General features: G+C 62.3%; 51 protein-coding genes, 3 tRNA genes and 1 pseudogene (2 of these 55 only partly in view). 21 read left to right on the plus strand and 34 right to left on the minus strand.

The genetic code is table 11. The annotated features are described in order from the left end of the window. Positions 1–1728, plus strand: partial view of a GGDEF domain-containing protein gene (locus DYST_RS09375; protein ID WP_239951507.1) — the 3' portion only. 63 nt of this gene lie to the left of the window's left edge; 1728 of the gene's 1791 nt are visible here — the last part of the coding sequence; its start codon lies off the left edge, out of view; the stop codon is at positions 1726–1728. A 52-nt stretch (positions 1729–1780) separates the two neighbouring features. On the opposite strand, the gene pip is transcribed toward DYST_RS09375, so the two are convergent. The 3 genes from pip to DYST_RS09390 form a co-directional block, all read right to left on the minus strand. Beyond that, complete coding sequence (gene pip / locus DYST_RS09380) at positions 1781–2737, minus strand: prolyl aminopeptidase (RefSeq protein WP_102301303.1); 957 nt, start codon at positions 2735–2737, stop codon at positions 1781–1783. 99 nt (positions 2738–2836) lie between these two features. Then, on the minus strand, positions 2837–3865 hold the full coding sequence (locus DYST_RS09385) for a YncE family protein (RefSeq protein WP_239951509.1): 1029 nt from the start codon (positions 3863–3865) through the stop codon (positions 2837–2839). Positions 3866–3945: 80 nt separating this feature from the next. After that, on the minus strand, positions 3946–5328 hold the full coding sequence (locus DYST_RS09390) for an FAD-binding oxidoreductase (protein ID WP_239951511.1): 1383 nt from the start codon (positions 5326–5328) through the stop codon (positions 3946–3948). Between the two features lie 123 nt (positions 5329–5451). Here DYST_RS09390 and serA point away from each other — a divergent pair, with 123 nt between their 5' ends. Beyond that, a complete protein-coding gene (gene serA / locus DYST_RS09395) occupies positions 5452–6684 on the plus strand; it encodes a phosphoglycerate dehydrogenase (protein ID WP_239951513.1) in 1233 nt (410 codons plus the stop codon). Between the two features lie 237 nt (positions 6685–6921). On the opposite strand, the gene DYST_RS24315 is transcribed toward serA, so the two are convergent. The 10 genes from DYST_RS24315 to thrS all read right to left on the minus strand — a co-directional run bounded on the left by DYST_RS24315 (position 6922) and on the right by thrS (position 15109). Continuing rightward, positions 6922–7098, minus strand: coding sequence for a helix-turn-helix domain-containing protein (locus DYST_RS24315; RefSeq protein ID WP_428993986.1), 177 nt, complete (start codon positions 7096–7098; stop codon positions 6922–6924). A 247-nt stretch (positions 7099–7345) separates the two neighbouring features. Then, positions 7346–7422: transfer RNA gene (locus DYST_RS09400), tRNA-Pro, on the minus strand. A gap of 63 nt (positions 7423–7485) precedes the next feature. Further along, complete coding sequence (locus tag DYST_RS09405; protein WP_019467383.1) at positions 7486–7842, minus strand: MerR family transcriptional regulator; 357 nt, start codon at positions 7840–7842, stop codon at positions 7486–7488. After that, complete coding sequence (ihfA, locus tag DYST_RS09410) at positions 7823–8122, minus strand: integration host factor subunit alpha (protein ID WP_019467382.1); 300 nt, start codon at positions 8120–8122, stop codon at positions 7823–7825. Before ihfA ends, DYST_RS09405 begins: the two co-directional genes overlap by 20 nt. A gap of 1 nt (position 8123) precedes the next feature. After that, on the minus strand, positions 8124–10535 hold the full coding sequence (gene pheT / locus DYST_RS09415; protein WP_239951514.1) for a phenylalanine--tRNA ligase subunit beta: 2412 nt from the start codon (positions 10533–10535) through the stop codon (positions 8124–8126). A 21-nt stretch (positions 10536–10556) separates the two neighbouring features. Next, entirely contained in the window at positions 10557–11552 is a 996-nt protein-coding gene (pheS, locus tag DYST_RS09420) for a phenylalanine--tRNA ligase subunit alpha (protein WP_239951516.1), read from the minus strand. Positions 11553–11812: 260 nt separating this feature from the next. Continuing rightward, positions 11813–12172, minus strand: coding sequence for a 50S ribosomal protein L20 (gene rplT, locus DYST_RS09425; protein ID WP_017463630.1), 360 nt, complete (start codon positions 12170–12172; stop codon positions 11813–11815). 16 nt (positions 12173–12188) lie between these two features. Further along, entirely contained in the window at positions 12189–12386 is a 198-nt protein-coding gene (gene rpmI, locus DYST_RS09430; protein ID WP_038615747.1) for a 50S ribosomal protein L35, read from the minus strand. 251 nt (positions 12387–12637) lie between these two features. Beyond that, positions 12638–13162: a translation initiation factor IF-3 gene (infC, locus tag DYST_RS09435; protein ID WP_255409191.1), complete on the minus strand. Its 525-nt coding sequence runs from the start codon at positions 13160–13162 to the stop codon at positions 12638–12640. A 45-nt stretch (positions 13163–13207) separates the two neighbouring features. Further along, positions 13208–15109 carry a threonine--tRNA ligase gene (gene thrS, locus DYST_RS09440; RefSeq protein ID WP_102301296.1) on the minus strand — a complete coding sequence of 634 codons (1902 nt, stop codon included), beginning with the start codon at positions 15107–15109 and terminating at the stop codon, positions 13208–13210. Between the two features lie 340 nt (positions 15110–15449). Here thrS and DYST_RS09445 point away from each other — a divergent pair, with 340 nt between their 5' ends. Continuing rightward, positions 15450–16463: an NAD-dependent epimerase gene (locus DYST_RS09445; protein WP_239951518.1), complete on the plus strand. Its 1014-nt coding sequence runs from the start codon at positions 15450–15452 to the stop codon at positions 16461–16463. Positions 16464–16524: 61 nt separating this feature from the next. Here the strand turns inward: DYST_RS09445 and DYST_RS09450 are convergent, their stop codons facing one another. The 3 genes from DYST_RS09450 to uvrB all read right to left on the minus strand — a co-directional run bounded on the left by DYST_RS09450 (position 16525) and on the right by uvrB (position 19397). After that, the gene (locus DYST_RS09450) at positions 16525–16977 is read right to left on the minus strand and encodes a CopD family protein (protein WP_239951520.1); all 453 of its coding nucleotides are present in this window, start codon (positions 16975–16977) and stop codon (positions 16525–16527) included. 240 nt (positions 16978–17217) lie between these two features. Beyond that, positions 17218–17292: transfer RNA gene (locus DYST_RS09455), tRNA-Val, on the minus strand. A gap of 80 nt (positions 17293–17372) precedes the next feature. After that, on the minus strand, positions 17373–19397 hold the full coding sequence (gene uvrB / locus DYST_RS09460) for an excinuclease ABC subunit UvrB (protein WP_239951522.1): 2025 nt from the start codon (positions 19395–19397) through the stop codon (positions 17373–17375). Positions 19398–19521: 124 nt separating this feature from the next. Between uvrB and DYST_RS09465 the strand changes: the two genes are divergently transcribed. Then, entirely contained in the window at positions 19522–20109 is a 588-nt protein-coding gene (locus tag DYST_RS09465; RefSeq protein WP_102301292.1) for a GspH/FimT family pseudopilin, read from the plus strand. Here DYST_RS09465 and DYST_RS09470 read toward each other — a convergent pair. After that, positions 20106–20447 (minus strand): hypothetical protein, encoded by a 342-nt coding sequence (locus tag DYST_RS09470; RefSeq protein ID WP_239951524.1) that lies wholly within the window; start codon positions 20445–20447, stop codon positions 20106–20108. The two genes, DYST_RS09465 and DYST_RS09470, sit on opposite strands and share 4 nt — an antisense overlap. A 255-nt stretch (positions 20448–20702) precedes the next feature. Here DYST_RS09470 and DYST_RS09475 point away from each other — a divergent pair, with 255 nt between their 5' ends. The 3 genes from DYST_RS09475 (at position 20703) to DYST_RS09485 (ending at position 22667) form a co-directional block, all read left to right on the plus strand. After that, entirely contained in the window at positions 20703–21023 is a 321-nt protein-coding gene (locus DYST_RS09475) for a hypothetical protein (RefSeq protein WP_239951526.1), read from the plus strand. A gap of 137 nt (positions 21024–21160) precedes the next feature. After that, positions 21161–22132: a hypothetical protein gene (locus DYST_RS09480; protein WP_239951527.1), complete on the plus strand. Its 972-nt coding sequence runs from the start codon at positions 21161–21163 to the stop codon at positions 22130–22132. 61 nt (positions 22133–22193) lie between these two features. Further along, positions 22194–22667, plus strand: coding sequence for a hypothetical protein (locus DYST_RS09485; RefSeq protein WP_239951529.1), 474 nt, complete (start codon positions 22194–22196; stop codon positions 22665–22667). A gap of 373 nt (positions 22668–23040) precedes the next feature. On the opposite strand, the gene DYST_RS09490 is transcribed toward DYST_RS09485, so the two are convergent. The 8 genes from DYST_RS09490 to grxD all read right to left on the minus strand — a co-directional run bounded on the left by DYST_RS09490 (position 23041) and on the right by grxD (position 34861). Continuing rightward, a tRNA-Asn gene (locus DYST_RS09490) sits at positions 23041–23117 on the minus strand. Between the two features lie 69 nt (positions 23118–23186). Continuing rightward, complete coding sequence (gene ppnN / locus DYST_RS09495) at positions 23187–24596, minus strand: nucleotide 5'-monophosphate nucleosidase PpnN (RefSeq protein ID WP_102301290.1); 1410 nt, start codon at positions 24594–24596, stop codon at positions 23187–23189. Between the two features lie 177 nt (positions 24597–24773). Continuing rightward, complete coding sequence (locus DYST_RS09500) at positions 24774–28088, minus strand: TonB-dependent receptor (RefSeq protein WP_239951530.1); 3315 nt, start codon at positions 28086–28088, stop codon at positions 24774–24776. Positions 28089–28426: 338 nt separating this feature from the next. Further along, positions 28427–30889, minus strand: a complete 2463-nt coding sequence (locus tag DYST_RS09505) for a TonB-dependent receptor (RefSeq protein ID WP_239951531.1) — start codon at positions 30887–30889, stop codon at positions 28427–28429. Between the two features lie 434 nt (positions 30890–31323). Next, positions 31324–33033 carry a GNAT family N-acyltransferase gene (locus DYST_RS09510; RefSeq protein ID WP_239951533.1) on the minus strand — a complete coding sequence of 570 codons (1710 nt, stop codon included), beginning with the start codon at positions 33031–33033 and terminating at the stop codon, positions 31324–31326. Between the two features lie 98 nt (positions 33034–33131). After that, positions 33132–33731: a YhgN family NAAT transporter gene (locus DYST_RS09515; RefSeq protein ID WP_102301352.1), complete on the minus strand. Its 600-nt coding sequence runs from the start codon at positions 33729–33731 to the stop codon at positions 33132–33134. A gap of 36 nt (positions 33732–33767) precedes the next feature. Next, positions 33768–34538: an SDR family NAD(P)-dependent oxidoreductase gene (locus tag DYST_RS09520; RefSeq protein WP_239951534.1), complete on the minus strand. Its 771-nt coding sequence runs from the start codon at positions 34536–34538 to the stop codon at positions 33768–33770. Further along, complete coding sequence (gene grxD / locus DYST_RS09525; RefSeq protein WP_102301285.1) at positions 34538–34861, minus strand: Grx4 family monothiol glutaredoxin; 324 nt, start codon at positions 34859–34861, stop codon at positions 34538–34540. Before grxD ends, DYST_RS09520 begins: the two co-directional genes overlap by 1 nt. A gap of 413 nt (positions 34862–35274) precedes the next feature. Between grxD and DYST_RS09530 the strand changes: the two genes are divergently transcribed. Next, a complete protein-coding gene (locus DYST_RS09530) occupies positions 35275–35832 on the plus strand; it encodes a superoxide dismutase (RefSeq protein ID WP_239951536.1) in 558 nt (185 codons plus the stop codon). Between the two features lie 160 nt (positions 35833–35992). Here DYST_RS09530 and DYST_RS09535 read toward each other — a convergent pair whose 3' ends face one another. Together DYST_RS09535 and purE are read right to left on the minus strand one after the other, a co-directional pair. Next, a complete protein-coding gene (locus tag DYST_RS09535; protein ID WP_239951538.1) occupies positions 35993–37156 on the minus strand; it encodes a 5-(carboxyamino)imidazole ribonucleotide synthase in 1164 nt (387 codons plus the stop codon). Beyond that, positions 37153–37656, minus strand: a complete 504-nt coding sequence (purE, locus tag DYST_RS09540; protein ID WP_102301282.1) for a 5-(carboxyamino)imidazole ribonucleotide mutase — start codon at positions 37654–37656, stop codon at positions 37153–37155. Before purE ends, DYST_RS09535 begins: the two co-directional genes overlap by 4 nt. Positions 37657–37720: 64 nt before the next feature. Between purE and DYST_RS09545 the strand changes: the two genes are divergently transcribed. From DYST_RS09545 to DYST_RS24180, 5 genes are all read left to right on the plus strand, one after another. After that, a complete protein-coding gene (locus DYST_RS09545; RefSeq protein WP_102301351.1) occupies positions 37721–37993 on the plus strand; it encodes a Trm112 family protein in 273 nt (90 codons plus the stop codon). A gap of 165 nt (positions 37994–38158) precedes the next feature. Beyond that, complete coding sequence (locus DYST_RS09550) at positions 38159–40453, plus strand: DUF1631 domain-containing protein (RefSeq protein WP_239951540.1); 2295 nt, start codon at positions 38159–38161, stop codon at positions 40451–40453. Then, the gene (gene nadC, locus DYST_RS09555) at positions 40450–41304 is read left to right on the plus strand and encodes a carboxylating nicotinate-nucleotide diphosphorylase (RefSeq protein WP_239951542.1); all 855 of its coding nucleotides are present in this window, start codon (positions 40450–40452) and stop codon (positions 41302–41304) included. The genes DYST_RS09550 and nadC overlap by 4 nt, the downstream gene beginning before the upstream one ends. A gap of 82 nt (positions 41305–41386) precedes the next feature. Continuing rightward, positions 41387–41530 (plus strand): DUF3301 domain-containing protein, encoded by a 144-nt coding sequence (locus DYST_RS24175; protein ID WP_343214866.1) that lies wholly within the window; start codon positions 41387–41389, stop codon positions 41528–41530. A 46-nt stretch (positions 41531–41576) separates the two neighbouring features. Beyond that, positions 41577–41798, plus strand: a complete 222-nt coding sequence (locus DYST_RS24180; protein ID WP_343214867.1) for a DUF3301 domain-containing protein — start codon at positions 41577–41579, stop codon at positions 41796–41798. A 42-nt stretch (positions 41799–41840) separates the two neighbouring features. On the opposite strand, the gene DYST_RS09565 is transcribed toward DYST_RS24180, so the two are convergent. The 5 genes from DYST_RS09565 to petA all read right to left on the minus strand — a co-directional run bounded on the left by DYST_RS09565 (position 41841) and on the right by petA (position 45836). Continuing rightward, entirely contained in the window at positions 41841–42293 is a 453-nt protein-coding gene (locus DYST_RS09565; protein ID WP_233202264.1) for a ClpXP protease specificity-enhancing factor, read from the minus strand. A gap of 175 nt (positions 42294–42468) precedes the next feature. Continuing rightward, the gene (locus DYST_RS09570; protein ID WP_239951543.1) at positions 42469–43092 is read right to left on the minus strand and encodes a glutathione S-transferase N-terminal domain-containing protein; all 624 of its coding nucleotides are present in this window, start codon (positions 43090–43092) and stop codon (positions 42469–42471) included. Positions 43093–43187: 95 nt separating this feature from the next. Next, the gene (locus DYST_RS09575) at positions 43188–43937 is read right to left on the minus strand and encodes a cytochrome c1 (RefSeq protein WP_428993969.1); all 750 of its coding nucleotides are present in this window, start codon (positions 43935–43937) and stop codon (positions 43188–43190) included. Continuing rightward, positions 43930–45231 carry a cytochrome b gene (locus tag DYST_RS09580; protein ID WP_239951544.1) on the minus strand — a complete coding sequence of 434 codons (1302 nt, stop codon included), beginning with the start codon at positions 45229–45231 and terminating at the stop codon, positions 43930–43932. Before DYST_RS09580 ends, DYST_RS09575 begins: the two co-directional genes overlap by 8 nt. Beyond that, the gene (petA, locus tag DYST_RS09585; RefSeq protein ID WP_239951545.1) at positions 45231–45836 is read right to left on the minus strand and encodes a ubiquinol-cytochrome c reductase iron-sulfur subunit; all 606 of its coding nucleotides are present in this window, start codon (positions 45834–45836) and stop codon (positions 45231–45233) included. Before petA ends, DYST_RS09580 begins: the two co-directional genes overlap by 1 nt. 382 nt (positions 45837–46218) lie before the next feature. On the opposite strand from petA, the gene DYST_RS09590 reads away from it, so the two are divergent. Beyond that, positions 46219–47400 (plus strand): S1C family serine protease, encoded by a 1182-nt coding sequence (locus DYST_RS09590; RefSeq protein WP_239951546.1) that lies wholly within the window; start codon positions 46219–46221, stop codon positions 47398–47400. On the opposite strand, the gene DYST_RS09595 is transcribed toward DYST_RS09590, so the two are convergent. Then, complete coding sequence (locus tag DYST_RS09595) at positions 47386–48507, minus strand: transglycosylase SLT domain-containing protein (RefSeq protein ID WP_239951547.1); 1122 nt, start codon at positions 48505–48507, stop codon at positions 47386–47388. The genes DYST_RS09590 and DYST_RS09595 overlap by 15 nt on opposite strands. A 322-nt stretch (positions 48508–48829) precedes the next feature. Between DYST_RS09595 and miaB the strand changes: the two genes are divergently transcribed. The 7 genes and pseudogenes from miaB to DYST_RS09630 all read left to right on the plus strand — a co-directional run bounded on the left by miaB (position 48830) and on the right by DYST_RS09630 (position 55763). Continuing rightward, complete coding sequence (miaB, locus tag DYST_RS09600) at positions 48830–50182, plus strand: tRNA (N6-isopentenyl adenosine(37)-C2)-methylthiotransferase MiaB (RefSeq protein WP_239951548.1); 1353 nt, start codon at positions 48830–48832, stop codon at positions 50180–50182. Continuing rightward, positions 50179–50673: a GNAT family N-acetyltransferase gene (locus DYST_RS09605; RefSeq protein WP_239951549.1), complete on the plus strand. Its 495-nt coding sequence runs from the start codon at positions 50179–50181 to the stop codon at positions 50671–50673. Before miaB ends, DYST_RS09605 begins: the two co-directional genes overlap by 4 nt. A gap of 9 nt (positions 50674–50682) precedes the next feature. Next, positions 50683–51669 (plus strand): PhoH family protein, encoded by a 987-nt coding sequence (locus DYST_RS09610; RefSeq protein ID WP_239951551.1) that lies wholly within the window; start codon positions 50683–50685, stop codon positions 51667–51669. Then, the gene (ybeY, locus tag DYST_RS09615) at positions 51666–52142 is read left to right on the plus strand and encodes an rRNA maturation RNase YbeY (RefSeq protein WP_239951553.1); all 477 of its coding nucleotides are present in this window, start codon (positions 51666–51668) and stop codon (positions 52140–52142) included. The genes DYST_RS09610 and ybeY overlap by 4 nt, the downstream gene beginning before the upstream one ends. Before the next feature lie 89 nt (positions 52143–52231). Continuing rightward, positions 52232–53488 (plus strand): hypothetical protein, encoded by a 1257-nt coding sequence (locus DYST_RS09620; RefSeq protein ID WP_239951555.1) that lies wholly within the window; start codon positions 52232–52234, stop codon positions 53486–53488. A gap of 154 nt (positions 53489–53642) precedes the next feature. Further along, positions 53643–54492: pseudogene (locus DYST_RS09625) on the plus strand (HlyC/CorC family transporter). A gap of 20 nt (positions 54493–54512) precedes the next feature. Then, complete coding sequence (locus tag DYST_RS09630) at positions 54513–55763, plus strand: DUF4105 domain-containing protein (protein ID WP_239951556.1); 1251 nt, start codon at positions 54513–54515, stop codon at positions 55761–55763. 51 nt (positions 55764–55814) lie between these two features. Here DYST_RS09630 and DYST_RS09635 read toward each other — a convergent pair whose 3' ends face one another. Next, on the minus strand, positions 55815–57671 hold the 3' portion of the coding sequence (locus tag DYST_RS09635; protein WP_239951558.1) for an acyltransferase family protein. The gene runs 114 nt beyond the window's last position; only the last 1857 of its 1971 coding nucleotides appear in the window; its start codon lies off the right edge, out of view; the stop codon is at positions 55815–55817.

The raw sequence follows: 57671 nt of genomic DNA on the forward strand, positions 1-57671 counted from the left end.
GGAAGCCTTCGACCAGTCTTCCAGCCCGTGGTGCGCGTCGACACGCTCGAGGTTGTCGCGCACGAAGGTCTCAGCCGCTGCGCCTTCGCGCCGGGAAATATTTCCATCCTCGACCTGCTGGATCTGGCACGCATGGAAGGCCGGCTCGCAGAGCTGGAACTGCACGCCGCGCGCACACTTTGCAGCGCGTTCGAAGCCCAGGCAGCTCCGGGCCGTCTGTTGGTGAACCTGAGCGCGCACGCGATTCTGCACGACTCATTGCGGCCGGACGATGTGCTCGCGGCGCTGTCGTCGTGCGGTCTCGATCCGGCACGCGTAACCATTGAGGTGACCGAGCGCGACGTAGTGGAAAGCCCTGCGCGCCTTGCGCATGCGCTCGGCTATCTGCGCGCACACGGCATGCGCATCGCGCTTGACGACTTCGGCAACGGTCATTCCAACTTCGAGATGTGGAACGAGATCCACCCTGACGTGGTGAAGATCGATCGTTACCTGATCAATGGGCTGTCGCGCAGCGCGGGACGGCTGGCCATCGTGCGCTCGCTCTGCCAAGTGGCCGAGTCACTCGGCACTGATCTGGTGGGCGAAGGCGTGGAAGACCCGGCGGACCTACGCGTGATGCGCGACCTGGGTATTCCGTACGCGCAGGGCTTCCTGATCGGTCACCCTGCCGAGCGCGCCGTGCACGAGGTCAGTGCCGACGTCCGGCAGGTATTGCGCACGGCCGCCGTGCCGGTGCTGCCGCGCCCGCGCGGCCCCGTGACCCAGCGCCCAACCCAGGTGAGCCACCTGCTGATGGAAGCGCCGGCGGTGCAACCACGCCAGACGAATGATGAAGTCATGGCGCTGTTTGTGAAGCACCCAGAACTGCACGCCGTCGCCGTGGTGAAGGACGGCCACCCCATCGGACTGATCAATCGCCGACTGGTCAACGAGCGCATGGCGCAACCCTTCGCGCGTGAGCTGCTGGCAAGGAAGTCGTGCACCGCGCTGATGAACAGTGCGCCGCTGGTCTGCGACGAAAACCGCAGCCTGGAGAGCTTGGCCGACGTGTTGCGCGGTGAAGACCAGCGCTATCTGGCCGACGGCTTCATCGTCACCCGCAAGGGACACTATCTTGGCCTCGGCACCGGTGAAGCACTGGTACGCCGTGTGAGTGAGTTGCGCATTGAGGCGGCGCGCCACGCCAATCCGCTGACTTTCCTGCCGGGCAACATCCCCACCACGGAGCATCTGGAACGCTTGATCGACGGGGGTGACACGTTCACCGTCGTGCACGTGGACCTCACCGATTTCAAGCCGTTCAACGATCACTACGGCTACTCGCGCGGCGACGAGATGATCCGCCTGCTGTCCAGCCTACTGAGCGAGCACGTCGATCCGTCGCTTGATTTCGTTGGTCACATCGGCGGTGACGATTTCGTGGTGCTGTTCCAGAGCGACGATTGGGAAGCACGCTGCCAGCGCATCATCGATGCCTTCAACGCACGCTCGCCCCAGCTGTTCGATGCAGACGACCTTGTCCACGGCGGGCTGCGCGGAAAGGATCGCCGAGGTGATCCTCAATTCTTCCCGTGCACCACCGTCGTGATGGGGGCGGTCGAACTGGCACCGCCACTGCCGCAGCGGGCGCAATCCATCGCCATGCTGGCCGCACGCGCCAAGCGCCAGGCCAAGCGTGCGCACGTCAGCCTGCACGTATTCCCCAAGCTCGCTGGGACCCCATGAAAAACCCCCGGTCGTTGCCGGCCGGGGGTTTGAGAAATCACCTGAGGGACGATCAGCCGCGGAAGCGGTCCGTCGCTTTCACGAGTTCAGAGATATTGCCGGGCTCGAACGCCGAGTGGCCGGCATCCTGCACGACGTGCAGATCCGCTTCCGGCCAGGCGCGGTGCAGATCCCACGCGCTGCGCATCGGACACACCACGTCGTAACGGCCCTGCACGATCACTGCCGGGATGTGACGGATACGTCCCACGTTGCGCAGCAACTGGTCGTCATGTTCGAAGAAGCCACCATGCACGAAGTAATGGCACTCGATGCGCGCAAAGGCGAGCGCGAACTCGTCTTCACCGCTGGACTGGATGTGGCCTTCGTCCTGATACAGGTAGCTGGTCGCACCTTCCCATACCGACCATGCACGTGCAGCCTCGACGCGCACCACCGGATCGGTGCTGGTCAGGCGGCGATAGTAGGCACTCATCAGGTCACCGCGTTCGGCTTCCGGAATGGCGTGCAGATAGGTCTCCCACGCATCCGGGTACAGCGCATCGCAACCCTTCTGGTAGAACCACTCCAGCTCCCAGCGACGCAGCATAAAGATGCCGCGCAGGACGAGCTCGGTTACGTGCTCCGGATGCGTTTCAGCATAGGCCAGCGCCAGTGTGGAACCCCACGAACCGCCGAACACCTGCCAGCGATCGATACCTAGGTGCTTGCGGATGCGCTCGATGTCGTTGACGAGGTTCCACGTGGTGTTGTCATGCAACTCCGCGTGCGGGGTGGACTTGCCACACCCACGCTGATCGAACAGCACGATGCGGTACACCGCCGGATCGAAGAAGCGACGGCACTTCGGGTTAGTGCCACCGCCAGGACCGCCGTGCAGGAACACCACCGGTTTGCCGTTCGGGTTGCCACTCTGCTCGTAGTACAGCGTGTGCAGGTCCGAGACCTTGAGCATCCCGGTGTCATACGGCTCGATCTCGGGGTACAGGGTACGAAGTTCCTGCGACATGCTGGGGCTCCTGAAGCGAACGGGGACGGCTGTTTAGGCTAACACGCCGCCCCCTTTCGCCCGAACCGTCCAGCGGCCCGCCAGTAGCCCGGACAGGTGTTACGGCGCGCCCACGGTCAGCACGGTAAAGCTGTCCGGCTTGATGGCCGGGTGATGGCCTTCCTGCGCCGGGCCGGCCAGCGTGGCGGCCGACAAGTACAGGCGATGCAGCTTGGGATCGAGTGCCAGCGTACGCGCGCTCGGCTGAGTGGGAATGGTCGCGGCCACGCTGTAGTGGTCGGCATCGTCCTGGTGCACGGCAGTGATATTGCCGCTCTCGCCGTTGGAGCTGTACACCGTGCCAGTGGCGTCGTCGAAGACCACCGCGTCCGGGCCCTCGCCAATGGCGACGCTGGCAACGACCTTGCCCGCGTCCGCGTCGCTCACCACCATCTGCTTGTTGTCGCAGACGGAGAAGAGCCGGTGGTGCTTGCGATCGATGGCCAGGCCGGACGGCGACTCACAGGTACCGAGCTTCCAAGTGCCCACGACCTTGTTCGTCGCCGTATCGATCTTGATCAGCTCGGCGGTGTCTTCGTTGTTCACGTAGATGTGGCCTGCTTCGTCGGTCGCTGCGAACTCCGGCTTGCCGGACAACGGCACCGTCGTGATCACGGTGTTGTTCGCCGGATCGATCACGCTGAAGGACTTGCCTTTGCCGTTGAAGGTGAAAACGTGCTTCGACATCGCATCGTAGGTAATCGCATCCGGCTTCTCGCCGGTGCCCTTGATGGTGGCGAGCACTGCCAGCGTGTTGAGATCGAACACCGTCACGGAAGCCGACTGGCCATTGCTGGTATAGCCACGATGCGTGGACGGGTCGAGCGCTACGCCATGCACGCCCTGCGTGCCCGGAATGGTGCCGACACGCTTGTTCTGGTCCACATCCACCACTTCCACGCGATCACCGCGCGTCACGAACAGGTGGCGGTGCTGCTCGTCGAAACTCAGGTAATCCCAGCCACCAGCGCCGCCCAGCGGCAGCTGCGAAATGACCTGGAACGGGGCCGCCTGTGGCGCGGCAAAAACATGCGAAGAACAGGCGGCGAACAGGGCGATAGCAAGGACGTTGCGAAGGGGACGGTGCATGGGAGACCTGTTGGTGACGGGGTTCCCAGAGCATGCAACGCGTGACTTAGACCTTGCTTACGAGCACCCGCCCGAACCGATCAGATGAACAGCTTGCCCGGATTGAGCAGCCCTTCGGGATCGAACACCTGCTTCACGCCACGCATCAGGGCGATCTCCGCCTCGCTGCGCGTGCTGCCCAGGTAGGCGCGCTTCACCAGGCCAATGCCGTGCTCAGCGGAGATGCTGCCACCGTGGCGCTGCAAGGTGTCGGCGAGCAGCTTGGTGACATGCTCGCATTGAGCGATGAAGTCGCTGTCAGAAAGATCATCCGGACGCAGTACGTTGATGTGCAGGTTACCGTCGCCGATATGCCCGAACCACACCACATCAAAGTGCGGATACTCCTGCCCAAGCAGCGTCTGGATCTCGTGCAGGAATACCGGCAGCGCGCTGATGCGCAGCGAGATGTCGTTCTTGTACGGGCGATGTGGCGCAAGGCTTTCGGTAATGCCCTCGCGCAGGCGCCACAGCGTGGCAGCCTGCGCTTCGCTCTGCGCGATCACGCCATCGCTGATCCAGCCGTGATCCACGCCGTACTCGAACGCGGCGAGTGCGGCATCCTGTGATGACTCGTCCGCATCGAATTCAGTAACGACGTAATAGGGGTGATCCCCATCGATGGCGCGCTGTGCGCCGTGCGCCAGCACGTGGCACAGCGCCACATCGGTGAAGAACTCAAATGCCTGCAGCGTGAGACGGGAACGGAACAGCGCGAAGACTTCCATCAGCGCGTCCATGTTCGGCAACGCCAGCAGCATCACCTGCGAAGCCGGTGGCGGATCGGTGAGCCGCAACGTGGCCTCGACGACGACGCCGAGCGTCCCTTCCGAGCCAATCATCAACTGCCTCAGATCGTAGCCGCTGGAGTTCTTGATCAGGCCACGATTGAGTTGCAGCAGTTCGCCATTGCCGGCGACCACCGTGAGGCCAGCGATCCATTCCCGCGTATTGCCATAACGGATCACACGGATGCCACCCGCATTGGTGGCGATATTGCCGCCTATGGAACACGAGCCGCGCGCGGCGAAGTCCACCGGATAAATCAGCCCTTGTTCCTTCGCCGCTTCGTGCACGGCATGCAGCGTCATGCCTGCCTGTACCGTAAGCGTGCGATCCACGGCATCGAAATCGAGCACGCGATTCATGCGCTCCAGGCTCAGTACCAGTTCGCCGTGGGCCGCGACAGCGCCACCGGAAAGGCCCGTGCGGCCACCCGATGGAACCACGGCGACGCCCTGCTCGTTGGCCCAGCGCACGATGGCCTGCACCTCGGCAACGTCGCCTGGCAACGCGATAGCCAGCGGCGCGGGTGTCCAGCGGCGCGTCCAGTCACGGCCGTAGTGCTCCAGGTCGGCCGGATCGGTCAGCAGGCGAAGGTTGGGCAACCGAGCGGCAAGCGCGGCCAGTCGAGCGTCAGTCATGTGGTGTTCCCCGGAGTGCCCTGCAAGCCTGCCAGCGCAGCCTTGCATCGTCCAGTGTTGCGACGCCGCAAAAGCCCTTCAAGGTCTGGCATAGTGACCGGGTCATCCACCGCGCCATGGCCCATGAAGACCTCGTTCCCGAAACAAGACATCAAGGTGCTCCTGCTGGAAGGCGTCAGCCTCAGTGCCGTCGAAAGCTTCCACCGCGCAGGTTATAGCCAGATCGAATACCACGAAAAAGCCCTGCCGGAAGCGGATTTGAAGGCCCGCATCGCGGAAGCGCACATCGTCGGCATCCGTTCGCGCACTCACCTGACGGACGAGGTGCTTCAGCAGGCTAAACGGCTAATTGCCGTGGGCTGCTTCTGCATTGGCACCAATCAGGTGGACCTGGGCAGCGCACGCCGGCTCGGCGTGCCGGTATTCAACGCGCCCTACTCCAACACGCGCAGCGTGGCGGAATTGGTTATCGCTGAAACTATTATGCTGCTGCGCGGCATCCCCCAGAAGAACGCTCTGTGCCATCGCGGCGGCTGGACCAAGTCGGCGGCCGGCAGCTTCGAGGTCCGCGACAAGGTGCTGGGTATCGTTGGCTACGGCCACATCGGCACACAGGTCGGCGTACTGGCCGAAAGTCTGGGCATGCGGGTGATCTTCTACGACATCGAATCCAAGCTTTCGCTCGGCAACGCGCGGGCGGCGGATAGTCTCGAGGACCTGCTCGAGCGCGCCGATGTCGTCACCCTGCATGTGCCTGAGACGCCCTCAACGCAGCTGATGATCGGTAGCCGCGAACTGTCCCACATGCGCAAGGGTTCGCTGCTGATCAATGCCTCTCGTGGCACCGTCGTGGATATCGACGCCTTGGCCGCAGCCTTGCGCGCGGAGCATCTGGCCGGTGCGGCGGTGGACGTGTTCCCGGTGGAACCGAAGGGCAACGACGATGCCTTCGTGTCGCCACTGGTAGGCATGGACAACGTCATCCTTACCCCGCATATCGGCGGCAGCACGCTGGAGGCGCAGGACAATATCGGCATCGAAGTCGCCGCCAAACTGGTGCGCTACAGCGACAACGGCTCCACCTTGTCGGCGGTGAATTTCCCGGAGGTATCGCTGCCAGAGCACCCGCGCAGTCGCCGCCTGTTGCACATCCACCGCAACGTGCCCGGCATACTTTCGCGCATCAACGAGCTGTTCTCTGCCGGCAACATCAATATCGACGCCCAGTTCCTGCAGACGGACGGCGAGGTGGGCTACGTGGTGATTGATGTGGCCGCCGATGAGAAACAATCGGCCGAACTGAAAGACCAGCTAGCAGCCATCTCGGGCACGCTGCGTAGTCGCGTGCTCTACTGAGAGCCGAGAAACCCACACAAACAAAAACGGCGCCCCAGGGCGCCGTTCTGCTATCTGTTGCCGAATTGGGACGGCGTCTACCGAATAACGCCCGGTAACCCAGTGTAGACGGAGCGTCTAGGTGTACTAAGCCGCCAAATACCCCCAGATATACCCCCGCGAACTACGCGCGAAAGCGGTATGCAGATCGCCCCAAGTGACGAGGGACTGCTCAGACGGATCAATCCAACGCCTCGGTTAGCTGCCCTTGGCAGGCTTCCCAGCCCCTATCTCGGCCAGCTGGCGGGCCAAGATGAACACTTCATCCAGTGACCTATCTAGCTGGGCCGCGACTCGCTGCATGGACTTTAGGGAGGGATTGCGGCGCCCTCGCTCAATTCCACTGACGTAGGAGTCCGTGGCACACAAATCCATAAGCCTAGCGAAGTCTTCGAATTCGGACGCCAAATTTGACTCCCAGCGTTGGCAACTTGCGAAGGAGTCAGCATGGCGCACCTCCGGGGGTACGGCCGCTTTCGACGGGCCTCATACCCCCGAACATACCCCCGGATTTGGGGGTATGCAAGGGATACCCCGGGATACCCCAGTTAGTGCGGACAACAAAAAACCCCGGGAAGCCGGGGTTCTAAGGGGACTCTAGTGATATCCCATGTTGCCGAATTGGTCGGGACGGCGGGATTCGAACCCACGACCCTCTGCCCCCCAGGCAGATGCGCTACCAGGCTGCGCTACGCCCCGACGATACGGCAAGAGGACAAGTCTACCAGCTTGGCTGGTAGTACCGGAAGCCTCGGATGAAACTTAGCGGCGCAGCAGCGCCAGCACTTCTTCCAGTTCCATGCGCACCTGGCGCACGATCTGGTGGGAAATGCTTGATTCCATGCGCGCCTGCGGACCTTCCAGACGGGCACGGGCACCCGTAATGGTGAAGCCTTCGTCGTATAGCAGGCCACGAATCTGACGGATCATCAGTACATCGTGACGCTGATAGTAGCGACGGTTGCCGCGACGTTTGACGGGATTGAGTGCGGGAAATTCCTGTTCCCAATACCGCAGCACGTGCGGCTTGACGCCACACAGTTCGCTCACTTCACCGATCGTGAAGTAGCGCTTCGCCGGGATGGCCGGCAGCTCGGTGTTATTCCCTTGGTCCAGCATAGCCCTCGACTCGCACCTTGAGTTTCTGACCCGGTCGGAACGTCACCACACGACGAGCGGAGATAGGAATCTCCTCGCCCGTCTTGGGGTTGCGCCCCGGCCGCTGGTTTTTCTGACGCAAGTCGAAGTTGCCGAAACCCGACAGCTTCACCTGCTCACCCTTTTCCAACGCCTCGCGGACGACCTCGAAGTAGGCGTCTACGAATTCTTTTGCCTCACGCTTGTTGAGGCCTACCTCAAGAAAGAGGCGCTCGGCCATCTCCGCTTTGGTCAGCGCCATCTTATCCTCGCAACTTCGCCTTGCATGCCATCTCCAACGCTACGACTGCTTCGCGAATGTTACGGTCAGCGTCGTCGTCAGTAAGCGTGCGTGAAGCGTCCTGTAAAATCAAGCCCATAGCGAGACTCTTTCGGCCCACTTCGACTCCCTTGCCGCTGTAACGGTCGAACAGGCACAACTCTTTCAGCTGACCGCCCAAGGTCTTCCGGACTACCTGCTCAATCTGTGACCAGGTCACCTCTTCCGGCACATCAACCGCGATATCGCGGCGAACGGACGGGAACCGGGGCACAGGCTGTGCCTTGGGCAGGCGACGGGCTAGCACTGGCTCCAACGCCAGCTCCAGCACATGGACATCGGCGCCGAGGTCCAGGGCTTTAGCCAGTTGGGGGTGCAGCGCACCGAGGAAGCCCACCGTGTTGCCGTCGCGGGTTACGCGGGCACCGCGACCCGGATGCAGCCAACTCGGCAGCCCATCGGCGTGGATGGCCCAACGCTCCGGCTCGCCGCCCCAGGCGATCAGGGCGTCGAGGTCGCCCTTCAGGTCATGGAATTCGAGCGAGCGGGATGCTTCGCCCCACTGCTCCGCATGAGCCGTGCCGCAAGCAGCGATGGCCAGCATCGGCGTTTCAGTCGGTGCGTCCTTGCGGGCGGCCGCCTCCGCATCAATGCGGAAGGTGCGACCCAGTTCGAACAGGCGCACGCGTTCCTGCTGGCGGGCGCGGTTGTGCGAGAGCGCAACGATTAGGCCCGGCAGTAGCGAAGGACGCATCACGGCAAGGTCTGCCGATAGCGGATTGGCCAACGGCACCAACTGCTCGGTCATGCCCCAGCGCTGAAGCACGTCATGACCGATGAAAGCGAGGTTCACCGCTTCGTAGTAAGCACGTGCGGCCAGCTGTTCGCGCACGGCCAACTCGTTGAGGCGGCCTTCCGGCTCAACGGCCAGCGTCAGCGCGCCGGCAGGCGTGTGCGTCGGGATGTTCTCGTAACCGTGGATGCGCGCGACTTCTTCGATCAAGTCTTCTTCGCGCTCGATGTCGAAACGACGACTCGGCGCGGTGACTTTCCAGCCATCGGCCTGCAGCTCGACCTTCATGCCCAGCGCCGTGAAGATGCGCACCACCTCGGCATCGGCGACGGTCAGGCCCAGCACACGAGCCAAGCGCGCACGGCGCAGCAGGATCGGCTCAGGCGATCGCAGGTGTTCCGGCAGGGTGACGTCCACCAACGGGCCGGGCACACCACCAGCAATATCGAGGATCAATCGCGTGGCGTATTCAACGGCAATGCCCGGCAGTTCCGGATCGACGCCACGCTCGAAGCGATGCCCTGCATCCGTATGCATGCCTAGCTTGCGGCTGCGGCCGATGATGGCCGAGGGAATCCAGTGGGCTGCTTCGAGGAACACGTTGCGCGTGGTCTCAGTGACGCGCGTCTCCGAGCCGCCCATGATGCCGCCCAGTGCCACCGCGCGAGCGCCCTTGCCACCAACACTGTCGGAGACGACGAGGAAATCGTCGCTCAGCTCAACGGTGCGGCCATCGAGGAGCGCCAGCTTCTCGTTCGTGCGAGCCGGGCGGACGACGATGTCGCCTTCTAGCTTGTCCTTGTCGAACGCATGCATCGGCTGGCCAAGTTCCAGCATGACGTATTGCGTGACATCGACAAGGAAGCTGATCGGACGCAGGCCGCTGCGGCGCAGGCGTTCTGCCATCCAAACGGGTGTCGATACGCTCGCGTCGACGTTGTCGATCACGCGTCCAGCAAAACGCGGCACGCGCTCGCCCGCACCAAGCACAACCTGCATGGTCGCGTCATTCTGAGCCGGCACAGCCTGGGCATCCAGCGGAATGACTTCACCACCCAACGCGGCGGCGACATCGAAAGCGATGCCACGCACACTGAAGCAATCGGCGCGGTTGGGTGTGAGTTTGATCTCAATGCTCGCATCCGGCAGACCGAGATAGGTGGCGAGTGGCGTACCCACCGGTGCATCGGCCGGGAGCTCAAGCAGGCCGGACGCATCCGGATCGATGCCCAGCTCCTTGGCCGAGCAAAGCATGCCGAACGATTCAACGCCACGCAGCTTCGCCGCCTTGATGGCGATGCCGCCCGGCAAGGTGGCACCCACCGTCGCCAGCGGCGCCACGAGACCCGGGCGCGCATTGGGCGCGCCGCAGACGATCTGCACGGTGCCGTTGCCGGTGTCCACTTCACACACCTGCAGGCGATCCGCCTCAGGATGCTTCTGGGCGCTGACGATGCGGGCCACGACCACGCCGTCGAGCGAGTCGCCCAGCGCGGTGACGTCTTCAACCTCCAGACCGATCGCCGTTAGCGTCGCGGAAAGTTCGTCACGCGATGCCTTCGTCGGCACATGGTGACGCAGCCAGTTTTCGGAGAATTTCATGCGTATCGGTTCCTGCTGCGTTTACGCGAACTGCTTGAGGAAGCGCAGGTCGTTCTCGAAGAACGCGCGCAGATCGGAGACGCCGTAGCGAAGCATCGCAAAACGCTCCACACCCAGGCCGAACGCGAAGCCGGTGTAGCGCTCCGGGTCGATGCCGCAATTCTTCAGCACGTTAGGATGCACCATGCCGCAGCCCAGCACTTCCAGCCAACGCGTACTGCCGTCCTCCGCATCCCAACGGATATCCACTTCGGCCGAGGGCTCGGTAAAGGGGAAGTAGCTCGGACGGAAACGCATTTCGAAATCACGCTCGAAGAACGCACGGATGAATTCAGCCAACGTGCCCTTGAGGTCCGCGAAGCTGGACGTCTCGTCAACCAGCAGGCCTTCGATCTGATGGAACATCGGCGAGTGGGTCTGGTCCGAGTCGCTGCGGTAGACCTTGCCCGGCGCGATGATGCGGATAGGCGGCTGGCGGCCCTGCATAGAGCGCACCTGCACTGGCGAGGTGTGCGTACGCAGCAGGCGACCGTCGCCAAAATAGAAGGTGTCGTGCATGGCGCGCGCCGGATGGTGCGGCGGGAAGTTCAGCGCTTCGAAGTTGTGCCAGTCGTCCTCGATCTCCGGACCATCGGCACGCTGGTAACCCAGGCGCGAGAAGATGGCCGTGATGCGCTCGAGCGTGCGCGTGATCGGATGGATGCCGCCGCGTTCGCCATTGCGACCCGGCAGCGTGATGTCGATGGTTTCCGAGGCCAGGCGATGATCAAGCTCCGCCTGCTCGAGCACCTGCTTGCGCGCGGCGAGCGCGTCGGCCAGGCGATCCTTGATGCGGTTGACCTCAGCGCCGCGTGCCTTGCGCTCGTCTGGCGAGAGTGCGCCCAATGCTTTCAGCGCGGCCGTGACAATACCGCTCTTGCCCAGCAGGCTTACGCGCAGCGCATCGAGCGCCTCCAGCGTATCAGCCTTGTCGATATCGGCCAGCGCGGCTACCGCGCGGCTATCCAGGTCATCCATCGATGCGACTCTCGCTTTATTCCCTCTTCCCACTGGGGAGAGGGCTAGGGTGAGGGGCCGCTCTAGCGATATCGCTGTATCGAAGCGCGCTTCGTGCTTCGATTGAAAACCGTGGCAAGACGTGTCCCCTCACCCCGGCCCTCTCCCCGGAGGGGAGAGGGAGCAACATCGCGAGCTGCCCAAACAAAAACGGGGAGGAGGCTGGTGGCCTCCTCCCCGCTTGATCACATCATATCGTCAGTGCGCAGTGCGCAAGACGATCAAGCGGCCAGACTGGCCTTCGCCTTCTCTGCGATCGCGCCGAACGCCTTGATGTCGTGCACGGCGATGTCCGCCAGCACCTTGCGGTCGACAGTGATGCCGGCCTTGGCGAGACCGTTGATCAGACGGCTGTACGACAGGCCGAACTGGCGAGCCGCAGCGTTGATACGGACGATCCACAGAGCGCGGAACTGACGCTTGCGCTGCTTGCGGCCGATATAGGCGTACTGACCAGCCTTGATGACGGCCTGGTTAGCAACGCGGAAGACTTTGCGACGGGCGTTGTAGTAACCCTTCGCGCGGCCAATGATCTTTTTGTGACGACGACGGGCGGTAACGCCACGCTTTACACGAGCCATGGTTTATCTCCTCGCCTTACAAGTACGGCAACATGCGTGCTACACCCTTGGTGTCGCAAGCTTTGACGTGGTTGGTGGCACGGAGACCGCGCTTACGCTTGGTCGACTTCTTGGTCAGGATGTGCGACTTGAAGGCGTGACCGGCCTTGAACTTGCCCGACGCGGTTTTGCGAAAACGCTTCGCAGCCGCCCGGTTGGTCTTGATCTTGGGCATGGGAATGCTCCTTGATGGGGCTAGGCCCCGGTTTCTGACTGATGTGGCGGCGCTTTGAAGCGCTCTTTCCGTCCTGCCAGCATCGGTTCACGGCCCGTCCTGGTGGGTCGAACCGGCGATTATACGCAGGAAATCAGGGTTTTGCTAGCGCTGAGCGCGCGCTCCGGAAAGGTGACGGAGAAAGCCCAGTGCCGCGAAATATCCAAAAGAAAAGCGGCCCACCGGCCGCCTTTTCTTTAATTTACAGAAACTTACTTCTTCTTCGGCCCAATCATCATGACCATCTGACGACCTTCCAGGCGGGGGAAAGACTCCACCACACCGTTCTCGCCGACATCTTCCTGGATCTTCCTGGCCAGATTCTGGCCCAGATCCTGATGGGACATTTCACGGCCGCGGAAGCGGATGGTGACCTTGACCTTGTCGCCCTCTTCGAGGAAGCGAAGCATGTTGCGCAGCTTGATCTGGTAGTCGCCCACGTCCGTGACCGGACGGAACTTCACTTCCTTGATTTCAACCTGCTTTTGCTTCTTCTTGGCCGCCTGGGCCTTCTTCTGGGCTTCGAACTTGAACTTACCGTAATCCATGATGCGGCAGACCGGTGGGTCGCCGTTCGGCTGGATCTCGACCAGGTCCATGCCCGCCTCTTGAGCCAAGGCCAGTGCCTCGTCGCGGGTAAGGATGCCTAGCTGTTCCGAATCTGCGCCGATCACGCGAACGCGCGGGACGCGGATCTCAAGGTTACGGCGATTGCCCTTTGTGTCGGTGGTAGCGATACCACAATCCTCCAGAAGAGTTCTTAAAAGTGCCGGCCCGCGCGCTTAGCGACGGGTCTCGGCTTCCAGGCGTTCGATAAACGCGACCAACGGCATGCTGCCGAGGTCTTCGCCCGAACGCGTACGCACGGAAACGGCCCCTGATTCCTTCTCGCGATCTCCGACCACCAGCAGGTAAGGGACTTTCTGCAACGTATGTTCGCGGATTTTATAGCCGACCTTCTCATTGCGCAAATCGGCGTGAACCCGGAAACCTTTATCGACAAGGGTTTGCGCTACTTCGCGGACATAATCGGCCTGAGCGTCCGTAATACTGAACACGGCGGCCTGCAGCGGGGACAGCCAAGTGGGCAGCAGACCGGCATGATGCTCGATCAGGATACCAATGAAACGCTCCATTGACCCCACAATGGCACGATGCAGCATGACTGGGTGACGGCGCTGTGAACTCTCGTCCACGTACTCGGCGCCCAGGCGCTCGGGCATCATGAAGTCCACCTGCATGGTGCCCACCTGCCAGGCGCGGCCGATGGAGTCCTTCATGTGGTACTCGATCTTGGGGCCGTAGAAGGCGCCCTCGCCCGGCAGCTCCTCCCACTTGACGCCAGCGGCGCCCAGCGCGGCGCGCAAGGCCTCTTCGGCGCGATCCCATACCTCATCACTGCCAATACGCTTGTCCGGACGCAGCGCGATTTTCAGCGCGATGTCCTCAAAGCCGAAGTCGTCGTACACCTTCATGGCCTGCTGGTGGAAGGCCGTCACTTCGGACTCGATCTGCGCTTCCGTGCAGAACACGTGGCCATCGTCCTGCGTGAAGGCGCGCACGCGCATGATGCCGTGCAGCGCGCCCGAGGGCTCGTTGCGATGGCAGGCACCAAACTCGCCGTACCGCACCGGCAGGTCGCGGTAGCTATGTAGGGACGTGTTGAAGATCTGCACGTGGCCCGGGCAGTTCATCGGCTTCAGGGCATACGTGTGCTTCTCCGACTCGGTGAAGAACATGTTTTCCTGGTAGTTGTCCCAGTGGCCGGACTTCTTCCACAGCGACACATCCAGCACCTGCGGGCAGCGCACCTCCTGGTAGCCGCTCTGGCGGTACACGCGGCGCATGTACTGCTCCACCTGCTGCCAGATCGCCCAGCCCTTGGGATGCCAGAACACCATGCCCGGGCCTTCTTCCTGCTGATGGAAGAGGTCGAGAGCCTTGCCGATCTTGCGATGGTCGCGCTTCTCGGCTTCCTCCAGCTGGTGCAGGTAGGCCTTCAGATCCTTGTCGTTGAGCCACGCCGTGCCGTAGATGCGCGTGAGCATCGCGTTGTTGGAATCGCCGCGCCAATACGCGCCGGCCACCTTCATCAACTTGAAAGCGCGCAGCTTGCCCGTGTTGGGCACGTGCGGGCCACGGCAGAGGTCGATGAAATCGCCCTGCGAATACAGGGACAATTCCTCATTGGCAGGGATGCTCTCGATGATCTCGGCCTTGTACTCCTCGCCCAGACCGCGGAAAAAGCTCACCGCCTCATCGCGCGACTTCACGCTACGCGTCACCGGCAGCGCTTCCTTGACGATCTTTTCCATCTCCGCCTCGATCTTGACCAGATCGTCGGGCGTGAACGGGCGCTCATAGGCGAAGTCGTAGAAGAAACCGTTGTCGATCACCGGACCAATGGTGACCTGCGCGCCCGGATACAGGCGCTGCACAGCCTGCGCCAGCAGATGCGCGGTGGAGTGGCGAAGGATATCCAGCGCCTCCGGGCTCTTCTCCGTGACGATTTCGAGACTGGCGCTGTTCTCGATGGGAAAGCTGGCATCGACCAGCTTGCCGTTCACCTTACCGGCGAGAGTGGCCTTGGCCAGGCCGGCGCCAATGGAGGCAGCCACATCCTGCACCGTCACCGGATGGTCGAACGGGCGCTTGCTGCCGTCGGGTAGCGTGATTTCAATCATGTTCGCACCTAAAAAAGACGTCCCAAAGGAACGTGCTCTATTTGAAGAGTCCGGCCATGGATGGCCGGTTTGTCCTTGCCTGCCTGGATGGCAGACAAAAATAAAGAGCGCCACGCGCCCTTTGTGTGAAACAAGGCGTGGCTCGAATCAGCGTTGGAAGGTGGTAGTTGCCATGTCACACGCTCGACCGGCGCTCGAAGCGCGGGCCACCTTGTCTCCGGGTGGGTACGTACCGAACGCTAGTTTAGCCCATCGAGCGATGTCAAATCAGCCAGCGCCGACTCTGTCTCAATATCGGCAGCGATAGAATGCCCGCCCCGTCGATCCCCGAGGTTTCCGCATGCGCATTCTCGTCACCGGCACAGCCGGCTTCATCGGCTCCGCCCTTGCCGAGCGCCTGCTGGCGCGCGGCGACGAGGTCTATGGCATCGACAACCACAACGACTACTACGACCCCACGCTGAAAGAGGCCCGACTCGCTCGCATCGCCAACCACGCCAACTACACGCATCTACGGGCCGATTTGGCCGACGCCGAGGCGGTGAACCGTGCCTTTGCGGACTTCCAGCCCCAGCGCGTGGTGAACCTGGCCGCACAGGCGGGCGTGCGCTACTCGCTGAAGAACCCACAGGCTTACGTGCAAAGCAATCTCGTGGGTTTCGTGAACATCCTGGAGGCCTGCCGCCATGGCAAGGTCGAGCACCTCGTCTATGCGTCCTCCAGCTCTGTCTATGGCGCCAACCGCAAGATGCCCTTCGGCATTGAGGATGCCGTCGACCATCCCATCAGCCTGTACGCAGCCAGCAAGAAAGCCAACGAGCTGATGGCGCATACCTACAGCCACCTGTACGACCTGCCCACCACCGGCCTGCGCTTCTTCACCGTGTACGGCCCCTGGGGCCGCCCCGACATGTCGCCCATGCTGTTTGCCGACCGCATCAGTCGCGGCGAGCCTATCGATGTCTTCAACTACGGCGACCACAGCCGCGACTTCACCTACATCGACGACATCGTCGAAGGTGTGATCCGCACGCTCGATCACATCGCCCGACCAGATGCCGGCTACGACGCTCTGCGGCCGAACCCAGGCACGTCGAGCGCGCCTTATCGCGTCTACAACATCGGCAACGACCAGCCGGTGCAGCTACTCCGCTTCATCGAACTGATGGAGCAGCACCTCGGTCGCACGGTGGAAAAGCGCCTGCTACCCATGCAGCCGGGCGATGTGCCGGATACCTGGGCCGATGTCTCGGCCCTGCGCCGCGACGTGGGTTACGCACCGAGCACGACGATTGAGGAAGGCGTGGCGCGCTTCGTGACTTGGTACAGGGAATACTTCCAGCGCGGGGAGTAACCGCTGCTCACATCACGATGAGGGCCCACGCGCTGCGCCCCATAGGAAGCGCAACGAACGATCAGAACGGCTTGGCGATCACCAGGAACACGATGCCAAGCAACACCAGCACGGGCAGCTCGTTCATGATGCGCAACGTCTTTGACGACGGCAGCAAACCACCCTTCTCGCTACGCTTGAGCAAGCGCCCGGTCCAGCCGAAATAAATCAGCATCAACACCACGAGCGTCAGCTTGGCGTCGATCCAGTGCAGCGACGCCACCACGTTTGGCAACGCTTGAGGAAACACGCGCCAACCCTCCCAAAGCGCCAGCCCGAACAGAAACGCGATACCGAACATGTTGTGCCCGAATCGATACAGGCGACGCCCCATCAGGATCAAGCGTGCCTTGACCGCCGGCTCGTCGCCCACCTCGGCGATATTCACGAGAATACGCGGCAGGTAAAAGACGGTAGCCATCCATGCGATGACGAACACCACGTGGAAGCTCTTGACCCAGAGATACGTCATCACGGTTCCCTCAAGCAAACGGTAAGCGCAACGGGATGGCAGGACCGCCTCGTTGCGAGTGGCGATAGTCGGCCAAGGATCAAACCGGGACTCGCATTGCGTCAAGGAATGCACACGGTGCGCGGCAACATGTCCTGATGAGTCAACCGCCACCACCGACGCGCCCGGCCATAAACCGGGCACAAAAAAAGGAACCCTTTCGGATTCCTCTTCTTGGTTCCACGCAGTACGCGGAAACTGAATTGGTGGGCGGTACAAGGATCGAACTTGTGACCCCTACCATGTCAAGGTAGTGCTCTACCGCTGAGCTAACCGCCCGGTTCTCGCCGGCATGCCGTGCGAGCCGCGCAGTATACGTGCTCCATGGGCCGGGGACAACCACCCCAGCAAAGCCCGGCTCAACCGGCCCGTTCGCGGAGCTTGTGGATCCGATCGCGCAGGCGGGCCGCCTCTTCGAACTCCAGATTCTCGGCGTGCTTGTACATCTGCGCCTCCAGCTTCTTGATCATGGCCGAGGCCTGGTCTGCGCTCAGGGCAGCGTAATCGGCGCCATTCTCCGCGACGGCCATAGCCCCCTGGCGCTCGCCACGTCGACCGCGACCACGCGTCGGCGATTCGCTGCGGGCACCTTCCATGATGTCGGCAATACGTCGCACCACCGACTGAGGTGTGATGCCGTTGGCCTCGTTGTACTCCTGCTGCTTTTCTCGGCGCCGCGCCGTCTCGTCCATCGCCGCCTTCATGGAGCGGGTGATGTTGTCGGCGTAAAGGATGGCCTTGCCGCGCACGTTGCGCGCGGCACGACCGATGGTCTGGATCAGCGAGCCAGTGGAGCGCAGGAAGCCTTCTTTGTCGGCGTCGAGGATCGCCACCAGCGAGACCTCGGGCATATCCAAGCCCTCGCGCAGCAGGTTGATGCCAACCAGCACGTCGAACTCGCCCAGGCGCAGGTCGCGAATGATCTCCACGCGCTCCACGGTCTCGATGTCCGAATGCAGGTAGCGCACCTTCACACCATGATCGCTAAGGTACTCCGTGAGGTTCTCGGCCATACGCTTGGTCAGCGTTGTGACGAGGACGCGATCCCCCATCGCCACGCGCTTGTGCACTTCGCCCAGCAAGTCGTCGACCTGTGTGCGCACGGGGCGTACTTCCACTTCCGGATCGATCAGGCCGGTGGGGCGCACCACCAACTCCACGATCTGGTCGCCTGATTTGTGCAATTCATAATCGCGCGGCGTGGCCGAAACATAGATCGAACGCGGCGCACGTGCCTCCCATTCCTCGAAGCGCAGCGGCCGGTTATCCATCGCTGAAGGCAGGCGGAAACCAAATTCCACCAACGTCTCTTTGCGCGAGCGGTCGCCCTTGTACATAGCGCCCAGCTGCGGAATGGTGACGTGCGATTCGTCTATCACCAGCAGTGCATCTGCCGGCAGATAGTCGAACAGCGTCGGCGGCGGCTCGCCGGCGCCACGTCGTGTGAGGTGGCGCGAGTAGTTCTCGATGCCTTGGCAGTAGCCGACCTCGGTCATCATCTCGAGGTCGAAGCGCGTGCGCTGATCCAAACGCTGTGCCTCGACAAGCTTGTTGTCCTTGTAGAGCTGCTCCAACCGATCTTTCAGCTCGACCTTGATGGTCTCGATGGCGTTCAACACGCTCTCACGCGTGCTGGCGTAGTGCGTACGCGGATAGACCGTGTAGCGTGGGACTTTGCGAATCGTGTCTCCCGTCAACGGATCGAACAGCGACATGTTTTCCACTTCGCCGTCGAACAGTTCGATGCGCAGCGCCTCGGTTTCCGATTCGGCGGGAAACACATCGATGATCTCACCGCGCACGCGGTACGTGCCACGACGCAGATCCATCTCGTTGCGTGTGTACTGCAACTCAGTGAGCTGGTGAATCAGCGCGCGCTGATCGATGCGTTCGCCCTTGGCGAGGATCAGGCGCAGCGAGAGGTAATCCTCCGGATCGCCCAGGCCGTAGATGGCCGACACCGTGGCAACGATGATCGAGTCCTTGCGCGACAACAGCGCCTTGGTGGCGGCCAGGCGCATCTGCTCGATGTGGTCGTTGATCGAGGCGTCCTTCTCGATGAAGGTATCGGACGCCACCACGTACGCTTCGGGCTGGTAGTAGTCGTAATAACTGACGAAGTATTCCACCGCGTTATGCGGAAAGAATTCCTTGAACTCGCCGTAAAGCTGCGCCGCCAGCGTTTTGTTGGGCGCAATCACGATGGTCGGCCGTTGCACCTGCTCGATGACGTTGGCGATGGTGTAGGTCTTGCCCGAGCCGGTGACGCCCAGCAGTGTCTGCGCCGCCAGACCGGACTCGAAGCCCTCGCTGAGCACGCGGATGGCCTCGGGCTGATCACCGGAGGGCTTGTAGGGGGAGACGAGTTCGAAGCGGTCTGTCATGGCGTTCTACATGCGGTCGCGTCTTGGCATTTTAAATCAGCCTGCTGACAGGACCTGTCAGCAGGCTATGACATCGACCCAAGGCCTGGGATGACTGAACATCCCTGACGCCCTGGCTAGGCTCATGGTCTCCAGCGACTGGGCAGTTCATGTGCGAATTCAAAGGGAAAGGGCCCATCGGCAGCCAGGGGCCGGATTTACCCTGATCGAGAGCATCGTGGTACTGGCCATCATCGCCGTGCTCCTGTGTATCGCCATCCCCTCCTTCAGCCGGATGCTGGCCCGCCATCGCGTCGTCACGGCCCAACTGGAGCTGATCGCGTCGCTTCAACACGCGCGCAGCCTGGCGATCACCAGCGGGCGCCGCATCCTGTTCTGCCCCTTGGCCAGCGACGCGACATGCGCCAATGACACACACTGGGAACACGGCTGGGCGATCGGGCGCTATCTCAGCACCAATGCAGACCAGCTGGACGGGCCGCCATCGTGGGTGCACAACGGCTATCGCCAGCTGATCATCACGAGCACAGGCGGACGCAAGCGCGTCCGCTTCCAGCCCGATGGCACCACGGGCGGCAGCAATGTCAGTTTCACCCTTTGCGGGCAGGGGCATACAGAGGACGCCCTGACGATCACGGTTTCCATCGTGGGACGGGTCGCCAGTGCCAAGGCCAGCGACGATCAAGCCTATCGATGCGCCACGGACAGCTAGAGACACCCCTTCGCCGCCTCGCGATATCCGCGCAAGGCCAGTATCTGAAGGCGCTCATAGAGCACGACGTCCGCCCCCATGGCCTTGCTGCGAATGATCAACTGCTCCTCGATATTCGCCGTCGCATTACCCGCCACCACCTGCAGTTCCACAGGCGACTCCACGATGTGGGCCGTCGGCGAGATGGCCACCCAACGCGAGTGAACGCAAGCCGCGTAAACCGAATCCAGCTTCGTGGTACTGCCCTGAAAGACGGGTTTGTTATGGGTGAGATCGCCCGTACTCGCACAGCCCGCGAGCCATAGCACCCCGATGACGATGGACCACCCGCGTTTCATGCCGCACCTCGCCATGATCCAGCGCACCCGCAACGGCAATGGATAGCACTAGCTCCCGCCGTACGAGTCCCGAGTGCTCGACATCTTCGGCATCCGCTGGTGTAACGGATGTCTCAGGCAACGGTGGGCGCTGCGACGGGTGATATAGGCCCGATGGCGCATTCGTCGCCATGAGGCCACCACAAAACTTTCACGGGGTCTTTAGCGCACGTCGACGCCACCGGGACCGGCATCACCACGGAAGACGGCGCCGGCGTGAAGACGCTGCGCCATATCTACGCAACGCGCTCCAACGCGTTGCGCGCGGCGCGCAGTGTGTTTCAGCGGATTCAGCGCGGCGCGGCCACGCTCGATTACACCCTGGCGCACGGGCGCCCGGATGTGTACCCGGGGCAAACCCTGGCGGTGCGCGGCTTTAAGGCCAAGATCGACGGCGAGGCGTGGACGGTGCAGCGGGCGGAACACAAGATGTCCCACGGTGGGTTGACCACACAGCTAGAGATGGAGAGCAACCCCAACGACTTGGCGGGGGCGCCGGCGTGTGATGACGAAGACGCGACGGCGGAGGCCGAATAGTCGTGCACCGTCACGGCCGGCGGCGGTAGCGACAGGGCTTGGCGGCGACGACTGACACGCGCCGTCACCGCGGGCTGATGGCGTGGTGACCTGGCACGCCGCACAGTGGCTTTCACTGTGCGCTGCGGACCTAGTTTATGTCTTTCTGGGATGGCCGGTGGGTCGATAAGTCGGATATCTATTACGAAGATCTGGTGAAGATCGAGAGCCCTTTCTTTGCAGGCAAACCGCCGCACGGGGGCATGTACCTGTTGAAGGATCGCCCGCTTAGCCCGGTGGCGTGCTGGGAGAACATGGAGGGCGAGGAAGGCCCATGGGCGGCACGCAAGATGGTGTTTTGCGGCACGGACGCGGATCTGCGGCGCGACATCGAATGGCTGATGCGCACCGCCAGGCGACGCCCTTCACGGGGCGGCTTTGCCGGGGGTTACGGTGACCGCGCCGAAGCGAGTGCGTACACCCCGCGGCCCTTCCCCACCACGCGGACCTGGCTGGGCGCGTCTGATCCCGCGGCGGTTACGGCTGTCGCGGCGGCGCCTGGCGTATCGACCGGTCTGGGCGACGCGGTGGATGCGCTGGCCGCCAAGAGCCCGACCATGCAACGACAACTGACGGAACTGCAAGCCAACCGCTGGCATGTGGGCTGGCAAGTACCGGGCAAAGCCAGTGTCACCGATCGTGAGGAGCACGCGTTGCTTATTGGTGACGCCTACCGGCAGCGCCCGGAATGGGCAGTGAGCCAATTGAGTCACGAGTTGGGACATGCGATGCATGTGCCGGCGTATGACTTCAGCTCCAAGGCTGCGTTTCTGCGTACGGAACAACTGGACGAAGGGTATGCCACGCTCAATAACATCACGGTGCAACGCGAGATTGCGGCGAACGGTGGACCGATGATCCCGCTGTCGGTGAGCCGGGAGAACGTGGGTACGTATAACCGCGTCTATGATGAAACCGCTGCATCGAGTGACACGCATGCGGCTGCGGCGGCCATCGGTGCGGTGTACGGCGACGGCGAGCGATCGATTAACCCCGCGACCGGTGCCGTGGATACGTACAACCAGATATTTGGTGGTTTCTACGATGCCAATTACGGTCAAGGCCATTAACAGCATGCGCAAAGTCCTCTTTGTTTTTGCGCTTGTTTCACCCTGCCTGGGGCTTGCTCACATGCCTGACGATCTGAAAATCAACAAGACGCTAGTGGAACTGATCGACGGGTTGCCGAAGCCATTGCCGGCCTCGGCCGTCCAGATTGAAGACGCCCTGGGTGTGCCGCTGCGCGTAACGTCGGAACAACGCGACACGGCCTGGTATGCGTCGCGCCCGTTTGTGACGGCGGACGGCTACCGTGTGACGACGGTGAATCTGCGCGCGGTATCCACTAGCTACCAACGCGAGCACCCTGACGTTGGCATGCTGCTGGCGTTGGACTTTGACGCGTCGCCCTGCATCCCGGTGGCGATGCTGCGTGAGCGCTTCGGCATGGATCGACCGGGTGGCCTGGTGCCGGATGATCCGGCGCTTTCGTATCGATACGCGGATGTCCCGTGGGGCAGGTTCAGTCTGCGGATTCGCACCATGCTAGGTGGGGCCACATGCGTGGATGGCGTGGTGTTGAATAACAGTCGCCCGCCCCCGTAGCAGCGCTGGCCCGCCCTGCGGCCGTTACACGGGCGCCGCCCTGGATGCGTCACAGGCGGTGAGAGCGACGCGGCCTAAGCTGCGCGCATGGGCAACCGATACGCCTTATCCAGCGGCTTCGCATTGCGCGCAGCCATCGCCGTTAGCTCGACCATTTCTCATCTCCAAAGCAGCCGCGCCATGTTCCAAAGGGGGTACACACCCCGGATCGGACCCTGGCGCCCAGAACGTACCCCCAAAAATACCCCAGGCGGTGACGCGCTTTGACACTACAAAATGCAACGAGATGAGACGATGAAAACAAAAAACCCCAGCAATGCTGGGGTTTTGGCGTCCTACGCGAGGCAATTTGCGACGACGTGAGACTTGTATATGGCGCCCGAAGTTGGACTCGAACCAACGACCCCCTGATTAACAGTCAAGTGCTCTAACCGGCTGAGCTATTCGGGCGGGGTGAGCTAGATAGTTTGAATATCCAGCTCCGGGCTGTCAAGCCGTTTTAACTATTTCAGACAGGGCTCAAGCCGCCTTGCCCGTCAGTACGCGGTAACAGGGCACATAGGCCGTGCCGCCCGGCAGCTTCATACGGTCCTGGGCCACGAAGGCCTTCAGCAGCTCATCCAGCGAGGCCATGATGTCTGCATCGCCGTCGATGGCGAACGGACCGAACTTCTCGATCGCGCGCAAGCCATCTTCCTTCACGTTACCGGCCACGATGCCGGAGAACGCGCGGCGCAGGTCAGCCGCCAGCTCATGGCGCGGACGGTCACGGTGGATCGCCAGCTCACGCATAGCTTCATGCGTGGGACGGAACGGCAGCTGGAAGGCGTACGGGATGCTTAGCGCCCAGTTGAAGAAGAAGGCGTCCTTGGTATCCAGACGATAGTTGCGCACCTTGTCGATACCGCGAACCATGGCGCGGGCCACGGCAGCCGGGTCGTCGACGATGATCTGGTAGTGCTGGGTGACGCTTTCGCCAAGGGTCAGACGAAGGAAGCGGTCGATCTGCTCGAAATACGCTGCCGACTGCTTGGGGCCCGTGAAGATCAGCGGGAACGGCACACCGGCATTGTCCGGATTCAGCAGGATGCCCAGCAGGTAGAGGATCTCCTCCGCCGTACCCACGCCGCCGGGGAACACGATGATGCCGTGCCCCATGCGCACGAAGGCTTCGAGGCGCTTCTCGATATCCGGCATGATCACCAGGTGATTCACGATCGGGTTCGGCGACTCGGCCGCGATAATGCCCGGCTCAGTGATGCCGATGTAACGATTGTTGCGGCGACGCTGCTTTGCGTGGGCGATGGTGGCGCCCTTCATCGGGCCCTTCATGGCGCCAGGGCCGCAACCCGTGCAGATGTCCATGCCGCGCAGGCCGAGCTGATAGCCCACCTGCTTGGTGTATTCGTACTCGTCGCGTGAGATCGAGTGGCCGCCCCAGCACACCACCAGGTTCGGGTCGATCTGCGGCTTGAGGATGCGGGCGTTGCGCAGGATCTCGAACACGGCATGGGTCAGGCCCACGCTGTCGTCCAGATCGAAATTGCCCTGCTCCATCTGCGTCGACACGTAAACGATGTCGCGCACCACGGCCACCAACAACTCGTTGATGCCGCGGATGATCTGGCCATCGACGAAGGCCTGGGCCGGCGCATGCGTCAGCTCGATCTTGATGCCGCGATCCTGCTGCAGCACCTGGATGTCGAAATCGGGGAACTGCTCCAGGATGGAGCGCGGATCGTCACTCATGTTGCCCGAGGTGAGCACTGCCAGCGCGCAGCGGCGCAGCAAGGCGTGCAGGCCCGAACCGCTGGCGTCGCGCAAGCGCGCCACTTCATTGCGGGACAGGATATCCAGGCCACCGGCGGGCGAAATGCGCGCGCTCACGGTGCCAGGGCGACCGGCCTTGCCGGCTTGCATGTCATTCATTCAACCGTTCTCCTCGCCGCGCCCTCGCGGCTCGCTCGTCCGTGCAAAACGCGGCGGACCGCGTAGCTTCCCGCGCAAGGCATGGCAGGGTCAAGCCATTCGGCAGGCCTCCATTAATAAAAAAGCCGGCGCCCAAGGGGCGCCGGCTTCAAGTAACACCTTCGCAAGCTAATACGCTTAGAAGGCGTACTTCACCGTCAACAGGACCGACCAGCGCTGGGCAAGGTCGTCGTTGTTGTTGATGTAGGTCGGCACCGCCAGCGGCTGGTAGCCATTACCCTGGTTGTACGTGGTGCACGATGCCTTACCGCCGCAATCGATGTTGTAGATGTACTTGCCCGTCTTCGGATCGACGCCGGCGTAGTCAGCCAGTGCACGGCCACCCGGGAAGTTCACACGCTTCTCGATACCCCAGTGCTTGTTCAGCAGGTTCGTGAAGTTGTAGACGTCGAGGCGGACGATGCCCTTGTTGCCCTTGAAGATGCCCGGGATTTCCTGGCTGAAGCTCAGGTCGATCTGGTTGATCCAGCCGGCGCGGTCGCCATTGCGCTTGGCCACGTCACCCTGGTGATCCTTCAGGTAATCGTTCTTCTGGATGTAGTCCCAGAACTGCTGGATCAGCTTCGGATCGGTACCCGGACGGAACTGCACTTCACCCGGACGCGGGATGTAGACGAGGTCATTGGTGTAACCGTCGCCGTTGGCGTCATTGCCGAACGTCCAGCTGTACGGGGATGCGGAGTGACCGTCGTAGAAAATGCTGGCGCTGGTGGTGTAGTCACCCCAGAAGCGATGCTGCCAGTTCAACGAGGCGATCACACGACGCGGCACCGAGTAGTTCGAGGTGCTGGCCACGTTCTCGTTGGAGTTGTAGACGTAGTTGTTGCTGTAGTTCGAGTTCGCCACCGAGGACGTACCAGGGTTCACTTCGGTCGAACGGCTCCAGGTGAAACCGACCATACCCGACCAATCTTCCGAGAACGGCTTCTTCAGCGACAGAGCGATGCTGTCGGCGCTGCCCTTGTCGGTGTTGGCGAGGTTGATCATCTGGCCCGAGAACGCCTGGTTGGCATTCGCACGCGGACCTGGCTTGGTCGTCGCCGGATCGGTTAGCTGACCGTAATACGAGCTGCGGCCATCCGGCAGCACCCCGGTCGGCGTACCAAGGTTCACGTTCTGGAACCAGATGGCATCGCGCTGCTTGATGTGCTCCCAGTCCGCCGTGGCGATCAGGCCGTACCAGGGCAGCTCACGGTCCACGCCGAGGCTGATCTTCCACGCGGTCGGGATGTTCCAGTCCTTGGAGATGGTGTTGACCGTCATCACGCCCGCGCCTGCGGGACCATTGTTCTGATGGTTCGGATCCGTGCTGAAGGCAGGCAGCTTGGTGTTGCACGGTGCGGACTGCGTCGGGCCGCAGTTGTACTGCGTCTGCGTCATACCCGAGTTGGAGAAGATGTTGCCCAGCCACACACCCGGCTGATTGGTCACGAACAAGCCGGCACCACCACGCAACTGCGTCATCCGCTCGGTGTTGAACGTGTAGTTGAACGACATGCGCGGCTGCACGACGCGATGGCCGTTAATGGTGTTCTGGTTGGTCTGGCCGAAACCGCCGATCGCCTGACCCTTCGCGTTGACACCCGCCGGAGCCGCGTAGGCCGCGTTATAGAGCGGCTTGTCGTCCATCAGCGGCACGTCAACGCGCACGCCGTACTGCAGCGACAGGTTGTTGGTGACCTGCCAGGTGTCCTGCAGGAAGACGCCCCACTGGTTGAGGTTGTAGCGGGCAGCCACATCATCCAGGCCCAGGCCGTTGGCCGGACGGTTGTAGCGATACTGGTAGTACTGGCCGCTGGCGAAGTTGCTCAGACCCGTGGTGGCCTTGCCGCCCGGGACTTCTTCAAACACGTAGCTGCCGTAGTAGTTCTGCAGGAACAGGTTGTAGTACTTGTCCTTCTCGTAGTCGAAACCACCCTTGAGGGTGTGGTCGCCGAGATACAGGGTACCTGCCCACGCGGCATTGAAGGTTTTCACCTTCAGCACGTTGGCCTGGCTGGAGTACTCCGTGCCGAACTCGATCGCCGGATTGCCGTACTGCGTCGGGTAGACAGTGATGTCAGGCATGGCCACGCCGTTGTACGGGCCACGGTTCTGGTTGAAGTTGGCGTACGAGACGGTGGTGTCGGTCGAGAAAATGTCCGACCAGTCGTCGTAGAAGTGCAGCGCGTAGCTCTTGTTGTCGACGTTGGTCTTGTACCAGCCGCTGGACAGCACCAGCTTGGTCTGGCTGCCGGTGATGATCGGCTTGTTTTCCTTCGTCTCACTGTAGGTGAAGCTGGCGCGGTGGTTGTCTGCGATATTCCAGTCGACCTTGGCGAGGTAGCGCTTATCGGTCAGGTTGGAGTTGCCACCACCCACCGTGCCGATGTCGTTCATGCCGTACTTGGCGGCGATGTCACGCACCTGCTGAACCTGCTGGTTGGTCAGGCCTTTGATCGGCGTCGCTGCGCCAGAGTCCTGCGGACCGTACGGGCTGCCCGAACCGACCTGCTGGCTCTTTTCCATCGAGGCGAAGAAGAACAGCTTGTCCTTGATGATCGGACCGCCCACGGTGCCACCGGCCGTCCACTGGCGGCTAAAGCCGGCGTACGGCTTGTCCTGCTCGTTGTCACCGATCATGTCGGTGTTCTGGAACGCGTAGTAGACCGAGCCGTGGAAGTCGTTGGTACCGCTCTTGGTCACGGCGTTGACGTTGGCGCCCAGGCCGCGGCGGTTGGCCACATCGTAGTTCGCCGTCGAGATGTTGTATTCCTCGATGGTGTCCTGCGAGATCGGCGTGCCCAGCGTCGGCAGGCCGTTCGCATTCAGGCCGAACGGATCGTTGGCGCTGACCGAGTCGACGGTGATGTTGTTGTAGCGGCTGTTTTGGCCAACGGCCGAGATTTCGCCACGGGCGCGGTCGGTGATGACCACGCGGGGATCCATGCGCACGATGTTCTGGATCGAGCGGCCCGGCGTGGGGGCGGCGTCCAGCTCGCGACGCGAGATATTGGTGCTGATGCCCTTGTTCTCGGGCGTGAAGGTCTGCGACAGCGAATTGGCCGACACGGTCACGCCCGTGAGGTTCTGCGCATTGGCGGTGGCAGCGGTCACGCCCATCGTCAGATTGACCGCGGTGTCCTGGGCCAGCTGCAGATAGACGTTGTCCTGTTCGGTCTGCGTGCCGTCCTTGTTGACCTTCACGTCGAACGGACCGCCCACGCGCAGGCCCTGTGCCGTGTAACGGCCGGCCGCGTCAGTGGTGGTGGTCTTGGTAGTACCCGTGGGCTCATGGACGATCTGCACGGTGGCGCCGGCAACCGGCTGGCCGCTGCCGTCGACAATGCGACCGCTGATGGAAGACGAGGTGTCCTGGGCAAAGACCGGAGCGGTGGCGAGCAGCGTCGCAATTGCTACGGGCAGCAATTTTGTGCGCAAAGAGTGGTTCATCGAGATTCGACCCCTAAGAGATTCGCAAAAAAGGCATGGGACCAGACCAGAGGAGTCCCATGCCCCTCCGCCACCGTCTTAAGTGACTGATTCCCTAATAAATTTAGATGCGCCCGGGGTGCCCGGCATCATATGCCGACCGGGGCTCATCACGACGAATGTAACCGCAGTATATTACAATTTCGTAACTTCTTGACGAACAACTCACACTTCTTGCGTTTAGTTCCTGCGAATTTCGCAATAGATCGCTGTCTCGCCAACTTTTCTTCAGGCACAAAAAAACCGCCTCCCGAAGGAGGCGGTTTCTGGACCATCGCTTGCGTGCTGGTTCGGTTCGCTTAGAAGAACGAGATACCGAAGGTGACCATGTAGGTACGGTCTTCCAGCAGCGAGTAGTACGGTGCGGAGGCGAACAGTGCGGAGCCGGTGTTCGGATCCTTGTAGACGCCACCCGGGTTGCTGGCCAGGAACGCGCCGATGTTGTTGGCGTTGGTCAGCGCACGCTTGTTGGTCAGGTTGAACACGTTGAGCTTGATGTACGGGTTGCGCAGCCAGGTGGCGAAGTCGTCGAACTTCCAGCCCGCATTCAAGTTGAAGGTCGTGTAGCCACCGACCTGCTCGGTGTTCATCCAGTCACCCCAGATCGGACCGCGGTACTTGGCGTCGAGGCTGGCCCAGAACGGACCATGGTCGTAGCCCAGGCGCACATAGCCCGAGTTCTTCGGCGTGTTGAGGAAGGTCTTGCCCTTGGTCGCGAAGGTGCCATCGCCGAACGTGTTCACGTCGCCGTCGAGAATGGCCTTCTGGTACGAGTAGTTGCCGTACAGGGTCCAGTCTTCGAGGAACTTGTAGCTGGCTTCGGCGGTAACGCCGCGCATGTGCATCTTCGGCAGGTTCAGGTACACGGTCTGACCCGTGGTGTTGTCGTAACCGGAGATCTGCTTGTTGACGAGGTGCGACTCATACGCATCGACGTTGGCCGAGAACTGATCGGCGTAGAAGCGCCAGCCGAGGTCCACGGTCGTCGCCTGCTCCGGCTTGTTGCCGTAGGTGCCGGCAGCCGCATTGGCAACGTTCTTCGGGTTGTCGGCTACAGCCACGTTCTGCAGCAGCGCGCCGTTGATCGGAGCGCGGTAGGTGCGGCCGGCGCCGATGTAAAACTGGTTCTGATCGTTCAGCTGGTACTTCACGCCAGCGGTCGGGCTGATCTTGTGATAAGTCGCGCTGCCTTCGCCACCGTACTGGTTGAGCTTCGGATTGGTGCTCTGGCTGCCCCAGTTTTCGAAGTCGTAGCCGTCACGCGATTCCCAGAAGTAGGCCGCGCCCGCGGTGATCGTCCACTTGTCGTCCGGCGTCCAGGTGTTGGTAGCGAAGAACTTCTTGATTTCCGACGTGGTGTACTCGCGGTACAGGCGCTGCACCACGCCGTTGGAGTACTTAATCAGATCCGTGTTGCCCCAGAAATCGGCCGGCTCGCCGCCCACGGCGGGGGTGAAGACCTCTTGTTGCTGCTGGCGCGTGCGCTCGTACCAGAAGCCGTACTCCAGGCTGTCATTCATGCCGAAGTCCTGGTTCAACTTGGCGATGACACCCGGGCGGTAGGTGAACGTCTGGCTGACGTCGTAAGCCACCGCGCTGCCGCCGATCTTTCCGTCGCCATTGAGATCCTGGTCGGCGGTGCCGATCACGTTCTGCGGCACGGCCGATTCGGTGAACTTGTAGCCGCCACCGCCACCGCCGTTGCCGTACCAGAAGTACGGCACCACCGACAGGCGCAGGCTGTCAGCGAGCTTGAACTCGCCGTCCATGCTGGCGAGCCAGCTGGTGAACGGGTTGGTGTGGAGCTTCCAGTAGTACGTATCGGTCGGGCTGTAGTTCTCGTCGTAGCTCTGGAAATAGCCGCCCGAGCGGACCTGAGCCTTGGTCAGGCTGTCGTAGCTGTAGTTGCGCTCGCGGTTGTACTGGAACGAGGCCGAGATGTAGTTGTCGTCGTTGATCGTCCACAGCGCCTTACCGTCGACCTTGGTGACGTTCAAGTCGCCCGGGCCGCGCCAGAAATCGGAGCTGTTGTTGGAATAGGACAACCAGGCGCGCACCGGACCGAGATCGCCGGTGTTGAAGCGCAGATAGGTGCGGCGATAGTCGTGGTTGCCCAGGCTCTGGGCGAAGTCCAGACCGGCGGTATGCGACGGATCAATGGTGACCCACGAGATGGCACCGCCCGCTGCACCCGCGATCGGCGTGTCGACGTCCGGGTAGCCCTGCAGCACGGTGATGTCACCCATGTTCTCGGTGTCGCCGTACTCGGTCGAATAGACCTTGTAGTTGCCGCTGTCGTTGATCGGCGCACCGTTCACAGTGGTGCCGATTTCGTCGCTGGTGAAGCCACGGATCTGGTAGTTACCGTTGGCCAGGCCGCTCACGTCGTCGGTCGAGGCATTCACACCCGGAATGCTGTCGATCATCTGCACGAAGGTGCCGCCCGGGGCCGCCTTGACGATCGCGTCGCGCGAAATGGTCGAAACCGCCTTCGGCGCCGTCTGCACCGACATCAGGCCGCCACCCAGCGACAGGCTCTGCGCTTGCACCGTCACGGTGTCCAGCTGCTGAGCGCGCTTGGTGTCGTTCGACGTGGTGGTGTTGGACGTGCTCGACGCACCGGCACGCTGAGTCGTCGCGTCCTTGGTGTTGGCCGTGTTGGTCGTCTGAGCTGCCTGGCTGTTGGCGTCCTGTGCAAGCGCGGAGCCGGCCGCCATGCAAAGCATGGTGGCGATCGCCATGGAGAGGTGATTTCGTTTCATCGTCGTCATTCCAGAATTGACAAAAAAGGGAGGTCAGCTGCCTTCCCGGAGGTCGCAGCAGCAGTAAAGGAATCGCGCCAGCGGCCATGACTGAAAGATCTTTCGATGAACTCGAAAGATATTGCGCAAGTTGTTGCCTATAAACGCAATTTCATGTCATTTAACGTAATTTTAAACGTTTCCTCCGGGCGTAAAAAAGCCCGATCGGTGAAAGATCGGGCGAAATTACGAAATCAGTTGTGACCGTTAACCAGAACGGCAAAAGCCCCTTGTGTTCTGGTCAACGCCGTAAGGATTACATAAGTATTTTACAAGAAATTTACCGTTGGATCACGCGGCCCCACTTTGCGGGGCCGCGAGTCGAAATAATCGACGCCAGATCACGGCATCCCCGCGGCAAACCGCAAGGAATGCAACACGGACAGCAGCTACTACTACTTACCCAGATAGCGAGCGCGTTTCGCAGGTTTCAGGGTCGCCAAGTCGAGCATGACCAGGCCATCCACGCACCCGGAGAAGCCCGGATCCTCGCCGAAGTCGAGGAACTGCACGCCTTCGGGTTCGACCAGGTCGACGTACTGTCGATAAAGCACCGGCAGGCTCACACCCAACGCGTCCAGGTGATGCTTGAGCTTGCCAAGGCCGGCCGTCGGATCCAGACCCGCCAATGCATCGCGCACCAGGTCGATAATCGCCGGTGACACCACGAACGGCTGCCGTGCTGACGCCAATCCTGGTGCACCGAAGTAGTGCTGATGCGCCGCAGCGATCCATTCGCGCGCTTCGCGCGGCAGAGTGACTGACATGCTCACCGGGCCGAACAAATAGCGCAGTTCCCTGTGCCGCTGAAGATAAAGGCCAATGCCTTGCCACAACTGGTCCAACGCACGCGAGCGCCAATAGGCGGGCGCGACGAAACTGCGTCCCAGCTCCAGACCCTGTGCTAGCCGCGATTCCAACGCCGGCGAATAATTGAAGAGACTGGCCGTATAGAGCGCACCCATGCCGCGCTCACCGATCAGCCGTCCACCATGACCAAAGCGATAGGAGCCAACGATGCGAAACACCTTCGGATCCCACAGCACCAGATGTTCGTAATGCGCATCGTAGACATCGAGGTCGCGGCGCGCGCCCGTACCCTCACCGACCTTGCGGAACGTCAGCTCACGCAAACGGCCGATTTCACGCAATACGGCACTGTCGGAAGCCCCTTTGAACAAAAGGATCTGCTTGCCGTCGCTGAGATCAGCCAGCTTTTCCGCCTGCGACTGCAGTTCGGCCGCTACCCGCTCGGTTGGCTCCGGATGCGCCAGCGGCGCCTGCCCGCCAAAGATCAGGCCACGATGGCGACCCACGCGATACACATGGCGACGCATCAGCTTGGCCGCGCGCTTGGTCGAACCACCACTGTGCTGTTCGAGTTCGTCAGCCGATACGAGCCGGCCCACGCTGAGACCCACGCGCCTGCTCGTCGGTGAAATGGCTTCGCGCGGCAACATGGCCGTGCTTAGCGGCTTGGCCAGCATCGACAGGCCATAGAACATGGCGGAATTGCGGGCGGAAATGTGGATCGGCAGCACCGGCGCGCCGCTGCGCTGCGCCAAGCGAACGAAGCCCTCGGACCAACGCCCGTCGCTGACGCCTGATGGGCGCACGCGCGACACTTCACCGGCGGGGAACACGATCAGCGCTTCGCCATTATCCAGTGCGCGATAGATGTCGCGCATCTTCGAAGCCGCGCCCTTACCGAACACATCGACCGGCAACAGCAGCTTGTGCAGCGGCTCGATCGACATCAGCCAGTCGTTGGCCAGGATGCGCACATCGCTGCGCACCGAGCCCACCATCTGCAGCAAGGTCAGGGCGTCGATCATCCCGAGCGGATGATTGGCGACGATCAACACGCCGCCCTCGACAGGGATGTTCTCGCGCTCGCGCGGGTTGACAAAGTAACTGACGCCAAGCACATCGAGGACGCGCTCGACGAAATCGAAGCCTTCGGCATCACCGGCGGCTACCAGCGTACGGTTGAAACCATCCTCATCGGCCAGTCGGCCCAGCATGCCAGCGACTGGCCGGCGGATCAGTGGATGTTGCGCCAACCATGGCAGACGTTCGGTGAGGGTCTGTTCAACGCTGAGCATGACCGCCTCCTGGAATTTTCCTTATGCTGGTGGCGGATTATGACAGCAAGGTTATGCGGATAGGACGAAAGATCGCACTGGTGGCATTTGGCCGCGTTTCAAACAGCCAGATGCAAATACGCTGCCACACCGCTCAGGAACATCTGGACTGACAGCGCGATCAGCAGCATGCCCATGACGCGCTCAAGCGCGGTGAGTACGCTCTCGCCCAGCCAGCGGAAAAGGTAGGTGGAACACAGCAGGATCACGGCCGTTGCCAACCAGGCGCCCAACAAAGCAATCGCCCAATCCGCGGTGCGGCCCGGCTGCGTATTGGTAAGCAACAACAAAGCTGCCATAGCAGATGGTCCGGCCACCCCCGGGATCGCCATGGGCACGATGAAAGGCTCACCCTCCCCCGGCTTGCCGAAGATGCCGCCGCCATCGGCGGGCGGAAATACCATGCGGATGCCGATCAGGAACAGCACGATGCCACCGGCAATGCTGATGGATTCCTGCCGTAACTGCAGCACCTTGAGGATGTGCTGCCCCCCGACCAGGAACCCTAGCAGCACGCCCAGTGCGATCAGCAGCTCGCGGATCATCACCTTGCGGCGGCGCTTGGGCGGTACGTCCTTCAACAGGCTCAGGAAGATCGGGATGTTTCCCAGCGGATCCATGATGAGGAACAGCAGGATCGCTGCCGATAGCGTGGTCATCTGCGCTTCCATGTCAGCAGGACTCCTGTGTCATGGTCATGCCCGCACGCGCAGATCGAGCGCCGCGCCACGCGTCGCCTTACCCTGCTCGCCCAGCAGATGCACTACCACTTCCGCCGTCGCGTTCGGCAGCGGCTGGATCATGGTGTCTTCGCCGAAATACGCTGCGCGGCGCAACGTAGTACGCATGGGTGCCGGCACCAGTGCATGCGCGCGTAGCGACGATGATTCGGTTTCCTGATGGAGTATTTCCACCAGTCGCTCCAACGCAGACTTCGATACGCCGTAAGCACCCCAATGTGCGCGCTGCACAAGTTCGGGATTATCGAGCACGAATACCACGGCGCTGTCCGGCGCGCGCGTGAGCAATGGCAAGCACGCCTGCGTCAATGCAAAGGGCGCAGACACGTTGACGTGCATCACCCGCAACCAGTCGTCGGGCTTGTGCACGGCCAGCGGCGTCAACTCCTTGAAGCTGACAGCAGCATGCACGACACCATCGAGCCGACCAAAGTCGCGCTCAAGACCATCGGCCAGCGCTTCGTAATCGCTGGGTGTCGCCACTTCCAGATCGAGCGGATGGATCACCGGCTCCGGCAACCCTTCGCTCACCATGGCGTCGTAAAGCTGCTCTAGTTGGCGCTTGCGGCGGCCGGTAATGACGACCGTGGCACCGGCCCGTGCGACCGCACGAGCAACGGCGGCACCGAGCCCACCATAGGCGCCAGTGACCAGCACGACCCGGCCATCCAGCGAACCAGGGGCCAGCGCCCAGCCGTCCGGCAAACGAAGCAGCGGAAGCGCCATTAGGAATCGGCTCCGGCGACATCGGCGGCCATGCGGGCAAGTTCACCGGAGACCTTCAAGTCCTCCATGATGTCGCAACCGCCGATCAGCTCACCTTGAATGAAGAGCTGTGGGAACGTCGGCCAATTCGCGTAATGCGGCAGCGCCGCACGGACTTCCGGATCGGCCAGCACATTGACGGCGTGGAATTGCGCACCCGCTTCCTTCAGTGCCTGCGCTGCGCGGCTGGAGAAGCCGCACATGGGGAACTGCGGCGTGCCCTTCATGAAGAGCACGATGGCATGTTCGGCCAACACGGCCTTGATTCGCTCGTTAACGTCCATAACTAAGTTCCTGCTTCATATCTTTTCATGGCCCGCGTTCGTCGCCTCAGCCCGCCTCAGAGCGAGGTGAGTCGTAGCGCCTGACGGGTGGTCAGGTCAAGGCTCAGCTCGCTCTGAGGCGGGCTGAGGCGGCGAACCCTATGGGCCGGGTCTGTTTGCCCGCCAACCCGCGTCATCACTTGGTCGTGTATCGACATACACTCCCTCGTTCTTTCTTGGCTGACGGGCAAACAGCTCCCGGCGCGAGCCATGAAAAGATATGAAGCAGGCACTCATCATTCATCGCTAGAATGCAGTGAGATCGCTAGTGTATCAGTCGTGTGCGGGTCGCCGGTCCTCGGCCATTCCAAGCCCGACCCCCTTTCCTCAGCCAACGCCCAGGAGCCACAACATGGCATTCGAACTCCCCCCCCTTGCCCTACGAAAAGAATGCGCTGGAGCCGAACATCTCCGCCGAAACGCTGGAGTACCACTACGGCAAGCATCACCAGGCGTATGTGACCAACCTCAACAACCTCGTCAAGGGCACCGAGTTCGAGAACGCCTCGCTGGAAGACATCATCAAGAAGTCCTCCGGTGGCGTGTTCAACAATGCCGCCCAGGTCTGGAACCACACCTTCTACTGGCACTCGCTTAGCCCGAAGGGTGGCAATGAGCCGACCGGCAAGCTGGCCGACGCCATCAACAAGGCATTCGGCTCCGTCGAGAAGTTCAAAGAAGAGTTCACCAAGTCGGCCGTTGGCAACTTCGGCTCGGGCTGGACCTGGTTGGTGCAGCGTCCGGATGGTTCGCTCGGCATCGTCAACACCTCGAATGCCGCTACGCCGATCACCGGCAGCGACAAGCCGCTGCTGACCTGCGACGTGTGGGAACACGCGTACTACATTGACTACCGCAACGCCCGCCCGAAGTACATCGAGGCGTTCTGGAACCTGGTTAACTGGGACTTCGCGGCCAAGAACCTGGCCTGATCCCTCCGGCAATCCAGCAAAAAAACGGGGCCATTGGCCCCGTTTTTTTTATGCATCACGGGTTGTTTTTGTAGAAGTGCGCTTGCACGCAACAACCCTGCAAAGTGACATGCTCAACCGCTGCGGTCGCGCGCACGTGCGCTCTACAGCAATCAAGCGCTCACTTGCTTTCCATCAACTTGCCCACCGCCGGATCGGCCTGCTGATCGCGCCCCAACGCATGCGCAATGCCAGACAAGCGTTCGACCAGCCGCGCTGCATCGGGCGCACAAACCGTGGCATGACCCACCTTGCGGCCGACACGCGGCTGCTTGCCGTAGTCGTGCCAATGCGCGTCCACGGCTTCCAACACGGGTGCGGCATCCGGCAATTCGCCGATCCAATTGAACATCGCAGACAGACCACGTGCCGAGGTATCCCCCAGCGGCAGACCGAGCACGGCACGCACGTGATTCTCAAACTGGCTGGTCAGTGCACCCTCAATGGTCCAGTGACCGGAGTTGTGCACACGCGGGGCCATTTCATTGCCGAGCAACTCGCCGTTCTTCACAAACAGCTCCAGCGCGAACACGCCGACGTACTCCAACTTCTCCGCTAGCGTGCGCGCCAGATCGGTCGCCCGCCCCTGTAGCGCGGCAATATCGGAGGCCGGGGCCAGACTCAGCGACAGCACGCCTTCGGTATGCCAGTTCTGCGTGAGCGGCCAGGTGCGGAAATCACCTTCACGACTGCGCACGGCAATCACCGACAGCTCGCGATCGAACGGCACAAAGGCTTCGAGAATCAGACCATGGGCCTGGGCCTGTGCGCCCAGCGCGGCCCAGGCGGCGTCGGCATCGGCCAGTGTCTTGATGCGGAACTGGCCCTTGCCGTCGTAACCAAGGCGGCGGGTCTTGAGGATGGCCGGCGCACCCACGGCCGCCAACGCCTGGTCCAAACCCTCACGCGTGTCCACCGTCTGGAAGGCCGGCGTCATCAGGCCGCACTCGCGGAACAGGGTTTTCTCTGCCAGACGATCCTGCGCGACAGCGAGTGCACGCGGCGCAGGAAAAACGGCGACGCGCTTCGCAAGCCAGTGCGCGGTCTCAGCCGGGACGTTCTCGAAATCGAAAGTAACGACGTCGACTTCGCGCGCGAAATGATCCAGCGCGTCGTAATCGGTCCAGTCCGCCACCACCAGCGGAGCCACCTGCCCTGCGCAGGCGTCGGAGGCACTATCCACCACTAGCGTCTTCACACCTAACGGTGCGGCGGCAAGGGCTAGCATGCGGGCGAGCTGGCCGCCACCCAGAATGCCGAGGACGGGTTGGCGACGGGCGGTCACGCGCGCGGGTCCGGATTATCCAGCACGGTCTGCGTCTGGCGGGTGCGGTAGGCATCCATCGCCGCAGCGATGACCGGGTCATGCAGCGCAAGCACCGAGGCCGCGAGAATGCCAGCGTTCACCGCACCGGCGCGGCCAATGGCCAGCGTGCCGACCGGGATGCCGGCCGGCATCTGGGCGATGGAAAGCAACGAATCCATGCCGTTCAGCGCCTTGGACTGCACCGGCACGCCGAAGACCGGCAACCGCGTCTTGGCAGCCAGCATGCCCGGCAGATGAGCGGCGCCGCCGGCGCCGGCAATGATGACCTGGATACCGCGACCGACCGCCTCTTCCGCGTATTGGAACAGCAGGTCAGGCGTACGGTGCGCAGAGACCACGCGCACCTCGTGCGCTACGCCCAGTTCGGCCAGCACGCTGGACGCATGCTCCATGGTTTCCCAGTCGGAACGGGAGCCCATCACAACGCCCACGCGCGGCGGGAGGGAAGTCGAGGTCATGACCCAAGCCATCCAAAAGGGTTATTGTACGGACTTTCCGCGTCTCGGCACGATCCCGCTCCCCATGGACAAACGCCTTCTCGACATCCTTTGCTGCCCCGTCAGCAAGGTCCCCGTCCGGCCCCTGCAGCGTCAGGAGCTCGATGCCCTGAACAAGGCCATCGCTGCCGGCCAAGTGCAGACCGTGACCGGCGTGGCCGTGGCGGCCCCCTTGACCGAAGGCTTGGTGACCACTGACCGCAAGGTCGTCTACCGGGTCGAGGACGGCATCCCCGTGATGCTCCCCGAGGAAGGTATCGGAACCTTGCAGCTCACTGACTTCCCGGCAGCCGCCTGACCCCGCCCGGGGGGTCTTGGTACCGCAAAAACCCGCATCTTGTGAACGTGTCGACATATATCGATACGGTCAATGACAGCCGCCGCCGCCATCCCTTATTGTAGGGTGGTGTATTGTCGTACGCGGCTAGGATGCACGTCGGCATCACTTTCAGGGGGTGGGGCGATGAAAGACGCCAGTGAATCATCCAATATCGTCAGCCTGACCCAGCGCCTGGATCCCTCCAGCGAGCGCGGAGGCGCCCTTTTGAACACCATCAGGGACATCGCCGGCCGCCGCCTGCAGATTTTGATCAACGGCATGTTCGAGCATGTCGATGACGCGCTTTTCGACCTGGCCGAGAAGGCAGAGAACAACGCCGCGCAGATGCACTATTTCGACGGCATGCGCGAAGTGCGCAAGCGCCGGCCGATAGTGGAGCGCGGCTTTCTTGGGCAGATCTCCCGCGACTTGAGCGATTTCGCCTCCAGCTACCGCAACAACGCCGGCAGCAATGGTTCGGTATCGGCGCCGCTGGGCTCAGTGGAACTTTCGCTGGTGGCCGACAACGAGCTGGAAGAATCGCTCGCGATCACCAGCATGATCGGCAAGAACGAAACGCGCCTGACGCGCGACCTGTTCGCCGTGAATCAGCGCCTCTCGGTCATCTATGGTGGCGTCAAGATCGACGACGCCACCAACCCGGTGGGCCCGGCCGCGCTGTCGCAAGCGTTCCGCCAGGCGATGCGCGAGCTCAACGCAGAAATGCGCGTCAAGCTCATCATCTACAAGCTGTTTGACCGCTACGTGCTGGCCTCGCTCGACGAGCTCTACCAGGAGATCAACGCCGAACTGGTACAGGCGGGCGTGCTGCCACAGCTGCGCCACGAGATCTCTCGCTCCGGTGGCGCGCCACGCACTGCAGGCGCCGCCACACAGGCAGCCGAAGCTGCCGGGGTGGGAGCAGCCGAGGCAACCTTCCTTGCCGACGACGAGGCCGGCGCATCGAGCGAGCTCATCCAGACCCTGCGCACCTTGTTCAGCGCGCGTCGCACGCCCCCGGTTTCCGGCGGCACGCAGCGCCTGCCCGCTGGCGCCGTGCAACTGCCTAGCGCCAATGAGCTGATCGGCGCACTCAGCGTGCTGCAAAGTCAGGCAGCCATCAGCCAGCAGATGCCGATAAACACTGGCAGCTCGAGCGAACTTGCCGGCGAAGTGCAACGCCTCAAGGAACACCTGCTCGCCCAGATCGGCTCCCTGCGCGGTGAAAAGCCGAGCCAGGTGTCGACCATCGACGAAGACACCATCGATCTCGTCGGCATGCTGTTCGAGTTCATTCTTGAAGACCGCAACCTGCCGACGGACATGCAGGTACTGCTGGCACGCCTGCAGATTCCGTACCTCAAGGCCGCGATCCTCGACCGCAAACTATTCGCACACCGTCAGCACCCGGCGCGTCGCTTGCTCGATGCGCTTGCTGACGCCGCCAAGGGCTGGTCAGCGGAGTCCGATCGCGACCATCGCCTGCACGACAAGATCAAATCCATTGTCGACCGCCTGCTGCAGGACTTCGACGATGACATGACCATCTTCGAACGCCTGTGTGCCGAGCTGCAGGAGTTCCAGGACATCAGCCGCCGCCGCGCGGAACTGGCCGAACAACGAGTAGCCGAGTCCACCCGCGGGCGCGAGAAGCTCGAGCAGGCGCGCCGCCGCGCCGCACGCGAGATCCTCAGCCGTATAGAAGGCCAGCACCTGCCGCCGCTGATCCACGGCATCCTGTCGCGCGCATGGGCCAACTACCTGGTGCTGACCATCCTGCGCCAGGGCGAGGAATCGAGCGAATTCCGCGATGCCCTGCGCTTCGCCAACGACTTCATCGAGAGCACCAAGCCAGCCCGCACGCTCGACGAGCGTCGCGCACTGCGCCAGATGCTGCCGGGCATCGAGCGCGCGCTGCGCCGCGGCCTGGCCAACGTGGCCTTCCAGGAAAGCGACATCGATCGCCTGCTGGCCCAGTTGCATACGTATTACCGCCACCAGCTCGGCGAAGCCGTGTCGGAGGCCGAAGTGCAGGCCGTGGAAGAGTCCACGACCCTGCCCATTCCGGAGAGCATCCAGCCGATCGCCGAGTCGGAGGCCGAGCTGTCACGCTCGGAGCCCGAACCCGAGCCGGCCATGGACACACCGGAAATGCAGCTCGTGGCCGAGCTCAAGCCCGGCACCTGGCTGGAGTTCGTAACAGGCCCGGAAACCATCGAGCGCGCCAAGCTCTCGTGGATCAGCCCGATGAGCGGGCGCTACCTGTTCGTGAACCGTCGCGGCCTGAAGGTGGCCGACTACGCCCCGCATGAATTGGCCCAGGCACTCGCCAGCGCTACGGCGCGCGTGCTTGAATCCAGCGCACTGTTCGACCGTGCGCTGGACGCCATCGTCGGTCGCCTCAGTCAACCAGCCCCCTCTCAAGCCCCGACCGAATGACTTCATCACAACTTGCTGCACCGTCCGCTGACCTGATCGAGGCGGATGTCACGCGCGTCTTTGCCGAAGATATCGGCACCGGCGATGCCACCGCCGACCTGTTGCCTGCCCACGCCTCGGCCAGCGCCACGCTGACCTGCCGCGAAGACGCGGTGATGGCGGGCATCGACTGGTTCAACACCTGCTTCCGCCGGCTCGACCCCCAGGTTGAGATCGAATGGGCCTTTCGCGACGGCGATCGCGTCGCCGCTGGCTCCGTGATCTGCCGGCTACGCGGCAAGGCGCGCGCGCTGGTGAGTGCTGAGCGCTCGGCGCTCAACTTCCTACAGTTACTCTCCGGCACGGCCACGACAACCGCCGCGCATGTGGCCGCTGTCGCCGGCACCGGCGTGCGCGTGCTCGATACGCGCAAGACCGTGCCCGGGCTTCGGCTCGCCCAGAAATACGCCGTGCGTTGCGGCGGTGGTCACAACCACCGCGTGGGTCTCTACGACGCCATCCTGGTGAAGGAGAACCACATCATCGCCGCAGGTAGCATCAAGGCGGCGGCTGAGGCTGCCCGCCGCCTGCACCCCACGCTGTTGCTGGAAATTGAGGTAGAGAACCTGGACGAGCTGCAGCAGGCGTTGGATGCCGGCGCCGACCGAATCATGCTCGATAACTTCACCCTGCCCCTGATGCGCGAAGCAGTCGCCATCGCCAAGGGGAAGGCTGAGCTCGAGATATCCGGCAACGTGGACCTATCCACCATTGGTGGGTATGCGAGCACAGGCGTGGATTACATCTCGGTGGGCGCGCTCACTAAGCACGTGCGCGCCGTAGACCTGTCGCTTCGCCTGCAATTGGACTGAACGTAGGACGTTCCGTTTCGCAAGGGGTTGCGTTCACATCGCGCCCCTTGCAAGCGGCCCGCAACGCCTACACTCTCGCCGCATGAGCGAGCTTTCTGACCTGTTTATCCTGCTTCTGTTGCTGGCCGTCATCGGCCTGTGGCTCAAGCTGGCCCGTGGCCGCGAACAGGCTGCGCAGGAAGCACGCTTGCAGTGCCGCCAACACGGGCTGCAACTGCTGAGATGAAAGCGTCGGCCTGCGGGGTGTCCGGCTACTCCGTCAGCGAGGCCAATTGCTTCTGGAACGCTGCTATACGTTCGAAGTGAGCATCGATGGCAACGATCGCGAACCGGGAAAGCTTTGGTTGATCGGGCGCACACTCAGTGGCCTGAGCTTGCCGACTATCCAGACCCACCTGCCGGGCCTGTTGACCGAACACGAGCCGCCGCCGGCGATGGGCAACAACGTCATCCCGCTGCGCCCCCGTCTGCACAAGGACAATCAGCTGCACTGAAGCCTTGGGCGACGGCTTGGCCGGCGCCCGCTCATGGGTGACTTACTTCACCACCCGCAGGAAGGGCGCATTGCGCTTGGGCTTTTCAATGGCCTGGTCGCCATCGGAGGGGGGCGGCGTGTCATCTGGATCAGGCGAAGACGGTGGCGGCTGGTCGCCCCCTTCCTCTGCCGGGAACATCATGCCCTGCCCGTTCTCCTGCGCATACAGCGCCAGCACGGCCTGAACCGGGATATGGATGTTGTGGCTCACGCCTGAAAAACGCGCCTGGAAGCTAATCCAGTCGTTACCCAGATCCAGATTGGCGACAGCGCGCATCGCCAGGTTCAGCACGACCTGACCGTTCTTGATGACCTGAGGTGGCACTCGCACCCCTTCCCGCCCGGCGTCCACGAGGACGTAGGGAGTCAGATTGTTGTCGCTGATCCAGTCGTAAATCGCCCTGAGCAAATAGGGACGATTGGAGGACATCGGCGGAAGCTTGTCGTCGGTCATTCAAAAACCTATGGAGGGCGCCGCCTCGCGGGACGGGGTCCGGGGGGCGCCAATGGGACGGCGTCAGTGTAATGCCAAGGCACGGCCAGTTGTCGCACCGTCGCTATAAAACGCCCCTCGCCCGGCCCGCAGGGGCTCGGAACAGCTCACGCGAAGACCGATGGCCCTGGGTGAGTCAGGGTCGCATGGCCTTTTCTTCTGGCGTCATGCTGCGGGCATAGCCTTGGCTGGCGAACAGGCGCTCGCCATAGTCCAGGATAGGCTTGCCCTCCCTTCCCAGGTCCACCCCCAGCCACGGCAGCCGCCACACTACGGGCGCCACCAAGCAATCGGTAAGGCTCATTTCCGGATTCAGGAAGAAACGGGAGGCCTTGAACAGCGGCAGCGTCGACAGCAGGTGCTCGCGCAGCCGCTTGCGGGCCGCATCCGCCGGCCGCCCACCCGCCCTGATGGCATCCATCTCGGGCAGCCAGTCCAGCTCGATGCGCACGTTCGCCAGGCGCAGACGCGCCCTCGACAACGGGTCGATCGGCATCAATGGGGGGTGGGGATAGCGTTCGTCGAGGTATTCGCAGACGACCGCGGTGTTGTAGAGGGATAGGTCGCGATCAACCAGGGTCGGCATGGTGCCGTAGGGGTTGAGGTCGAGCAAATCTTCCGGCGGCTTGGCGGGATCGACGATCACCCGGTCATAGCTCACGCCTTTGGCAGCGAGCACCAGGCGCGTTCGATGGCACTGGATGCCATCTGCGGTGGTGTATAGGGCGAGTGCGGTACGCGAACGAGCGCTTTGGACCATGCGCGATCTCCCCATCGGCGTCAGCAAGTACGGCGACCCTCAAGCCCGTGTGGGACTCGCAGGCCGCCGTACCGTAGGCTCTGGAAGGTGACGTCTTAGTGGACGTCCTTCCAGTACTCCTTCTTTAGCAGATATGCCAGGAAAGTGAAGCCCGCCAAGAAGAGCAGCACCCAGATGCCATAGCGCTGGCGCTGCAGGGCCGCGGGCTCGGCGGCGTACTCCAGGAAGTTGGTCAGGTCACGGGCGGCCTGCTGGTACTGGGGCTGCGTGAGCTTGCCTGGCTGGGAGAGCTCAAGCTTCTCCACGTCGTCGCTACCTTCCTTCTTCACGGCCGTCTGGATGCCCTGCAACTCCCACAGAGGGAATGGCATGGAGGCATTCGGGAACACCGTGTTGTTCCAACCCACCGGACGGGTGGGGTCGACATAGAAGGAATTGAGGTAGCCGTAGACCCAGTCGGCTGTCTTGGCACGCACTTCCAGCGAAAGATCTGGCGGTGCTTTGCCGAAGAATTGCTGGGCCGAATCCTCCGGCATGTGCGAGATCACGACGTCACCGAACTTGGCGCCCGTGAAGTTGAGGTTCTTCATCACCTCGTCTTCGGACAGACCCAGATCCTCGGCCATGCGCGAATAGCGCACGTACTTCAGCGAGTGGCAACCCACGCAATAGTTGAAAAACAACTTGGCGCCACGCTGCAGCGAAGCCTGATCGCGGATGTTGGTACCGGCGGAGGGCAGGCCGCCCTCTTCCTGCGCCATGACGGATTGGGTACCGACCAGCAGGCCAACGGTGAGCGCGATCGTGGAAATGATTTTCTTCATCGAGGGCTGCCGCTTAGTCATGGTCAAACACCACCCGCTCCGGAACTGGCTTGGTCTTTTCCCAGCCGAGCCGCGTGTAGAACCAGAGGAAGACGAAGTACCCGAAGTAGACGATGGTCATCACGCGACCGAACAGGTTTTCCCAGAACGTCGCATCCTTGGGCGCCCACTCAGTCGTCAGCTCGCCCACCACACCCGCACCCACCAGCGCCAAGCCGATGAACGAGGCCGCGAATGTCATCAGCGCCACCTTGAAGCCCGTGCCGCGATAACGGATGGAACGCACCTTTCCAGCATCGATCCATGGCAGCACGAACAGCAACGCGATCGCGCCGAACATGCCAAGCACACCCCAGAAGGCCGTGCCGAAGAACGACGGGATCATGCGCAGAATCGCGTAGAACGGGGTGAAGTACCACGACGGCTTAATGTGCGTCGGCGTGACCAGATTGTTGGCCGGAATGAAGTTGTCATGCTCCAGGAACCAGCCGCCAAAGGTTGGCGCGAAGAAGATGATGAACGCCGCGATGACCAGGAAGAAGCCGAGGCCGAACAGGTCCTTCACCGTGTAATACGGATGGAACGGAATGCCGTCCATCGGCGCCTTCGGATCCCAGCGGTTGCCCTTCGGGCCATGCTTGGTGTCCACGCCGTCCGGGTTGTTCGAACCCACTTCGTGCAGCGCAGCCAAGTGCAGCACCACCAACAGCAGCAGCACGATCGGCAATGCGATCACGTGCAACGCAAAGAAGCGGTTGAGCGTGGCATCGGCCGGCAGGTAATCGCCCATGATCCATTCGACCAAGGACCCGCCAATCACCGGGATGGTACCGAACAGCGAGATGATCACCTTGGCGCCCCAGAACGACATGTTGCCCCACGGCAACACGTAGCCCATGAAGGCCTCGGCCATCAGCGCCAGGAAGATCAGCATGCCAAGCAGCCACACCAGTTCGCGCGGCTTCTGGTACGAGCCGTACATCAACCCGCGGAACATGTGCAGGAACACCACCACGAAGAACAGCGAGGCACCCGTGGAGTGCATGTAGCGGATCAGCCAACCCCACTCCACGTCACGCATGATGTACTCAACCGAGTTGAAGGCTTCCGCCGCACTCGTCTTGTAGTTCATGGTGAGGAAGATGCCGGTGACGATCTGGTTGATCAGTACCACCAGCGCCAGCGAACCGAAGTAGTACCAAAGATTGAAGTTCTTCGGCGCGTAATACTCGGTCATGTGCTTGCGGTACATGGGCATGAGGCCCGGTGCCCGCTCGTTGACCCAATCACCGACACGCGTGAATACGTTGGCCATCAGCCTGCCTCCTTCGGATCCACGCCAACCTGGATGTGCGTGTCGTCAACGAAATGGTACGGAGGCACCAACAGGTTCTTCGGTGCAGGCACGCCCTGGTAGACGCGACCGGACATGTCGTAGCGCGACTTGTGGCAGGGGCAGTAAAAACCACCCTTCCAGTCGGGATCGAACGGCTCGGGCTTCATCACCGGCACGAAATCGGGCACGCAGCCCAGGTGCGTACACAGCCCCACCAGCACCAGCCACTCGGGCTTGATCGAACGTGCTTCGTTCTGCGCGTACTTGGGCTGCTGTTCGGCCGAGCTGGAGTCAGACTTGGCATCGACCAAGCGTGCGTCCTGGCTGGGCAGCGCGTCGAGCTGCACCTTTGTGCGGTTGACCACGAACACTGGCAGGCCACGCCACGGGTACGTTACCCGCTGGCCCTCTTCGACCTTGCTGATGTCGATAGTGACCGGGGCACCTGCGGACTTAGCCCGCGCACTGGGTTCCCACGACTTGATGAAGGGCACGACTGCCGTGACGACTCCCACACCTCCGACCACTGCCGTGGTCGCTGTGAGGAAGCGGCGGCGGCCGTGATCGACGACTTCGTTCGCCATCAGGCTCTCCGGTACTTATGCCATTGAGACGCGGAACTTAATGAGTTCCACAGGTGCTTGCCAAGCGCGTCGATCAAGTCCGACAGCAAGAGACTACATGCTGCGACCGGAAAATCCCCCCTAAGTCTCCCCCTTAGAGAACAGCAGGCACGCGCGGTACCAGCACGATGAGCATGCAGCAGAGCCACAAGCCTTCCGTTGTCAGGCGCCTGGCGCACCGGGGAAACCCCGGAACAACCCGCTTCGCAAGCGCCAGCAGAATCTGACTCCCGCAAATCGCGTTAGTCTAGCGTCATGGCATGGCTCGTACAATAAAGCCGCCACGCCTGCGACACCTGTACACACCACTCTCTAACACCTTGCTGCGAAACGCTTTAACGACATGAAACATGCCGCTGGCACGCTCGCATTCATTGCTCGCTTCGTGGTGCTCGGGCTGGCGGTTGCCTTCATCATCAGCCTGGTCTGGCCGAACGTGGGCAATCGACTGCGGGAACATCTCGGGGTTGTACACCCGACCACCGACTCCGTAAGCACACCGGCGCCGACACACTCGAGCGGTCCGATGTCCTACGCCGATGCCGTCGCCAAGGCGGCGCCCTCCGTGGTGAACATCTACGCCAACAAGATGGTGACCGAGCAAGCCGTGCAGATGTACACGGACCCCGTGCTCCAGCGCCTGTTCGGCGGACGCCCTGCGGGCCCCGCCTACAAGCGGCGTGAGCAAAGTCTGGGATCGGGTGTGATCGTGCAGCAGGGCTACGTGCTTACCAACAATCACGTCATCGCCAATGCCGACGACATCCAGGTGCTGCTGTACGACGGCCGCGTCGCCAAGGCCACCGTGGTTGGCGCCGACCAGGAGACCGACCTCGCCGTGCTGCGCATCGACGCCGGCAACCTGCCGGTGATCCACATCGCCGATCAACGCCCCGGACGCACGGGTGATGTCGTGCTAGCCATCGGCAACCCGCTAGGCCTCAACCAGACGGTAACGATGGGCATCATCAGCGCCATCGGGCGTCAGTTGAATACGTCCAGCCCCGAAGACTTCATCCAGACGGACGCGGCGATCAACCTCGGTAATTCGGGTGGTGCCCTGGTCAACACCGACGGCGAACTGGTGGGCATCAACACCCTACTCATCGGCAAAGCCGCCAACGCCGAAGGCATCAGCTTCGCCATCCCCGTGGCCAGCGCCAAGCGCGTGCTCGATCAGATTATCGATTCGGGTCATGTCGTCCGTGGCTGGATGGGCGCCGACTACACCTTCGTACCTGTAGCCGCCGATAGCGGCCTGCCGGCGGCGGCGCGCGGCGCACAGGTCACCGACATCTATCCGGGCGGCCCGGCGGCCCAGGCCGGCATCCAGCCGCACGACATCTTGCTGCGCATCGGCACGGAAGACATCGTCGATCCTGCTGACCTGCGCCGCCACGAAGCCGCGTTCAAGCCCGGGAGCAAGGTGGAAGTCTCCGGTCTGCGCAACGGCGCGCCATTCCACACCGAGGTGATCCTGGCCCAGCGCCCACCGATGACGCCGACGGCGTCACTGGATGGCTGACACACCGGCAGCTGCCACCGGTGCGTGGCCGCCTGACGGATGGATAGCCAGCCCATAGCGCTTACGGAGTGTGCCCACACGCTCCACGTAAACCTGCGTTTCGGCAAAGGGCGGCACACCGTTGTACTTCTGCACGTTTCCGGGGCCCGAGTTGTAAGCCGCCGCCGCAAGGCGCTCATTGCCGTCGAAGGTGCGCAGCAGCAAGGCGAGATAACGGGCGCCACCACGAATGTTTTGCGCTGTATCGAAGGCATCGCGCACGCCCATGTTGGTGGCCGTGGCGGGCATCAGTTGCATCAGACCCTGCGCACCCTTGATCGAAAGCGCACGGGGATTAAATGCACTCTCTGCATGAATGATGGCTCGCAGGAAGGCCTCGTCCACACCCGACTCCTGGCTCGCCAGCTGGATCACATCCGCATAGGCACCGAGATTGAGCGCCACCGAATCCCAGCGGATGTTCGAATGCAGATTGCACGCGGCACAGGTGGCGATATAGCTGAACAACATGGTCACGGCGCGCCCCTGATCACCGGCGGGCCGCAGGTTCGTGTACTCCACGCTGCCGTCCTTGCGCACCACGCGGTAGACCGCGCCGCGCAAGACGCGACTGCCATCATCGGCCACGTCTGCGAGCGGCTTGTCGGGCACCGAATCACTTCGAGCGGGGCTGGCTTCGCTGTAGCTCCACTGCCCTGGCTTGCCGGTGGGCGTGGTGGACTGGGACGGCTGCGCGGGCGGAACGACACGCGCGGTGGTATCGACGGAATCCTTCACCCAAGCCACCGACGGGGGTTGCGGCGTGCTCGCCACCAACGCCTTGCTTGCAGAGGTATCGGCCGAGTCCTTGACCCCGGTCAGTGACGGCGCAGAAGACGTGGCCGTTGGCTTTCTACGCACCGGCTCGGGTGCCCCCGCGATACGGCTGCATCCCTGATAACCGGCGGCGCTACTACTGAAGACCACCTCACCCGACGAACCGGTGCAGCGATACAACGCCCCGGCATGACCCGCCCGAGGAAACACCAAGAACCCCATCAGGATCGCGCAGGCAGCCACCAGCCAGCGCATCGGCGTGCGCAGCCGTGATGTGGGCAGCCCGGTCACGGACTTCCCTCGGGCCGCCCAACCTTGGCGGCGGCCTCATCCCGGTCAAACACCGACATCGATCCCCCTTCGTCAACTTCTCCCCGGCGTGTAGCGCAAGAACCGGGCCCGGCGGCAGTGTGCTCTCGCTCTGGGCGCCCGCCAAGCAGGACAAGGCTGATTCGTGCGGCATTACCCGTTTTGCAGACCTGGAGAAGCCATCCAGGCCACTTAAGTGATTGATCTGGCAAGCCCGTTCCAGTGGCGACTGGGACGTTTGGCGCGTAAACTGTGGGGTTCGGCGGCCTACCCGCCGCCTCCTTGAACGACGGTACCCAAGCCCATGACCGGCAAGCTTTTCATCAAGACTCACGGCTGCCAGATGAACGAGTACGACTCCGCCAAGATGGCCGACGTGCTCAAGGCCTCGCACGGTCTGGAACTGACGCAGGACGAATCCGAGGCGGACGTCATCCTGATCAACACGTGCTCCATCCGCGAAAAGGCCCAGGAAAAGGTCTTCAGCCAGCTCGGACGCTGGAAGGAGCACAAGCAAGGCGGCAAAGCGGTGTTGATCGGCGTCGGCGGCTGCGTGGCCTCGCAGGAGGGCCAGGACATCATCAAGCGCGCGCCCTATGTAGATCTGGTATTTGGCCCGCAGACGCTGCACCGCCTGCCCGACCTGATCGAGGCGCAGCGAGCCTCCGGCAAGCCGCAGGTGGACATCAGCTTCCCCGAGATCGAGAAGTTCGACCGCCTGCCCGAGCCGCGCGCCGAAGGCCCCACCGCCTTCGTGTCAATCATGGAAGGCTGCTCCAAGTACTGCTCGTACTGCGTGGTGCCTTACACCCGCGGCGAGGAAATCAGCCGCCCGTTCGACGACGTGATTGTGGAGGTCGCCCAGCTCGCCGAGCAGGGCGTGCGCGAAGTGAACCTGCTCGGCCAGAACGTCAACGCCTATCGCGGCCCGACGCACGATGGCGGCACCGCCGACCTCGCCGTGCTGATCCACGCCATCGCGCAGATCGACGGCATCGGCCGCATTCGCTTCACCACCTCACATCCGCTGGAGTTCTCCGACTCGCTGATCGAGGCGTACGCCAACGTGCCGCAGCTGTGCAATTTCCTGCACTTACCAGTGCAGGCCGGTTCGGATCGCATCCTTACCGCCATGAAGCGCGGCTACACGGCGCTTGAGTTCAAGCAGAAAATCCGCAAGCTGCGCGCGGTGCGCCCAGACATCTGCATTTCGTCCGACTTCATCGTGGGCTTCCCTGGCGAGACCGACGACGATTTCGAGAAGACCATGAAGTTGATCGAAGACATCGGCTTCGACCAGAGCTTTTCCTTCATCTTCTCCTCGCGCCCCGGTACGCCGGCAGCTAACCTGGCGGATGACACATCGCAGGAAGTGAAGCACGCGCGACTTTCCCGCCTGCAGGCCAAGCTCAACGACAACGCGCGCCAGATCAACGAAACCATGATTGGCACCGTGCAGCGTGTCCTGGTGGAAAAAGTCAGCAAGAAGAGCGCGAACGAAGTCACCGGCCGCACCGAGAACATGCGCTTCGTGAACTTCCCGGGCAGCACGCGCATGATCGGCCAGTTCGTCGACGTGGTGATCACCGAGGCGATGAGCAACTCGCTGCGTGGCCGCGTGAAGCTCGCCCACGAAGACGTCGCCCTGGCCTCGTGACGCCAGCGCTTTCGATTCGCGAAATCGGACCAGACGAGTTCACCCTCGCCTGGCCGCTGTTCCGCAGCGTTGTCGCTGCGGGGGACACTTATAGCTATCCGCCCGACCTGAGTTTTGAACAGGCGCGCGACTGGTGGACTTCGCCGCCCACGCACTGCTTCATCGCCGAACGAGCGAAACTGGTGCTTGGCTGCTACATGCTCCGCCCCAACCAGCCCGGACTTGGCGATCACGTGGCCAACGCCGGCTACATGGTCTCCTCTGCGGCACGCGGCCAGGGCGTAGCCTCTGCCATGTGCGAACACTCCATGACGCAGGCCCGCGACGCGGGCTTCACCGCCATGCAGTTCAACTTTGTCGTCTCAACCAATACCACCGCGGTGCGCCTATGGCAGCGCCACGGTTTCCGCATCGTCGGGCAAGTGCCGGGCGCGTTCCGCCACGCGGCACATGGCCCGACCGATGTCTACGTGATGCACCGGCATCTTTGACACAAAAACATGACCAACGGCCTCAATCAACGCGATTTCTCCCTCGAGCCGGAAGACAACGCCCGGCTTTCCAACCTCTGCGGCCCCTTCGACGAACACTTGCGCCAGATCGAATTGCGCCTGGGCGTGGAGATCAACCACCGCGGCAGCCTATTCCAAGTGATCGGCGAAGAAGGTGCCTCGCGCGCGACCGAAAAGGTGGTGCGCGCGCTCTATGCGGTGACCGAGAACGAGTCGCTCAACGGCGCGAAGATCAACCTGCACCTTGCCGAGTCGGGCATCGACGCCATCGCCAACGACGCCGCCGATAGCGCACAGGACGTCACCATCAAGGTGAAGCGCGGTGTCATCAAGGGGCGTGGCCCAAACCAGGCACGCTACCTGCACGCCATCACCACGCACGACATCAGCTTTGGCGTAGGCCCCGCCGGCACCGGCAAGACCTATCTTGCCGTCGCTAGTGCCGTTGAAGCGCTGGAAGCCAATCGCGTGCAGCGCCTGCTGCTGGTGCGCCCCGCCGTGGAAGCCGGCGAGAAGCTGGGCTTCCTGCCGGGAGATCTCTCGCAGAAGGTCGATCCGTATCTGCGGCCACTCTACGACGCACTGTACGAAATGCTCGGCTTCGAAAAAGTGGCCAAGCTGATCGAACGCAACGTGATCGAAATTGCGCCCCTTGCCTATATGCGCGGCCGCACGCTCAACGACTCCTACGTGATCCTTGACGAAGCGCAGAACACCACCGTCGAGCAGATGAAAATGTTCCTCACGCGCATCGGCTTTGGCTCGGTCGCCGTGATCACTGGCGACGTGAGCCAAGTCGATTTGCCGCGCAACGTCCGCTCCGGTCTGCGCCACGCCGTTGAAGTGCTACGCGGCGTGGACGGCATCAGCTTCACCTTTTTCACCTCGCGCGACGTAGTACGTCATCCTCTGGTGGCGAAAATCGTGCGCGCCTACGAGGCCTTCGAACAGAGTTCCGAGGAGCCGCCGAGGTGAGTGCGCCACTGACACTGTCCGTCGGCTATGCCGCATCGCGCAAGGGTGTTCCCACCTCGGCCAGTTTCCGCCAATGGGTGGAAGCCGCTCTGCGCGGTGCGAAACGGCGCAAGGCAACGGAGCTTTCCATCCGTATCGTCGATGCGAAAGAAGGCCGCACGCTCAATCGCGACTATCGCGGCAAGGACTACGCCACCAACGTCCTGTCGTTTCCAGTCGAATTGCCACCGGGCGTCAAATCGCCATTGATCGGCGACTTGGTGATCTGCGCGCCTGTCGTCGCCAAGGAAGCCACCGAGCAAGGCAAGTTAGCCCGCAATCACTGGGCGCACATGACTGTGCACGGCGTGCTGCACCTTCTCGGCTACGACCATATTGAGGACGATGAGGCCGAGGCCATGGAGGCGCTGGAAACACGAGTCCTGGCCGGGCTCGGCATCGATGATCCCTACACCGTCGACGACGCCGACTGAATACGACTCGTCCACAAGCACGCCGGCCGGCACGCCCTTTCGCAGCGTATCTGCCGGCACTAAGCAGCGCGATGGAAGCAGGCATACAAATGCAACGACGTCTTCTGCTCGCCATGGGACTTCTGCTGGCCGCGATCGCCTCCCCGCCCGCGCTGTCGACCGACGCCCTTCGGCAGACACTAGCCCAGGCGACATGTAGTGCCATGCATGCAGCGGCCGCATCTGTGCCGGGCGATGGGCCGATGCTTCTGCCTAGCTATCCGGACCTGCCACCGGGTTCGGTTCGCGCGCTGGAAAACGTGGCATTCGTCTACGACAACGCCCTCGCGGGCATCGCACTCACTGCCTGTGGCGACCAGGCTCAGGCCCGTCGCATCGCCAACGCACTGCTGCTTGCGGCATCGCACGACCCAACCTTCAACGACGGGCGACTGCGCAACGCTTATCGCGCTGGTTCGATAGGTAGCGGGAAAGTCGAGCTCCCCGGCTACTGGCAAAGCCAGGGCAATTACTGGAGCCAGGATCCCTATCAAGTAGGCACCGCCACGGGCAATGCCGCCTGGGCCGCCCTGCTGATGCTTACCGTGTACGACAGCACCCACGATAAGCGCTATCTCGACGGCGCCATCTCCCAGTTACGCTGGATCCAGGCGCATACGCTCGGTAGCGCGCCACCCGCCTACGAAGGCGGCTTGTTCGGCTACGACAACGCGCAGCGCCAACAGCACTGGAAGGCCACGGAACACAACCTGGACGTCTATGCCGCCGCTACCTGGGCGGGGCGCTACACCCGCGATGCCGCGCTGGCCCAACAAGCCAAGACAGCGGGTGACTTCGTGAAGTCGATGTGGGACCCGGAACAGCGCCGCTTCCTGGTCGGTACGCTGGACGACGGCAGGACACTCTCCCGCGATAAGTCGGGCCTCGATGCACAAGTCTGGCCGCTGCTTGCCTTCAACCCGCACCCCGTCGAATGGAACCAGGTGTGGTCGTGGGTCGAATCGCAGCATCGCAGTGGTGACGGCTACGGCTATCGGCGCCACCCCGACGGCGTGTGGACAGAAGGAACGGCCCAAGTCGCCACTGCCTTGCTCGCCAGCGGAAAACCCGTGCCCGACACGTTGTGGCGGTTGCTCCTAGCCCAACGCAGCGCTGGCGGCATGCTCTACGCGACGCCACAGGCGCGCATCGCCACTGACTTCGCGATCGGCCCCACCTCTACTTACGCCGACTTCTTCTACTACCACCAGCCGCACCTCGGTGCGACCGCGTGGACCGCCCTGGCTGCCAAAGGTTGGAACCCGCTCACCGGGCAAGCCATCAACCCCACGGAACAGGCGCGATGAGCCAGCCACGAGCCCACTACCCGCAGGAGCGGGTTGCCTAGCGCCCCCGGCCCGGTCCCGGCTTCGCCCCTCCCGCTCCTTGTTCCTGAATCGTCACGAATTTTCGGCTGAGACTGACGGTTCCGCCCGGTATCGGGCAGCATCTACACGAGTAATGAACGAGGACCCTGGCAGTACCAGCGGCCCGGCCCACCGCAGTTGGTGGGATCGACTGGGCCACATGTTTTCCGGCGAGCCGCGCAACCGGAAGGAGCTCATCGACGAGCTGCGCACCGCCCAGGCCAACGGCCTGATGTCCCCTGACACCCTGACCATGGTCGAGGGTGCCATCAAGGTCACCGAGCTGAGCGTGGACGACGTCATGATCCCGCGCACGCAGATCGTGATGCTCTCCGCCGAGGCACCGCTGAGCGAGATTCTCGACACCGTCGTCGAATCCGGCCACTCGCGTTTCCCCGTACACGGCGAAGACAAGGACGACATCCTCGGCATCCTCCTCAGCCAAGGACCTGCTTCGCTTCGTCGGCAATGGCGACCATTTCGACGTCGCCAGCGTGCTGCGCCCGGCCGTGCTCATTCCCGAATCCATGCGCCTGAACGTGCTGCTGGCGGAGTTCCGCCATACACGCAACCACATGGCGCTGGTGGTCGACGAGTACGGTGGCGTCGCCGGCCTGATCACCATCGAAGACGTGCTTGAGCAGATCGTCGGCGAGATCGATGACGAGCACGACGACGAGGAAGAACCCACGCTGATGCACGAGCAGTCGGACGGCGGCTGGGCCGTCAGCGCGCTCACCCCTATCGCCGACTTCAATGAACAGACCGGCGCCAACTTTTCCGATGAAGAGTTCGACACGGTCGGCGGCATGTGTACCTCCGAATTTGGCCATCTGCCTGAAGTGGGTGAGGAAATCACCATCGGCGGCTACCAATTCCACGTTACCGAAGCGGACGACCGGCGCGTGCAGGCCTTCCGCGTAACACGCCTCAAGGACGGTTGATCGTGCACCATCGGGGCAGGATGCCGGCGGCATCGATCGTGCGCCGCTTCATCAGCGGTTTCGTCGGCTTAGTCGTGTGTTGCGCGCTGCTCTGGCCATCGCACGCCCGTGCAGGCGTGGCCAATGCGCCCGGCAGCAATCTGGAAGTGTCGCTGATCACCTACGGACCGGGCGACACCTACTGGGAGCGCTTTGGGCACGACGCCATCGAGTTGCGCGACACCGTGAGCGGTGAAGCCGTCACCTTCAACTACGGCGTGTTCGACTTCGATGAGAGCGGCTTCCTGCTGAATTTTGCACGCGGCCAGATGCACTACCTGATGGACGCCGCACCCTCGGACGTCGACCAGCACTACTACGTCGACGTCGGACGCTCGGTAACGCGCCAGCACCTCGCCTTCACGCCGGCACAGGCGGCCGACCTGCGCGACTACCTGCTGTGGAATCTGCAGCCGGAAAACGTGCGCTACGAGTACGACTACTACGTCCGAAATTGCGCCACACGCGTGCGTGACGCGCTGGATAAGGCACTCGGCGGCACTCTGAAGCCGCAGCTCGAAGCGCGCCCGGGCGGCATGACATTCCGCCAGCAGACAGCACGCCTGATGAGCCAGCAGGCCTGGCTAATGCTGATCCTCGATCTCGGCCTTGGCCCTTATTCTGACCAGCCGCTCAATGCCTGGCAGGAGAGCTTCCTGCCAGAAGTCTTGCAACACGAGATCAGCCACGTCACCGTGACTGGCCTCGAAGGGAAAGCGCAACCGCTAGTGCTGGACGAGCAGGAACTCTCACCGAACCGCCTCGTTCCACCGCCAACCACGGCTCCCGACCTTCGCCTGCCGCTAGCTCTGGCCGGCCTTGTCTTCGCTGCCCTACTGCTCGCCACCCGCCGCTTCGCACCGATCGTCTACGCCCTGCTGGGCAGTGTCTATCTGGTACTGGCCGGTTTCGTCGGCGTAACGCTGCTGATTCTCTGGACGCTCACCACACACCATTCGGCGTGGGCTAACGCCAACCTGCTGCTGTTCAACCCACTGGCTTTCTTCCTGCTGCCCGCGCTGTGGCGCTCCCGCAAGCACCTCGCCGTTTCGCGCGTGGCCAACGGACTGATTGCCCTGCAACTGCTAGCCGTACTGGCCGCCTGCCTGATGCATCTTCTGCCGGGTGTGGTGCAACAAAACCAGCCTTGGCTACTGTTCGCACTGCCGATTTGGCTTGCGATCGCGTGGATCACCCGCCGACAGCAACCGGCAGCATTCTTTCCGTCCTGAACAATAGAGCACCATGCTCGGGGCACTCTCCTGCAAGACGCTCGCAAACCGCTATAGCCCGAGCCGAGCAGACATCGCCGGACCCAACGATGCGGCGAAACCGGCCGTCAGGTGCTGCTCATCGCGAAACACCACCTGACCATTCTGCTCGGCACTGCACCGTTGACCCGGGCAAACCAGGTCATTCATGTCGATGGTCTGGGCATTAGGAAAACGCTTGGCCGCCTGCTGCAACCACAGATAGACCTGCAGTTCATATGCATCGTTAGCCGCAGTTTCGCAATCCAGTGGGGTGCCTAACCATTTCGGTCGATCCGAATGAGAGGCAAGGCAGCCGGGTCCGTCGAAATCAACGTGCGGAGTGCTACGCAACAGATAGATTTTTCCTACCCCGGCACCTAGTGCTTCCAGGGTACGAGCCATGCCATCCGTCCATTGCACTTGCGAAAACGACCGTCCGGCAACAACGCCCGTACTGAGTACAACAATATCGGGATGCATGGACGCCAGCTGCTCTACGGCTTGATGTCGCCACCTTTCGCACTCCGTGTACTCGCGGCCAATGCGTGCGTAGAAAATGGGCTCATCGACCATCGGGCAAGCAGACTTGGTGACAACAATCAGCCGCCAACCTGGCTTTGATGCTATCTGCGACAACGCGGGAAACCATTGCCCAGCGATACTGTCACCCATAAGTACGAGTGTGTGCGCTGCGTCATCTGGTCCGAACTTACACAACCGCACCCGATCACTGTGGTACCAGTCGTCGCAACCCTGCCTATAGATGGATGGCCCATCGAAACGCGCTTGGGTGTAGCGCCGCACAGCAGGGCTATCGCTCTGCTCTACTGCCATGTAGAACCAGTGCATGGACAGCGAACAGACCACGACAGTGACACCAAGAGCTCCGAACAAGGCGAGACGCCGGCGAGTGAGCCAAATAGATTGATGGCGAACTGGCGTCTCGACAAGTCGATACGAGGCTACGGCAAGCCCCAGCGACAAAAGCACTTCAACGACTCGCACCCATGGAGCACGACTCCCCGTCACGGCATGACCGAGGACGAGGACAGGCCAGTGCCACAAATACCAAGCGTAAGAAACGCGCCCAATGGCCTGCAACCATGGCAACGAGAGAACACGCGACACGCCGCTCATGCTGCTGCTCCATCCGGCTGCAATCACGAATGTCGCTCCAAGTACCGGAAGCACGGCGCGCCACCCTGGATAGGATGTCTGCCCGTAGCTGACTGCTGCACCCGCAATCATCCCTAAGCCAAGCCAGCCGAGCCAATGCAGGACGCTTGAGACAGAGGCCTTTCCTTCGGTCGACTCGCCTGCGCGCTTACTTCCGAAATAGAGCCAGATCAGCGCCCCGGCGGCGAATTCCCAAGCACGCACGGGCATCATGTAAAAGGCCCACTGCGGATAACGTGGCGTCAAGAAAATACTTGCGCCCAGGCTGAGCGCAAGAATCGCGAGCATGACGCCCTTCAACCTCGCGACGTGAAGTCCCGACCGCCGATGCCCCAACGACCACAGAAGCAGTGCTGGCCATATCAGATAAAACTGCTCCTCAACACCCAGCGACCACGTGTGCAAGAACAGATTATTCTCCGACCCAGGGGCGAAGTAGTCTGCCTGCGTCAGAGCGAAAGACACGTTGCTCATCCAAAGGGCCGCCACCGCCGCGGTATTGGCTTGCTGCAGCTGTTCGCTCGGCCCCAGCAGGAGCATCGCAGCAAGCGATACCAGCACGACCATCAGAATCAATGCCGGCATCAAGCGCCGAAGTCGCCTGAGATAGAAGCCCATAAAATCGATTCGGGCAGTATCCGTCAGCTCGCGCAAAAGCAGGCCGGTGATCAGGAAGCCGGATAGGACGAAAAACACGTCCACCCCGACAAA

The organism is Dyella terrae (genome assembly GCF_022394535.1).
In the GTDB taxonomy this organism is placed as follows: Bacteria; Pseudomonadota; Gammaproteobacteria; order Xanthomonadales; family Rhodanobacteraceae; genus Dyella.

Excerpts from the sequence above, each read along its gene's own strand:
- ppnN (WP_102301290.1), bottom strand. The coding sequence starts at position 24,596 with ATGAATGACATGCAAGCCGGCAAGGCCGGTCGCCCTGGCACCGTGAGC.
- DYST_RS09505 (WP_239951531.1), bottom strand. The coding sequence starts at position 30,889 with ATGAAACGAAATCACCTCTCCATGGCGATCGCCACCATGCTTTGCATG.
- uvrB (WP_239951522.1), bottom strand. The coding sequence starts at position 19,397 with ATGACAGACCGCTTCGAACTCGTCTCCCCCTACAAGCCCTCCGGTGAT.
- DYST_RS09515 (WP_102301352.1), bottom strand. The coding sequence starts at position 33,731 with ATGACCACGCTATCGGCAGCGATCCTGCTGTTCCTCATCATGGATCCG.
- pheT (WP_239951514.1), bottom strand. The coding sequence starts at position 10,535 with ATGAAATTCTCCGAAAACTGGCTGCGTCACCATGTGCCGACGAAGGCA.
- DYST_RS09545 (WP_102301351.1), top strand. The coding sequence starts at position 37,721 with ATGGACAAACGCCTTCTCGACATCCTTTGCTGCCCCGTCAGCAAGGTC.
- DYST_RS09575 (WP_428993969.1), bottom strand. The coding sequence starts at position 43,937 with ATGACTAAGCGGCAGCCCTCGATGAAGAAAATCATTTCCACGATCGCG.
- petA (WP_239951545.1), bottom strand. The coding sequence starts at position 45,836 with ATGGCGAACGAAGTCGTCGATCACGGCCGCCGCCGCTTCCTCACAGCG.
- DYST_RS09610 (WP_239951551.1), top strand. The coding sequence starts at position 50,683 with ATGACCAACGGCCTCAATCAACGCGATTTCTCCCTCGAGCCGGAAGAC.
- rpmI (WP_038615747.1), bottom strand. The coding sequence starts at position 12,386 with ATGCCCAAGATCAAGACCAACCGGGCGGCTGCGAAGCGTTTTCGCAAA.
- DYST_RS09550 (WP_239951540.1), top strand. The coding sequence starts at position 38,159 with ATGAAAGACGCCAGTGAATCATCCAATATCGTCAGCCTGACCCAGCGC.
- DYST_RS09630 (WP_239951556.1), top strand. The coding sequence starts at position 54,513 with ATGCCGGCGGCATCGATCGTGCGCCGCTTCATCAGCGGTTTCGTCGGC.
- DYST_RS09510 (WP_239951533.1), bottom strand. The coding sequence starts at position 33,033 with ATGCTCAGCGTTGAACAGACCCTCACCGAACGTCTGCCATGGTTGGCG.
- rplT (WP_017463630.1), bottom strand. The coding sequence starts at position 12,172 with ATGGCTCGTGTAAAGCGTGGCGTTACCGCCCGTCGTCGTCACAAAAAG.
- DYST_RS09520 (WP_239951534.1), bottom strand. The coding sequence starts at position 34,538 with ATGGCGCTTCCGCTGCTTCGTTTGCCGGACGGCTGGGCGCTGGCCCCT.
- miaB (WP_239951548.1), top strand. The coding sequence starts at position 48,830 with ATGACCGGCAAGCTTTTCATCAAGACTCACGGCTGCCAGATGAACGAG.
- DYST_RS09465 (WP_102301292.1), top strand. The coding sequence starts at position 19,522 with ATGGTCTCCAGCGACTGGGCAGTTCATGTGCGAATTCAAAGGGAAAGG.
- grxD (WP_102301285.1), bottom strand. The coding sequence starts at position 34,861 with ATGGACGTTAACGAGCGAATCAAGGCCGTGTTGGCCGAACATGCCATC.
- DYST_RS09405 (WP_019467383.1), bottom strand. The coding sequence starts at position 7,842 with ATGCTGGACCAAGGGAATAACACCGAGCTGCCGGCCATCCCGGCGAAG.
- DYST_RS24315 (WP_428993986.1), bottom strand. The coding sequence starts at position 7,098 with ATGGATTTGTGTGCCACGGACTCCTACGTCAGTGGAATTGAGCGAGGG.
- DYST_RS24175 (WP_343214866.1), top strand. The coding sequence starts at position 41,387 with ATGAGCGAGCTTTCTGACCTGTTTATCCTGCTTCTGTTGCTGGCCGTC.
- serA (WP_239951513.1), top strand. The coding sequence starts at position 5,452 with ATGAAGACCTCGTTCCCGAAACAAGACATCAAGGTGCTCCTGCTGGAA.
- DYST_RS09390 (WP_239951511.1), bottom strand. The coding sequence starts at position 5,328 with ATGACTGACGCTCGACTGGCCGCGCTTGCCGCTCGGTTGCCCAACCTT.
- pip (WP_102301303.1), bottom strand. The coding sequence starts at position 2,737 with ATGTCGCAGGAACTTCGTACCCTGTACCCCGAGATCGAGCCGTATGAC.
- DYST_RS09565 (WP_233202264.1), bottom strand. The coding sequence starts at position 42,293 with ATGACCGACGACAAGCTTCCGCCGATGTCCTCCAATCGTCCCTATTTG.
- ihfA (WP_019467382.1), bottom strand. The coding sequence starts at position 8,122 with ATGGCGCTGACCAAAGCGGAGATGGCCGAGCGCCTCTTTCTTGAGGTA.
- purE (WP_102301282.1), bottom strand. The coding sequence starts at position 37,656 with ATGACCTCGACTTCCCTCCCGCCGCGCGTGGGCGTTGTGATGGGCTCC.
- nadC (WP_239951542.1), top strand. The coding sequence starts at position 40,450 with ATGACTTCATCACAACTTGCTGCACCGTCCGCTGACCTGATCGAGGCG.
- DYST_RS09580 (WP_239951544.1), bottom strand. The coding sequence starts at position 45,231 with ATGGCCAACGTATTCACGCGTGTCGGTGATTGGGTCAACGAGCGGGCA.
- DYST_RS09480 (WP_239951527.1), top strand. The coding sequence starts at position 21,161 with ATGTCTTTCTGGGATGGCCGGTGGGTCGATAAGTCGGATATCTATTAC.
- DYST_RS09500 (WP_239951530.1), bottom strand. The coding sequence starts at position 28,088 with ATGAACCACTCTTTGCGCACAAAATTGCTGCCCGTAGCAATTGCGACG.
- DYST_RS09445 (WP_239951518.1), top strand. The coding sequence starts at position 15,450 with ATGCGCATTCTCGTCACCGGCACAGCCGGCTTCATCGGCTCCGCCCTT.
- DYST_RS09590 (WP_239951546.1), top strand. The coding sequence starts at position 46,219 with ATGAAACATGCCGCTGGCACGCTCGCATTCATTGCTCGCTTCGTGGTG.
- DYST_RS09485 (WP_239951529.1), top strand. The coding sequence starts at position 22,194 with ATGCCTGACGATCTGAAAATCAACAAGACGCTAGTGGAACTGATCGAC.
- DYST_RS09385 (WP_239951509.1), bottom strand. The coding sequence starts at position 3,865 with ATGCACCGTCCCCTTCGCAACGTCCTTGCTATCGCCCTGTTCGCCGCC.
- DYST_RS09620 (WP_239951555.1), top strand. The coding sequence starts at position 52,232 with ATGCAACGACGTCTTCTGCTCGCCATGGGACTTCTGCTGGCCGCGATC.
- pheS (WP_239951516.1), bottom strand. The coding sequence starts at position 11,552 with ATGGATGACCTGGATAGCCGCGCGGTAGCCGCGCTGGCCGATATCGAC.
- DYST_RS09570 (WP_239951543.1), bottom strand. The coding sequence starts at position 43,092 with ATGGTCCAAAGCGCTCGTTCGCGTACCGCACTCGCCCTATACACCACC.
- thrS (WP_102301296.1), bottom strand. The coding sequence starts at position 15,109 with ATGATTGAAATCACGCTACCCGACGGCAGCAAGCGCCCGTTCGACCAT.
- DYST_RS09470 (WP_239951524.1), bottom strand. The coding sequence starts at position 20,447 with ATGAAACGCGGGTGGTCCATCGTCATCGGGGTGCTATGGCTCGCGGGC.